The sequence below is a fragment of the Chryseobacterium candidae genome (assembly GCF_004916905.1).
Lineage (GTDB): Bacteria > Bacteroidota > Bacteroidia > Flavobacteriales > Weeksellaceae > Chryseobacterium > Chryseobacterium candidae.
In genome coordinates this window covers 115,344-173,014 of record NZ_SDLV01000006.1, presented here as the reverse complement: position 1 = coordinate 173,014, position 57,671 = coordinate 115,344, and the positions used below count along the sequence as shown (strand labels likewise).

The window sequence follows — 57,671 nt, the reverse complement described above, 5'->3', positions numbered from 1 at the left end:
TTATGCAGAATTACTGGGAGGAGGTCTGAGTGCTGATGCACATCACATGACTGCTCCACATCCTGAAGGTCTTGGCGCTTATCTGGTAATGAAAAGTTGTCTGGAAGATGCAGGCTTAACTGCTGATGAAGTAGATCATATCAACATGCATGGTACATCTACTCCATTAGGAGACATCGCAGAATCCAATGCAATTTCGAAATTATTAGGCGAGCATGCTTATGACATTCAAATTAATTCCACAAAATCAATGACTGGCCATCTTTTAGGTGCTGCAGGTGTTATTGAAGCTATCGCTGCATTGGGAACTATTATTCATGGTACAGTCCCTCCAACCATCAACCATTTTACTGATGATGAAAATATTGACAGCCGACTTAACTTTACGTTTAATACAGCTGTTAAGAAAGATGTAAAAGTAGCCATGAGCAATACTTTCGGATTTGGCGGGCATAACGCTTGCGTTCTATTTAAGAAAATCTAAATTCAATGAATGGAGTTACAGAAATACTTTTCTAAATTCCTTCTCAAAAAAAGAAAAAGACAATTAACGGAGAGAGAGTATTTTCTCAGTACCGAGCTTAGAAAAGTATTAGGTACAGAGGTACAGAATATAGCTCTTTACCGCGAAGCTTTTTCTTTGAAAAATTCTTCTAAAAATCAAGACAGCAATTACGAAAGACTTGAATTTTTGGGAGACTCTGTTTTGGGTACAATTATTTCTTGTCATTTGTTCCAGACATATCCTCAGGCCAATGAGGGATATCTGACACAAATGAAATCTAAGATTGTTAATAGGAAAAACCTCAATAAATTAGGAGAAGATCTCAAGCTTACCAGCCTTTTGCAAAAGCAAAACAGCTCATCAGCTTTGGGAGAAAATATCTCTGGAAATTTGTTCGAAGCCTTAATTGGTGCTGTTTATTTAGACTTCCATTATGATACCTGTAAAAGGATTATTCTGGAAAAATTACTGACCCCTTCCGAGATCAATAAGCTTGAAAACAAAATTGTGAGCTATAAAGGTCTTCTGCTCGAATGGAGCCAGAAAAAGAAGGTGAATATAAAGTACGAAACCTGCGAGGAAATACAGGCTAATAAATCTATCGTATTCAGATGCCATGTATGGCTTGGAGACGAAAAAATTGCCAATGCAACAGAGACTTCCAAGAAGAAAGCAGAGGAAAAAGCAGCACAGAGGGCATTTTATATTTTAAATAAAAAAGAAAATATACTTGGAAATTCAAAAACTTTATGATCTTGATGATATAGAATTTGAAGATATTGCCATAGGATTGGTAAGATTAGCCAAAGATATACCTGCTCACGAGTTTTTCTACAAAATAAATCAAACCAATAACCTTAGTTTTTCAAGAAAGAAAGATCTTGTCTTTCATGGGGGATATTATGATTATTTTTTTCCAAGATATGAAGGCTATCACAAGTATACAAAGACTTGTTTTACCTTCATTTCCAATAAATCTTCTGAAAGTAAGCAAAAAAAAATTCAGACAGAACTCTTTACAGAAGAAGAGAACATTAAATTTTTATTAAATAATCAGGTAGATGTGGAATATATTCTGCATAGTTCGGAACAGTTTCCTGATTTTTCCGTAATTTTGCTCCCTGAAAATCTTGTTTTTCCAATTCAAGATTATACACTGAGTTCTGATGAGGAACTTTATCAAATTATCCAGTATTATGAATAAGTATTTAAAGAAGACAAAAATTATCGCAACACTAGGGCCTGCTTCATCGTCGAAGGAGGTAATGTTAGATTTAATGAAAGCGGGTGTTGATATTTTCAGAATAAATTTTTCCCATGCAGATTACGACTTAGTTCGAAAAAATATTGAAATAATTAGAGAGCTAAACAATGAGTATGGTTATTCTGTGGGAATCCTGGGAGACCTTCAGGGTCCTAAGCTGAGAGTGGGAGTTGTAAAGGAAGGATCTTATCTGAATCCAGGTGATATTCTGACTTTCACCAATGAAAAGATGGAGGGAGATTCCACTAAGGTATACATGACATACCAACAGTTTCCACAAGATGTAAAAGTAGGGGAAAGAATTCTTATTGATGATGGGAAACTAATGCTGGAGGTTATTGAAACCAATGAAAAAGATACTGTAAAAGCAAAAACTATTCAGGGAGGTCCGCTAAGTTCTAAAAAAGGAGTTAATCTCCCTAATACAAATGTTTCTCTTCCTGCATTAACAGAAAAAGATGTTCAGGATGCTAATTTCATGCTTGACATGGAAGTTGACTGGATTGCCTTATCATTTGTTCGTCATGCTCAGGATATTATCGACTTGAAGGAGCTTATTAAAGCGCATCCAAATGGTAAATTCAAAACTCCGATTATTGCGAAGATTGAAAAGCCTGAAGGCGTTAAAAATATTGATGAAATCCTTCTTGAATGTGATGGATTAATGGTAGCCCGTGGAGATCTTGGAGTAGAAGTTCCGATGGAGGAAGTTCCTGCCATCCAGAAAAACCTGGTAGAAAAAGCGAGATTCTATTCCAAGCCGGTCATCATTGCTACCCAGATGATGGAAACGATGATCAACAGTTTAACACCAACAAGAGCGGAAGTAAATGACGTGGCCAACTCTGTACTGGACGGAGCTGATGCTGTAATGCTTTCCGGAGAAACTTCGGTAGGTAGATATCCGGTACAGGTTGTGGAAAACATGGCTAAAATTGTAAAGAATATTGAAACTACTCATTTCTACCAACACAAAAATGAGCCTATCGAGAAAGATTATAACTGTATCGATGAAAGATTCATTACCAACAGGGTTTGTCTTGCAGCGGTAAGAATTGCTAAAACAACTAACGTTTCTGCTATCGTAACGCTTACTCACTCCGGGTACACCGCATTCCAGCTTGCAGCACACAGACCTAACTCTCATATTATCGTATACAGCGGTAACAGAAGAGTTATCACGATGCTGAACCTTCTTTGGGGTGTTCACGCATACTATTATGACATGAAAAAATCTACTGATGAAACGATTATCCAGGTAAATATGTTAACACACAACTATGGTTATATCGAAACCGGAGATTTCGTAATCAACATCAATGCTACTCCATCCTATGAAGGGGGAAAAACAAATACATTGAGACTGACAACAGTATAAGCAATAAGCAAAATTACTTTTTGTAAAAGCATAAAAAAACTCCCGGAAATAAATTTCCGGGAGTTTTTTATTTATAGTGTAAAGTAGACTGTTAACTGATAAACGGCAGTTTGTCATTCTGAACGAAACGGAGTGAAGTGAAAAAAACCTGAGACTCGATTCCCAACAATGACATTATACCTAATTTAGTTACCTACAATCGTCTTAGCGGTCACAAATTCTTTTAAAGCCAATAAAGATAGTTCTGTTCCATATCCGGAAGCTTTTGATCCTCCAAACGGAAAACGTGGATCAGAGCTTGTCATACGGTTGATATTGACTGTTCCGGATTCAAGGTTTTCAATGAAGAATAACTGGCGTTCTTTATTTTTAGTCCATACAGAATTGGAAAGACCGAAAGGAATATCATTCGCCATCTGTAAAGCTTCCTCATCAGTTTTTGCAATCATAACCATACCCAGAGGTCCGAAAAGCTCTTCTTTTAAAATAGGATTACCTTCCTGAACTCTGATTAAACCAGGATTAAATTCATTTTCAGAAACTCTTTCCAAAGGAATAATAATTTCTGCACCATTTTCCAATGCTCTGTTAAACTGAGCTTCAAGTTCATCGGCAAGATCGGGTCTTGCCATTCCTGCCAGTTTGGTTTCTTTATCTAAAGGATCTCCAATCTCATATTTTTTGTATTCTTCAATGAAGATTGGTAAAAATGTATCCCCGATCTTTTCATCAATGATAAATCTTTTTGCTGCAGTACAGGTTTGTCCGCAATTTTGAAGTCTTGATTTTACACCGGCTTTAGCGGCTTCTTCAAGATCTGCATCATCAAAAATGATAAAAGCATCACTTCCGCCTAATTCAAGTAAAGATTTTTTGATATTTAAGCCTGCTATTGAAGCTACTTCTCCTCCTGCTTTTCCGCTGCCTGTTAAGCTTACTCCTTTTACAGTGTCATGTTCAAGAATTTCTTTTACTACTTTATGTCCTACTTCAAGATTCTGAAAAATACCTTCCGGAAAACCTGCTTCCAAAAGAACTTCTTCAATGGCATTTCCACTACCAAAACAAATTGAAGCATGTTTCAAAACTATTGTATTTCCAGCCAAAATTGCAGGAGTAGCAAATCTCAGTACCTGCCAGAAAGGAAAGTTCCATGGCATCACCCCTAAAATTACCCCTTTTGGAGCATAGTGAACTTCAGAGTAAGCAAATTCTGATTCTACTTTTTCAGGTTGTAAAGTATTCTCAGCGTCTGCATAATAATTCATCATTAAAGCACACTTTTCCACTTCAGCAATAGATTCTGAAATGGGTTTATTCATTTCTGTTGTAATTATTTTTCCAAATTTCTCCGAATTATTTTTTAAAATTCCCGCTGCTTTTGCAATTAACTTCTGCCTTTCCTCAAACGGCACTTTTCTCCACACTGAAAACGCTTTATCTGCTTTAATAAGCTTGCTTTCAATTAATTGTTCCATAATATAAATTTCTGTTTTAAATTCAGCTAATGAATTTATGAGCGCTTTTATTTTAAAAGCACGGTGAAATCAGCAAATTTCATTCCTTAAGGGTCAATAAAATAATGATTTTCTCTATCGGAAGAATATAACTTTATCTTACATCATTAGCCATTCATTTACAAGACATGCTGCCAGTCTTGCGGTTCTGTCCTGGATATCGAAAGAAGGGTTTACTTCTGCCACATCCAGCGCTACCAATTTTTTATTTTTTAAGATATGTCTGTAAAAATGCATAAAAGCTGTATCTGCAAAGATACCATTATAAGCCGCAGCAGAAACTCCCGGAGCAACGGATGCATTAAAGACGTCCATGCAAATGGTAAGATAGGCATAATCTACACTGTTCAGCAGTTCATCAATACGTTGATAGATGGAGCTAAGATTTTCAAAAAACAGTTCATCTGCCAGAATATATTTCATTCCGTACTGATGGGCTGTATCAAAAAGCTTCAATGTATTGGAGTTTCTCTGGATTCCAATATGCAAAGAATGGATAGGACCTTCCTGAGCAATCTGCCAGAAACCAGTTCCGGAACTTGGTCCTACTCCTTTTTCCGGCTGTCTGTTATCGAAATGGGCATCGATATTGATGATCCCTATTTTTTGTTCCGGAAAAGCTGTTTTTACGCCCAGATAATGAGCATAAGTCACTTCATGACCTCCACCCAAAACAAGAGATTTCCCTCCTTTTAAAAGTACTTTTGAGACATTTTTGGCAAGATTATTCTGAGTATTTTCCAGATTACCGTCTTCACAGGTAACATTCCCAAAGTCAAGCATTGAAAAGTCAGGAAGAATTACCGGAAAATTAGACATATTTTTCCTGATCACATCCGGAGCATCTTTCGCGCCCTGACGGCCTTTGTTTCTCCTTACTCCTTCATCTACAGCAAAACCATGTAGTGCAAAATCTCCTGTAGAAATATTATCGTAATTGTGTTCTTCTTTTACCCTTTGAAATAATCTGTGATAGAGAAGTTCTTCTCCGTCTAATCTGCCTTGCCAAATCATAATCTAAATTATTCTCTAAACCTCCCTCTGATGGTAGGTATAAATGTTCTGAAAAATAAAACTATAAACACTAATAAAGCACCACCGAATTTAAATTGCATGCTTCTATTTTCTTTACTAAAATAAAAAGTCACAACGCCTAAAGCAACAATAGCAATTAAGTAAAAGGTAGAATAAAGATATCCTCCTCTATTTTCATATTTAAATTCTCCACCGTTTGCAGCAAACATTTCATCCAGCATGCTATTGGCAGTAGCTGCATCCACTTTTCTAATATCTGAAGTCAAATTCTTTATAATAAAATCTTTTTTTGTGCCCGCTTTTACAGCATTTAATGCATAATCAACGTTTTTTTCTGCAACTCCAAGAGAGACATATTTTTCTTTAATCTCTTCTAATTTAATTTTCATGATCGTGTTTTTTTACTACTTCTTATTTCCATTGATATAAACATTTTCCGCGCTCAAGCTTCCCTGATTATACAATACATTCTGGAAATTATTGGTTTTAAAAGTGACAAAATCGGCTTTTTTTCCTGCTTCCAATTGTCCTCTGTCTTTAAGGTTCAATGCATAAGCAGCACGGAAAGTCATTCCTGCTAACACCTCGGCTGTCGTCAGCTTCTGAAATGTAGCCAGAATAGATGCCTGGGTAATCAAATTCCCCATGGGTGCCGATCCCGGATTCCAGTCACTTGCTATGGCTACGATAGCTCCTGCATCTAATAATTTTCTAGCCGGAGTAAATTTCTCACCTAATCCCAGACTCGCCCCTGGCAGAGCTGTCGCCACGGTATCTGATTCTGCCAGGAACTGAATATCTTCATCTATGGTTGCTTCCAGATGGTCCGCAGATTTTGCTCCCACTTCCACCGCAATTCTTGAGCTTCCAGGGGTAAACTGATCTGCGTGAACCGTAATTTCAAAGCCTAATTCTTTTGCTTTACGTAAGAAATCCTTACTTTCCTCAGGCTGAAAAGCAGATTTTTCAATAAAAATATCTACTCTGTTTGCCAATCCTTCTTCTTTTACTTTTGGTAAAATTTCGGTAATGATATATTCAAGATATTCAGGATTGCTACCTTCAAAATCTCTGGGTTTTAAGTGGGCAGAAAGACAGGTAGGAACTAAAGTTGCCTTTGTTTCTTGCTGTGCTTTTTTAATAATTCTGAGCATTTTCAGCTCATTTTCCACATCCAGACCATAACCGCTCTTCACTTCAATAGTTGTAATTCCCAGATCAAGCAAAAAATTGATTCTTTCAACTAAAGTTTTTAATAATACTTCTTCTGAAGCATTTCTCGTATGCTGTACGGAACTCCAGATTCCGCCGCCGCTTTCCGCAATCTCAAGATAAGTTTTCCCGGCATTACGCATGGCAAAATCGTTGGCACGGTTTCCTCCGAAACAAATATGGGTATGTGAATCTACAAAAGCAGGAAGAACAATTTGCTCTCCTTCAATATATTCAAATTCTATAGTAGGATTTTCTGTTTTTAATGTTTCGAAATTTCCAACTTTCCGGATAATATTCTGATCTACTACAATTCCTCCGTCTGCAATAATTTCAAGCTGGTCATCAGAAAGTTTTCCTCTTAAGGGTAAGTTAGCAAGTGTTACCACCTGTTTGAATGGTCCTATTAATTTCATTAGTTTAAAGTTAATGTGATGTTTAGATTCAAGCTGACACATTCTTATATCAGTATCTGTTTCTCAACATTCAAAATTTTATTAATTTTTATTAATAATTTCTTCTCTCAAAAATACTTAAAATATCCCAATTATTTAAATCTTAGCTGTTCTCATTTTCAACGCTGACTTCAACCTCTGTATCAATCTCAACGTTTTCTCAATCTGCCCTTCAACCTTTGTCTAAATTTGCTATCTTTGAAGTAAATGAAATGAATTAATGCCAGATTTTTTACATCCAGATAAGGAAAACTACTCAAACGAGGAGCTGATGCAGGAAGAACAGATCCGTCCCCAGAGCTTTAAAGATTTTGCGGGGCAGAGAAAAACGCTGGAGAACCTTGAGGTTTTTGTTACCGCTGCAAAAAGACGTGGCGGAGCACTAGATCATGTTTTATTACACGGTCCGCCGGGACTGGGTAAAACTACTTTGGCCAATATTATTGCTAATGAACTTGGGGTAAACTGCAAGGTTACTTCGGGCCCTGTATTGGATAAGCCCGGAAGTTTAGCTGGTTTATTGACCAATCTTGAGGAAAATGATGTTCTTTTCATTGATGAGATTCACCGTCTTTCTCCTGTAGTAGAGGAATACCTGTATTCTGCAATGGAGGATTACAAGATTGATATTATGCTGGAAACAGGTCCTAATGCCAGAAGTGTACAGATAGGGCTGAATCCTTTTACTCTGGTGGGAGCTACTACAAGAAGTGGTATGCTTACAAAGCCAATGCTTGCCAGATTTGGGATTCAGAGCAGGCTGGAATATTATTCTATTGAACTTTTGTCAACCATTATTCAGAGAAGTTCAAGGGTTTTAGGTGTTGTCATCTATGAAGATGCTGCCATAGAAATTGCAAGAAGAAGCCGTGGAACACCGAGGATCGCCAATGCACTACTGAGAAGGGTACGTGATTTCGCTGAGATTAAAGGAAATGGTGAGATTGAGATCAAGATCACCAAATATGCTTTGGATTCTTTAAATGTGGACGAATTTGGTCTGGATGAAATGGATAATAAGATCATGCGCGTCATGATTGAAAACTTTAAAGGAAAGCCGGTTGGTATTTCTGCTCTGGCAACATCTATTGCTGAAAATCCTGAAACACTGGAAGAAGTTTATGAACCGTTTCTGATTCAGGAAGGGTTTATTATCAGAACTCCCAGAGGACGGGAAGTTACCGACAAGGCTTACAAACATTTGAATATTACAAGACCTAAAAACCCGGGAGAACTATTTTAATTCAAAATTTCGAGTTTATGGTTTAATGTTAATGCGAATTGATTAGTTTATGTTTATACCTAAATTATACAGAAGTGAAGATTACGATTTGATGAGAGAGATTATCAAAGAAAACTCTTTTGCTTTACTGATTTCTTCCGTTGATAAGATTAGAGCTACTCATTCCATGATGATGCTTAATGAAGATGATCCTGAAAATGCTTATATTGAAACTCATATTTCAAGGGCCAATCCTCAGGCAAAAACCTTAAATGATGGAGATGAAGTTCTTTGTGATTTTTTGGGAGCTCACACTTATATATCCAGCAGCTGGTATGATCATATTAATGTTTCTACCTGGAATTATGAAGCGGTGCAGATTCATGGAACAGTTGAAATAATGAATCATGATGAACTCTATGCTCATTTGGATAAATTAACGTCCAAGTACGAAAGTTTTCAGCAATGTCCAATGATGGTAGAAGATATGGGAAGGGAATTTGTGGAAAAAGAAATGAAAGGAGCTTTTGGGATTAAAATAATTCCTACTGAAATATTTATCAAACAAAAACTTTCTCAAAACAGAAAAGAATCTGATTTTAATACTATTATCAGCCAGCTTGAACAATCTGATGATAACGCGAGAAAAATTGCGGAGAAAATGAAATTAATAAAGAAATAATCAAAATATACATATGAAGTTATATCCAATACAATGTGGAAAATTTAAACTGGACGGCGGTGCTATGTTCGGAGTCGTCCCGAAGAGTCTGTGGGAAAAAACGAATCCGGCAGACGAAAAAAACCTAATCGAGCTGGGAACCCGTTCCCTTCTTATTGAAGATGGAAAAAAACTGATCCTTGTAGACTGCGGTCTTGGTAATAAACAGGATGACAAATTTTTCGGTCACTACTCTCTTTGGGGAGATGATAGTCTTGATAAAAATCTTAAAAAATATGGCTTTATAAAGGAAGATATTACGGATGTATTCCTTACTCACCTTCACTTTGACCACTGTGGTGGAGCTATAGAATGGAATGACGAAAGAACCGGATACAGACCAGCCTTTAAAAATGCTAATTTCTGGACTAATGAAAATCACTGGCAGTGGGCAACAGAACCCAATGCAAGAGAAAAAGCAAGTTTCCTGAAGGAAAACATTATGCCCATGCAGGAAAGCGGGCAGCTTAACTTTTTGCCACTTCCCACTACCGGAAACTACGGTTTCGCTCCGGATCTGAAAATGGACGTTATCTTCGTAGACGGGCATACCGAAAAGCAGATGCTTCCGGTTATCCAGTATCAGGAAAAAACAGTTGTTTTTGCTGCAGATCTTATTCCTACAGCAGGACATATCAACCAGGTATATGTGATGGGATATGATACAAGACCTCTTTTAACACTGGAAGAAAAAGGAAAATTCCTTAAGCAGTGTGTAGACAACGAGTATTTATTGTTCTTTGAGCATGATGCCCATAATGAGCTTGCAAGTCTTAAAATGACCGATAAAGGGGTAAGACTCGATGAAACGTTTAGCTTTAATGATGTTTTTGGATATTAATTTTTAATCATGGAAGAATTACATTCAGAAACCCCGCAGACAGAGCCGGAACCAGCACCCAAGATCATTGGCTTAACAGGAGGAATAGGCTCTGGAAAAACCACAGTAGCGCGCTTTATAGAGGAATTCGGTTTTCCGGTTTATTATTCCGATGACAGAGCAAAAACCATTGTCAATGAGAGTGAAGATCTGAAAATAAAAATCAAAGAACTTCTAGGCGAAGATTCATATGATGAGAACGGATTGTATGACAGAAAGTTTGTAGCAGATAAAGTTTTTAATAACAGAGATCTGCTTCAACAATTGAATGAGATTATTCATCCTGCTGTAAAAATTGATTTTGAAAACTGGGTAAGGAAACAAAGCAAATATTTAGTTTTTAAAGAAACAGCTTTATTATTTGAACTGAAGCTTAACAGACAATGTTATAAGTCTCTTCTGGTAACTGCCGAGGATAATATCAGGATCAAAAGAGTAATGGACAGGGATTATAAAACCTACCGTGAGGTAGAAACTGTCATGGAAAAACAAATGCCCGAAAGGGATAAAATTAAAATGGCAGATTGTATTATCTATAACAATACCAATCTGGAAGATTTAAAAGAACAAACTGAAAAAGTGATCTTCAGTATTGAATAAATAAAAACTCGTTAGAAGCTTTTCTAACGAGTTTTTTCTGTAAAAATATTTCTTAGGAGCAGCAGGTTCACCTGAGATATTTTTGACCACATTACCCAAAAAATAAGCCTCCATTTCTGGAGGCTTATTCTATTGAAATTTAAATATCTTATTCTTTGATAAATTTCTTTTGAGTAGTATTACCGTTATCATCAATATCAATAACATAAACACCGTTAATCAATCTGCTTACGTTGATCTGGTTGTTCAGTAAGATACCATCAGCGATAACCTGTCCTGCAGCATTGTAGATCTTATACTTAGCTCTTTTGCTAACATTTTTCACAAACAATACTGAGCTTACCGGGTTAGGATAAATCATAACACTGGTCTGATCAATTGGGTTAGCAACAACCGGTTTAGAGATTCTTACCGTGTAATCCTCTACCTCTCCGTTTTTGAAGTCAGCACAGTTTACAGGGATACCGTCTCTAGACATGGCAACTCTCATCACTACATACTTATAATCTGTCATACTTACAAAAGCATCTGCAGGAACATTGAATTTACCTGAAACAGGGCTGTTTGAATTTGGTGAAGAAGTGAATACTCTTTCATTGATATCAAACTCTCCGTTTCTGTTGAAGTCAATCCAAACTGCGATTCCTTCGTTATAAGTAGTTCCTGTCCATTTTTTCTCAATGATGATCTCATTGTCAGTAGATCCCTGGATCATTTCGATGAATGTTTTAGGAACTCCGGTATAATCTGTATATGTAGATGCTCCGGATTCATTCTCCATTGTTTTCTTACCTGTAGGCTTCACTGTAACTTTGGAAATATGCTCACCTGTAGAGTTTTCTGCTTTCATCTTACAGTAGATTACTGTAGGTGTTGTAAAGTAGTAAGGAGGAGTATAGTTTCCTGGTGTACCATTACAGATATTCACTACCTGCATTTCATATTTCGTTAATTCTGCAAGACCTGTTAATACAATGTTATTAACTAATGATGGTACTTCTGTCCAGCTTGGAATACCCACTTTTCTGTATCTAAGAACATATGTTGCTCCCGGGAACGGATCCCATTGGATCGCCGCTGATGTAGGAAGCAATTGGGTAATTGTTAATCCTGGAGGCGGAATCTGGCATATTCTTTCTGTAGTAAATACTTTAGGGTTAGAATATGGATTTAGTGTAGTTTCCCCGTTACATTGGTTAGCAATCTGAACTTCATAAGTAGTATATGGCTCTAAAGGAGTTACACTTCCTAATACATAAGTATTTGCAGGAGCTGCCGGTAAACTTATAGTAGCCCATGTTGTAGTACCTACTTTTCTCCATCTCATTGTATACGTAGAACTTGCCGCAAGCGGAGACCATGTAATCAATGCAGTTGTTGGTGTGATAGTACTTACAGTTACATTTGGAGGAGTAGGATCACATCTTGTAGTAAACGTTTTAATTGGTGTTGCTGTTCCAACAATGTCTCCACAAATAGCTGCAACTTCTACTTCATAAGTAGTAGCTGGTACCAGTCCGCTGATTACTAACGGAAGGTTACCTAATTGTGCGGAAGCATATACCTGCGTCCAGGCAGTTGTTCCCTGAACTCTGTATCTTACCACATAGCTCACTCCTGCTCCTGTGATTGTTACAGTAGCTGTTGTATGCGTTGTTGTAAATGTTGGTGCATTAGGAGTTGCATTGCTGCAAGGTCTGATTCTTACTCTATAGTCTTCTACTTCCCCATCTATTGCATTCTGACACATTGTAGGAGCACTTGTACGCTTCAGCACAACTCTCATTGTAGTTGTTAATGGTCCTGTGTAAGCATTTGAAGGAACCGCAAAAGTAGCAGTAACCGGAGTCGTTGTATTGGCTGGAGAAATTAAAATTCTCTCAGTATCAGTAAACTGTCCGTTTCTGTCAAAGTCGATCCAAGCTGTTACAGCATCGTTACCTGTTGCACCTGTCCATCCTTTTGCTACAGAGATTTTATTATTCTGAGAATCTACATCCAGAGTAATAAGAGTTTCCGGAGTAGTATAGCTGATATAATTTGTCTGTACTGAAGTATTATTCATTGGCGGAACACCCAGGTTCGAAGAGGTAACTGTTACATTCGAAATATGGTCATTCGTTCCGGTACCCGTCATTGGACAGTAAGACAATGGGGGTGTTGTAAATATTACTGATGATGAGTAAGATCCTGTAGAACCGTTACAAGTTGTAGAAACCTGAACCTCATAATTAGTCTGTTCTGTAAGACCAGTAATTCCGTAGAAGTTCTGACCAGCAGGAACTGTTGCTGTTTGCCAAGCTCCACTTGGGGCAACTCTCCATCTTATATTATACGTAGCACCAGCAGTAGCAACCCATGATACAGTTGCTGTAGTAGCAGCGATATTATTCACTGTAATATTTGTTGGAGCAGCTGTTGAACAAGGTTGAGCATCTACAAATTTTACTGCATAATCTTCTACTTCTCCCTGACTGAATGTACCACAAGGATTAGCATTATCAAAATATCTCATTACTACACGCATACGGGTAGGAAGAGTTCCTGTATACACATTACCACTTGCCACTGTAGGTACTGCAAAAGTAGCCGTTACAGGAGTAGTTGTGTTATAGGTAGTATTAAGAATTCTCTCACTGGTTTCAAATGTTCCGTTTCTGTTAAAATCTACCCAAGCAGAAACTCCATATGAAGAAGGAGAACCTGGCCAGTATTTGTTTACAGAAATTTTATTATTTGCTGAACCTCTTTCAAAGATCACTACTCTTGTAGCATCTGTGGTATAGTCTTTATAATTGTCAGATCCGGAATTACTCAACATAATAGGAGTATTCGTAGGAGTAACAGTTACATTATTAATATATCCACTTGTAGCAGTATTACTTGTAGGGCCAGCCGTACAATAAGTAAGAGCCGGTGTTGTAAAGGTAACACTTGGTGAGAAAGCACCTGTTGTTCCCCCACAAACAGTAGCAACCTGTACTTCATATGTAGTCTGCTCCAATAATCCTGTAAGAATTTGATTACTGATTAATGGTGTATTTACTGCAATCTGCTGCCATGCACCAGAAGGAGAAACTCTGTATCTTACTATATAAGTAGCCCCAGTAGCTGATGTCCAGGTAACATTAGCAGAGGAAGGAGTTACGTTATTTACCGTAATATTAGATGGTGGTGCTGTAGTACAAGTTGATAAGTCTATAAATTTTACAGCATAGTCTTCGGTTTCACCGTAAGAGTATGTTCCACAAGCATTAATAGGGCTGTACTCGTTTAATACAACACGCATTTTTGTAGTCAGGTTTCCAGTGTAAACACCACCAGCAACAGTTGGTATTGTAAAGTTTGCTGTAACCGGAGTTGTTGTATTACTTGGTGAAGTAAGCACTCTTTCAGTGGCTTCAAAAACACCATTACGGTTAAAATCAATCCAAACTCCAGTCAAGAAACTATATTGAGTACCTGGCCACGTTTTTGAAACTGAAACGGTAGCAGTCCCCCCTCTTACTAAAGTAACTACTCTTGTAGGATCTGTACTATAATCTGTATAACCACTCTGACCAGAGTTACTGTACATGGATGGGGCTCCTTGTGCATTAACAGAAACCTGATTGATATATCCATCAATAAAAGTACTTGTCGCAGCGGAATTACAATAAGTGAGTGCTGGAGTTGTAAAGTTGGTGCTGGAAGAGAATGCTCCCTGTGAACCACCACAAACAGTGGCTACCTGAACTTCATACTGGGTCTGCTCAGTTAATCCGGTAATAAGCTGGTTTCCGACCAAAGGAGTTGTAACATTGATTGTTATCCAAGGTCCACCTGATACAGGCCTGTATCTTACCACATAAGTGGCTCCTGCAGAAAGATACCAGCTCACATTAGCAGAAGTTGTTGTAAGATTTGAAACTGCAATATTAGTAGGCGGAGCCGCTGAACAAGCTGAAAGCGGTTGGCTTTCCAACTGTATTCTAGGAATATCTGCGAGTCTGTCTTTTGCAGAAGGAGGTGCTGCAGGATCTGGATTCGCAGTATCCTCATAATAGATGATCCCTCGGTTGGCCCCGGCATTATAAGATCCCCAGGCCGTACCTGGTGAAGATGCATAGCCTGGAGTTTTTTCATTTACAGCAACCACAAGATTGTCTGTTCCATTCCATAAAAATGGAGTAGCCAATTGAAGAGTTACCCAGTTTCCATTTGATAGGGTAGGTAAATCTCCGGCATACACCTGAGTCAGTGAACTTAATGGAATCCAGTTTGTATTAGAGGCAAAGTTATTCTGGGTTGTGTTTCCCATGTATACCACCCAATCCTTATATACAGCCTGAGAGGTTGCAACGGTGGTGGAATAAAACTTTATAGCCGTGATATAGTTCGACGTACCGATGGCAGTCGTAAGTTCCGCAGCAGTGTAGATCTGCTGAGAATAACTATACCCATAATAGGAACGTATGGGAAGATACACAGAGGTACCTGTTCCTGTCCCAATCTGCCCTGCCTGAGCCGAGACTTTGGATACAAAGCCTGTACAAATCAAACAGAGAAACAGAATTAAAGAGGTAAAGAGTTTCTTCATAATGTTTTCATTATAATATTAATCACACAAATCTAATCATTTTTTATTATTAATTTATAAGTGCATTTGGGTTTTTTCTGAAAAAAAACAATATTTTTTTCACTTATACTCTAAATAAAGAAATCCCCGGGAGTTCCCGGGGATTTACTAATATTTAAAGGTTATCTTTATTTTTTGATAAATTTAAAGTTTTCTGAAATATTATTATCTTTTACAGTAATAATATAATTTCCTCTTAGTAATTCACCTACATTTACTTTGTTGTTATCAATTGTTCCTTTTTTCACAAGTTGACCCACTGCATTATGAATTTCAAATGTAGCTTTAGTAGATACTTTTGTTACATTTAAGAAATCACTTACAGGGTTTGGATAGATTCCGAAATTATTTTTCTTATCAACTTCACTTGTACCTAAGGTCTGAGCTTTCATTACTTTTCTTTGAGAAGTTGTGAAGCTACCACCAGATAATAGAACAGTTCCTGAAGTAGTTTTGATGTTATAATATCCTCCATCTAGACCAATACCGTCTCCATAAGAGTCATTAATTGTGAAAGTATAACAGTCATCTGTACTTAATGTCCAGTTTTGGGTAATCAATGCCGGAAGAGTAGGTGTTGTTTGATCTGCATAACCGCTTCCACTGTAAACAGTAGTTCCTGCACTATTCTTTAATGTCCAGCTTGTTTCAGATCCGTAATAATCTAATTGAAGATTAAATACTACATTCTGAGCCACAGGCATTGGTGCTCCTACATAAGTATCATTAATTGTATTATTGGAAGCTCTTTGATCTGCTCCTCCATTTACAGTACTGATACTGATTGTCATTGGACCACCCATTGTACCCGCTGTAACCGGAAGGCTAAGCAACTGAGATTTATCCTGAGCAAGGCTACCTGTCCAGTTATAAGGAGTTTGTGCAATACCATTAATTGTATAAGTGATCTGAGCTGAAGTAAGCACTCCTGTTCCTCTGTTATACAAAGATACTGGAACGTTCAATGATCCTGAACAAGTGACAGCAGAACAAGTTCTTTCTAATTTAACCTCCGCATCATTTGCAAATAATGGAATCGCGATATCTTTAACCGAAGTCTTCAACGAAGCTCTTCTTGGAGAATTATTCATAACTGCTGTAATTCTATCTTTTTGATTAATTGTAAAGATATTCATACAGGTATCATTGGTATAATCCATATAGTTTTGAACCATTTCCATCACTGAAGCATCATTACAACTCGCAATGTTAGTAGGACAACCACCATTAGAAGTGTGAGCCGTAGGAGTATCTGCACAATAATCATCCCCACAAGTAGCATCTCCCCAGATATGTCTTAATCCTAAAAAGTGCCCTACCTCGTGAGTCATTGTTCTTCCTTTGTCATAAGGAGCCGATAGCATAAAAGTACCATTATTTAAATCACTGGTTCCAAATGTAGCAAAGTTTGCAACAACCCCGTCCGTTTTACCATATCCACCAAGCGGATTTAATCCTGGAAGGTTAGAACCATCAGGGAATTGAGCATATCCTAACAAATTCGTATTTGGAGAAGCAAACTCCACGCTCCACATATTCATATATTGAGTAGGATCCCAAATCGTTTCAGGCTTTACATAAGCATCAATAGCATCTTTCTTAAAAGAAGACTGACATAAGTTTACTCTATCAATTCCGTTGGTAGGGTTTCCATTTGGATCTACTTTTGCCAATGCAAACTGAATTTGTACGTCTGCTCCTACAGCATTGGTATTATACCCCGGAGTTCCCATTAATTTCCGGAAATCCTGATTCATTACTGTAATCTGAGACATCACCTGCTCATCTACAATATTTGGAGCTGTACCTACTGCCTGCCCACCATGAATAACGTGAACAACTACAGGAATAGTGACAATACCTCCATTTTGTGATTTTTCATTCTTAGCCTTTTGAATTAATGGTCTCAACCAATCTTCAAACTGCTCTGTAGTAAGCCTTCCCGGAAAATGTTTTCTTAAGAAGTCTTCATATTCTGTTGTACCGCATCTATCGAAACCGTTAGTTTTTGCAAGTTCCTGTGGAGATTTGGCAGCAGATTCTTTCTTCTGTCCTATCCAGCCAGTATTTTGTGCGCTCATTAAACCAGCACATAATAAAGGCAATAAAAAGAGTGATTTTGAAGTAGTAGATTTTTGCATCTTTAATTTTTATAAACTTTACAAATATATTAGTTTTTAACAAAATTTATAATATATTTAAAAAAAATAATCAACAAGTTATACTAAAACACAAACACTAACCAACAATTCACACAAATACTCACTTTTCATACATTCGTTTACATTCATAATCTCTCATAACAAAAACAATATATTCATATTAATAAATTAATATATGCATTACAATAATTAAAAAAATAAAAAATCATTTCTACCCATACCTTCAAAATAGAACAATAATAAAAAGTACCCTGGGAAAATTTCCCCAGGGTACTTTTTATTTAAAATATCTATATTTAAAACTTATAAGCAATATTCCATGCAAATCCCATATTAAACTTCGAAGAACTTTTTCCAAAACCCGGAACAATCATCGGAGAGATATCATCCTGTTTGGAAGTGTATACCATATATCTTGGCTGAAGATTTACATCTATATAAAAATTGGAGCTGAATAACTGCACCCTTCCTCCTATAGTTCCTTCCAGCCAAAAAGAAGACTGAGAGGATGAGGGAAATGCTTCAGAGGAGTTACTTCCACCAAATCCACGAACGGGAACCGCCATATACTCCTGATTATAAAATGATCCTCCCACTTTTCCTCCTGCATAAAAACCGTTGAATTCATTTTCAGCATCTTTTGCGAGCATATAGAAAGCCCCCAACTTAACAAAGGGACCGTTTGCCTTGGCATCATATCCATTCTTCTGATATACGTTTTTCTCAAAACCGGCTTCTGCAATGGCATGAACATTTCCTCTGATTTTTGAAGAGATAAATCCCTGATATAGTTTTCTATCCGAAAAAAATCCGGCTCCGGTATTCAATACATCAAGGCCAACCATAAAATTAGGTTCATATTTTTCGTGAACCTTCTTCTCTGCTTCCTTTTTTTTGTCCTGAGCCCAGCTTATTATTCCAAAAAAACTAAAAAGAAAGGTAAAGATTAGTCTTGTCTTCATTCTCTATTTGATTTTGTCCGGCCTCCAGCTTTAGCACCGGATTAGGAGTTAACAATTCTGAACTTAAATTCTCATATGACTTTTTAATCCCGCATCCCGGAGATACATAAGTTGATTTTGTAGTATACTTAATCCTTACTTTAGATTCCGCACCCTTTTTGGTAAGTTTAAAATAAACGTCTGTATACGGTGAGCTGTCTACACGTAAAGGAATTAATCTGGAATCAATCTTTGCAACTCCTCCCAGATCTACCTTTCCGGCACCATAATCTACCGCAACATAGAGTGAATCCAGAGTCTTCTCTTTTCCACTATCCATCGACCTGAAGGCTACCTTCATTCTGGGGGTTCCTTCTCCGCTTTCACAAATATCATCGTCACCTCCACAGGAAAAAAGCATTCCTAAAAAGCAGATCGCTATGAGAAATTTAAAGTACTTCATATTAAGATTTCAAATTTAAATAAATTTATTTTTTAATCAGCAATGCAATATTCTCAACATGGTGTGTTTGCGGAAACATATCTACCGGTAAGATCTTCACTAAAGTATAATGTTCTTTCATCAATGCCAGATCTCTTGCCTGTGTTGCCGAATTACAGCTTACATAAACTACTTTTTCCGGTGAAAGCTTAAGAATCTGTTCTACCACCTTCTGATGCATTCCATCTCTTGGTGGATCTGTGATTAATACATCTGCTTTAGGGTGGTTTGCCATGAATTCGTCATTGAAAATATCTTTCATATCTCCACAATAGAATGTTGTGTTTGTCAATCCGTTCAATGCCGCATGTTCTATTGCTGCATCTATGGCTTCCTGTACAGATTCTATTCCGATGACCTGTTTTGCATTTCTTGCTACATACTGGGCGATTGTTCCAGTTCCTGTATAAAGATCATATACTACTTCATTGCCTTTCAGATCTGCAAATTCCAATGTTTTTCTGTATAGTTCCAATGCCTGTTTGTAGTTGGTTTGGAAGAATGATTTCGGCCCTATCTTAAAATGCAGCCCATCCATCTCTTCCATAAGATAACCTTCCCCGAAGTACACATTGATATTTAAATCATAAATAGAGTCATTCTGTTTAGGGTTGATGGCATATACCAACGTTTTAATCTGCGGAAATTTTTCTAATAAGAATTCAAAAAGCTTTTCTCTGTTTTCTTTTTCTTCTCTGTAAAGCTGGAAAAGAACCATCCACTCTCCTTTTGAGTTCTGTCTCATCATCAAGGTTCTAAGGAAACCTTCCTGATTTCTTACATCAAAGAAATCCAAGCCATTATTAACACCGTATTCTTTTACAGCCAGTCTTATAGCATTGGAAGGATCTTCCTGAAGGAAACACTCCTTCAAATCCAGGATTTTGCTCCACATCCCAGGAATATGAAAACCTAAAGCATCTTTGCTCCCGAAATTCTCTTCGGAACTGATTTCGTATTGAGTAAGCCATCTTGCGTTAGAGAAGGAAAACTCCATTTTGTTTCTATAAAAATACTGTTCTTCAGATCCCAGAATTGGCACGGTTACAAAGTCATCAATTCCTCCGATTCTTTTAATATTATTATATACTTCTTCCTGTTTAAAATCAAGCTGCTTTTCATAGCTCATATTCTGCCATTTGCATCCTCCGCAAGTACCAAAGTGGATACATTTAGGCTCTACTCTGTATGGTGATTTTTCAAGAACTTCAATTGCTTCGCCTTCATAATATTTTGACTTTGCTTTTTTCACTCTCACATTCACAATATCACCGGGAATTGCCCCGGAAACCATTACAGTTTTACCTTCGTCTGTTTTCCCTATTGCCACCCCTTTAGCTCCGGCTGTCAATAGTTTTATATTTTCAAGAACTAGATCTCTTTTTTTCTTCCTACTCATTCTAAAATTTTCTATTTTCCTAATTGAAACTTTTACGTCCCAGTTTGCAAAAATACAATAAAAAAAACCTTATCCGAAGATAAGGTTTCTATACTGTGTTAAAGTTTATTATTTTGTTGGAACCGGTTGTGGATTTGCCTGCTGTGGTGCTTGCTGCATAGCAGATGGATCAAGCTGCAGTTGTGGCTGCATTTGAGCATTCGGATCTACCTTCGGTGCGGAAAGACCTGTTTGTTTATCCAAAATAGTCACCAATTCCTGCTCACCAAGGTTTACAAAAGATCTGCTGGCAATTTTACCATCTTTATCAATAATTACAAAACAAGGTAATTTGAATCCGTATACCCCATATTTCTTAGCGATATCTGAGTTCAATCCTCCTTCTCCGTAAACATTTACTCCCTGAATTCCTTTTAATAAAGAATTACTTGTTTTAATGAACTGATCTTTTGTATCATCCACATTTACAAATACAAAATTCATTTTAGATTTATAAAAGTTTACCACTTCTTTTAATACAGGTACTGTAGCTTCGCTGATGTAAGGATTCCATGAAGCGTAGAAGAATAACATATAAGGTTTCCCTTTGTTTTCAGAAAGCTTGTAAGCTTTTCCGTCTTGTTTTGCTAAAGCTGCTTCTGGAGCTGCTTCTCCGATTTTAAGTCCTGTAATAGCTACCTGCATTTTTAAAAGGTCACTTTTAATAGTAGCATCTTTAATATCTGAATCGATGATCTTTTTAATCTTGTCGATATTGGCAGCCGGACTCGTTGGGTGAATATCAGCCTGAGCCATTACAAATGCAAGAAGATAATCTTTTGTTGTTTGAGATAAATCTTTTTTAGTTTTCAAATACTGAGCGAACATCTCAGAAGTTGTAATCCCTGTTTTTCCTTTGCTGTTTGCTTCCGCATACTTCTGGAAATCAGGAGTCATTTTTACAAGAAGATATTGTCTGTAAAGAGGGATAGTTTTCACCATTGCTTCTTTATCTGTTTCCAACTGGGTTTCATAATCTTTGAAAGCCTTAGATGCTTTGAAAGACGGATTTCCTGACATTGGACCGTGAGACATTTCATAGTTCGCAAGCAAGTTAAGAATGGTTACTTTGACATCGTTTTTTTTCCATTCTAATAATCCTTTGCTCGGATTATTTTTCTTAGCCAGGTCATCTACATTTTTATTAATATCTGCTTCAATTTTATGCATCCCTTTCAAGAATGCAGCTTCATCTCCTGCCATTAAAGCGCCTAAGTTAACTTTATTACCATACTCAGCTAAAAACTTCTGAGAAGCCGTAAGGAAATCATTGTTCTTTTTAGCATCTCCGGTAATTACATATTCATTTGGGAAAGTAGCTCCGTTTCCTGAGATATTCACTTTTTGTCCTCCTTCAAGATAAATCAGGCTTTGTCTGCCTGCGTAGTTGATTACGTACATCCCATCTTTAGGAGCATCAAAATTTCCTGAAAAGTTTCCGTCTTTATCCAGACCTATATTAATCAAAGGCAGGGTTCCTACTCCTGAAGCTTCTACAAATTCAATTCTTTCTAATGGTGAGCCTCCAGTAATTTTTCCTTTTACTTCTACTTTTTTTGAACAAGACATCACAAAGAATGTGATGATAAACAATAAAAGATATTTTTTCATTTCAATTTTTAATATTACACAAAAATAAGCTTTTTAGGGCTTGTTAATTCACTCTAATTATTTTTTTTAAAAATTTTATTATTACCGTTCAAAAGGGATATTCCAATTACGGAATACTGTCTTTTTGAAGGTAAAAAGTATTTGAAGGTCTTTTCAGAAAACGATTCAATTACCTTTCAAATATATACTTAATAAATAAAGAATAACGAAGATCAGTCAATAAGTTAACAAACTTTAACAGAGGTGTTAATTTCATAAAAAAATCGCCTCCAAAAGTGAAGGCGATTTTTTATGTATCTGAATCAATTCTATCCTTGATCTACAAGAGCAGCCATGTATTCTCTGTTCATTCTTGCGATGTTTTCAAGAGAAATACCTTTAGGACATTCTACTTCACATGCTCCGGTGTTTGAACAGTTTCCGAATCCTTCTTCGTCCATAGCTTTCACCATGTTCAGAACTCTTCTCTTAGCTTCTACTCTACCTTGTGGAAGTAATGCATACTGAGAAACTTTAGCTCCCACGAATAACATTGCAGATCCGTTTTTACATGTAGCTACACAAGCTCCACATCCGATACAAGCTGCTGCATCCATTGCTTTGTCTGCATCTTCTTTGGGAACAGGAATTGCGTTAGCATCTAATGTATTACCAGAAGTGTTCACAGAAATGAATCCTCCTGCTGCCATTACTCTGTCGAATGCGCTTCTGTCTACCATTAAGTCTTTGATAACAGGGAAAGCGGCACTTCTCCAGGGTTCAATAACGATCGTCTCTCCATCTTTGAACATTCTCATGTGAAGCTGACAAGTTGTAATCCCCGTATCAGGCCCATGAGCTCTACCATTGATGTAAAGAGAACACATCCCGCAGATTCCCTCACGACAGTCGTGGTCAAAAGCGATAGGTTCTTTTCCTTCGTTAATTAAATTTTCGTTCAGGATATCTAACATCTCTAAAAATGAAGAGTCTGTAGATACATCTGATATTTTATAAGTCTCAAACTGACCTTTAGATTTGTTGTTTTTTTGTCTCCAAATTTTCAGCGTAAGATGTAAGCCTTTTTTTGCACTCATAATTTTTTATTTATAGGTTGGAGATTATTTATTTTTTTCTGGTTTATCTGCATTTTCAAACTTCATATCTGAAGTAAGAACTGCAATTTTATTAGAGTTTCTACTTTTTAACTCCTTATATTTTTCCATTGCTTTTGCAATATTTTCAGACTTATCATCCTGTGATTTTTCGTATACTTTTTTAGTATCTCCTTTTATCACCTGATAAAAAAGCTTTTTATCTCTAAACTCTTTAGGGTTTAAAGGTTTAAGATTTACACCAGCAACAAAAGCCCCCATTTGTCCCTCTGCATTAATAACGTATACAGAATTAGGCTCCAAGTTAGCTTCAACATAATCTCTGTTTTCTGCACCGGCCCAAAACAAATGCTCACCTGGTTCACATTCATAAACCAGATATTTTCCACTTGAAATAGGTCCTAGAAAAAGATCTTTATCATAAATTCTGAAATTAACCAGTAAACCAGCTCCGGTTTTTAAAATATAAACTAATGATTTTCCCTCAGAAGGTTTATCAATAGCCTGAGTCGTAATTTTCTGAGCAACAACAGTAGAGAATCCAAAGAGAACTACAAAAAATAATAGTAATTTTTTTAAATTCTTCATACTATTTATAACTTCTAGTTTTAACCTCGATGTTATCATATATCAACTCTTCTTTATGCAACACTTCCGCGTTGATATCGTTTCCTTGATATTCCCAAGCTCCGACGTATTTGTAGTTTACGTCATCTCTTTCCGCTTCTCCGTCCGGAGTTGAATGGTCTTCACGGAAATGTCCACCACAAGATTCGTTTCTGTGTAGTGCATCGATAGCCATTAATTGCCCAAGTTCCAGGAAGTCTGCTACTCTGAATGCTTTTTCAAGCTCAGTGTTCATTCCTTCTCCTTCCCCAGGTACTTTTACATTTTTCCAGAAGTCATTTCTTACTTCTTCGATTTCTTTGATTGCTTCTCTCAAACCTTCAGGAGTTCTGCCCATACCTACCTTGTTCCACATGATGTGTCCCAGTTTTTTATGGAAATGATCTACTGAATGAGTTCCTTTATTGTTTAAGAAGAAATCAATTTTTTCTTTAATTCCTTTCTCAGCCTCGTCAAAAGGTGCTGAATTAGTAGGAATAGCTCCTGTTCTGATATCTGCAGAAAGGTAATCTGCAATCGTATAAGGAAGTACAAAATATCCGTCAGCAAGCCCCTGCATCAATGCAGATGCCCCCAATCTGTTTGCCCCGTGATCTGAGAAGTTAGCCTCACCAATTACGAAACATCCAGGGATTGTAGACTGAAGGTTATAATCAACCCAAACACCACCCATGGTATAGTGAACCGCAGGATAGATCTTCATTGGAGTTTTGTAAGGATCATCAGCGGTAATTTTCTCGTACATTACGAATAAGTTACCATACTTCTCCTCAACCCACTTCTTACCAAGATCATAGATCTGCTGATCTGTAGGATTATGAATATGTTTTTCAATAGCGGCTTCTTTACCTTTTTTCATGATCTCTGTAGAGAAATCAAGGTAAACACCTTCCTGAGTATCATTATTTTCAATTCCGAATCCGGCATCACATCTTTCCTTAGCTGCTCTGGAAGCAACGTCTCTAGGTACAAGGTTACCGAATGCAGGGTATCTTCTTTCCAAATAATAATCTCTATCTTCTTCTTTAATATTTTCAGGTCTTAATTTGCCTTCTCTGATCGCTACTGAATCTTCAATTTTCTTAGGAACCCAGATTCTTCCTGAGTTTCTTAGTGATTCAGACATCAAAGTCAGTTTAGACTGCTGTGTTCCGTGAACAGGAATACAAGTAGGGTGAATCTGTACGTAGCATGGGTTTGCAAAGTAAGCTCCTTTCTTGTGAATTTTCCATGCCGCAGAAACGTTGGATCCCATTGCATTGGTAGAAAGGAAGTATACGTTCCCGTATCCTCCTGAAGCAATTACCACTGCGTGAGCAGAGTGTCTCTCAATTTCACCTGTTACAAGATTTCTTGCGATAATCCCTCTTGCTTTTCCGTCAACAATAACAAGATCTAACATCTCATGACGGTTGTACATCTTAATTCTTCCTTTACCGATCTGACGGCTCATTGCAGAATAAGCACCTAATAATAACTGCTGTCCGGTTTGTCCTTTTGCATAGAACGTTCTTTTTACCTGAACCCCACCAAATGAACGGTTATCCAGCTGACCGCCGTAATCTCTCCCGAAAGGAACCCCCTGGGAAACACACTGGTCAATAATATTAGCGGAAACTTCAGCTAATCTGTAAACGTTGGCCTCTCTTGCTCTATAGTCACCACCTTTGATGGTATCATAGAATAATCTGTAAGTAGAGTCACCGTCTCCCTGATAATTCTTCGCTGCGTTGATCCCTCCCTGAGCGGCAATGGAGTGCGCTCTTCTTGGAGAATCCTGGTAGCAGAATGCTTTTACGTTATATCCCTGCTCAGCCAATGTAGCTGCAGCAGAACCTCCTGCCAAACCTGTACCTACAACAATAATATCAATCTTGTCTCTGTTGTTTGGGGCAACAAGGTTCATATGGTCTTTATGATTTTTCCACTTGTCTTTAAGAGGACCCGCTGGAATTCTTGAATCTAATTTACTCATATTAGTATATTGATATTATTGAGTTATAAAATGGAAAACTGCTACGATGATAAATCCTGCAGGAATAAGGATTGAATACCATGTTCCGAAAGCTTTGATCACCGGCGTATATTTTGGATGTCTTGCTCCGATAGACTGGAATGAAGACTGGAATCCGTGAGCTAAGTGTAATCCTAGCAGAACAAAAGAAATTACATATAAAGCCACTCTCCAAAGATCGGCAAACTTCTCATGAAGTTCCGGCCAGAAACGTTCTGCATCAGGAGTCAATCCTTCTACATACTTATAATTCATTTCATGTAACCAGAAATCATATAAGTGAAGCGCCAGGAACGCTAAGATAACAGCACCTGAAATAATCATATTTCTGGACATCCATGAAGAATTCACTGATGCGTTGTTTGTTGCATACTTTACCGGACGCGCTTTATTATTCTTGATCTCAAGCACAAATCCCATTACAAAATGGAAAATTACTGCAAAACCAAGAATAGGCTGCATTAAGAACTGCACAAAAGGATTATAGCCCATAAAGTCAGATGCTGTATTAAATGCATCTTTGTTTAGAACTGATAACAAATTGGTCGTCAAATGCAGTATAAGAAAAATCAGCAAAAATAGAGCTGATAATGCCATAGCATATTTTCTACCTATCGTAGAACTCGTTAAACCTGCCATATAAGTTTAAATTTGAATTTCTACAAAATTAAGAAAGTTTAACAATATCGAAAAGTGAGAAATCTCACAAATAGGCAGTTTGTAATCTTTCTAAATAAGAATTTTATCCATTATAGATACAGGAAAATGGCTAAATTAAGAACCATCATTTCAGATCGTAAGTTTTATTCCTGAAAACTACTTTTTGAACAGAGGAAGACATGTGTTTTATCTCAAAATGATCTACTCTCCTGGAAGCACAATAGGGATTGACTATATACTGTAAAATCTTCGTCTTATTTTTCATATCCGAAATCCAGAAACATACTCTGTTATTATTTTTTACGGAAAAAATTTTGTTTTTATAAAAATGATGGACCAATATCTCTTCTTTCTGATTTTCAAATGCAGTGCTTCCGGTTCTTATCACCAGAAATAGTAATGCTGCTGTCACCAGCCTTATCCTGTTTTTAAAATTGAAATTCAGAATAACGGGTCTTAGTAAATATACAAAAACTGATGCTGACATCACTTCTATCCCATTCATTGGGATATTGTCAAAAAACAACAGATCAATCTCAGCAAACCAATGGATTATCTTCAGTAAAACATAAATAACCTCATCATACATTCCATTTATAAATTCAAAATCAACTCCAAAAGAAATAAGACCCGTCATTATAAATGAGAAAACGATAATGATCTCAGAAAAAGGGACAATAACAACATTAGCAATGATTGATATGAATGAAAACTGATGAAAATAATACAAGACCAGGGGAAGGGTTGCCAGCTGTGCCGATAACGATATTGCAATGGTATTAAACAAAAGTTTTTTGACATAATTATCCTGTTTCGGAAAGTATTTCAACAGAGGCTGGTTCAGCCAATATATTCCCAAAACAGCCAAAAAGCTAAGCTGAAACCCCACATCAAAAAGCTGCTGTGTATCTCCGGTTAGAATAAAAAAAGCAGACAAGGCTAATGAGTGAAGCAGGTCCGGTTTCCGCTGAAGGAGGACAAAAATAAAATAAACACTCAACATGATGCAGGAACGCAATACTGAATTACCAAATCCAATAAAAACAGCAAACAGCCATATAAAAACCAAACTGAAAACAACAGCATATTTTCTGAATTGTAAAGGAGTAAAACGAATCAGAAAAAAATAGAACATCCCGAAAATAACCACAATATGAGTTCCGGAAATAGCAAGAAAATGAACCAGCCCTGATCTATTGAAATCTCTAACAGTGTCTGCATCAATCTCCGTCCGATCTGCCAGAATAATACCTTTCAGAAATTCTTGGTTTTTTTCCGAAATTTCTGTTTTATCTATTTTCTTAAGAACTTCAAACCTATACTGCCTAAGCTGATCTGCCAACGTTAAGTCATTCCGTTCTGCACATACAATTTCTTTTGAAAGATAAACCTGATAATCAATATGCTTCCTTTTCAGATATTGAGCATAATTGAACTGAAAATCATGTGATGGTGCCTTAGGCTGCGCAATATAAGCCTCGGCTTTGTAGTAATGAATAAAATCCAGCTCTTTACTCTCTTTTGGAACATAGAAAATTGAATTAAAACCTGTATTTCCCATCTGTGCAATGCCTTCGTATTTTCTATATTTTCCTGAAGAATTTAATTTCTGAGAGATTTTAAATATAAGCGTTTCATTTTTCTTGATAGGAAACTTTCCGTCCAGCAAATTCGTATTATAGAAATGAAGAATAATTCCTGCACCAAACAGCAGAAGCATCAGAAAAACTGTTTTGGTTTTATGCAGAAGATAAGAATGAAAGCAGATTAAAATCAACAATATTGAGCAGATTATTCCAACTCTACCAACAATGGTATCTGACAATACCACCTTATCCTGAAAAAGAATTCCAAGAATAAAGCATATTGCCAGAATAAGAAGAGGCTGTTTGTTCAAAATCCATTAATTATCCTTTTAAAATAAGCAATGAATTGGGAAATTCATGATCTCTTTAAAAACTAAAAAAGCGTTCTGCCTTCATTAAAAATGTCAACAGAACGCTTAATTTTATTCTTTAAAAATAATATTTGAAAGTATACTATCTTTTTTTCAGAAATCTATCCGTCAATCGCTTTGTTTCTTTGATATAAAATAAAGGATCTTTCCCATAATCTTCATATTTGAAATCACCGGCTTTTTTAGGAACAGCAGGCTCTATTTGTGTTCCTTCATGCCATTCGTTGAATGATGTAATGCCAATGAATTCCGGATTTACTTTAATGGCAGCATCAAACATTTTCTCATAATATTTTCCATTGTCTCTGCTTTTGAAGTTCGCTTCATTCCACGGACGGATTCTTGTATCGGAATAACCAGGGCCCACACAAGGAATAAAAATCAGATGGTGATCTTTAGCGAAGTTTGCCATAAAATCCCAATTAGCCGTTGTACTTCCGTATACAAATCCTTCGCTGGCAAAATAGGTATAGAAACCATCAAAACCTGAGGAATCAAAAAATTCAGCATTATTTTTTTCAACCCAAAGTCCGATATAAAGAGCATCTAAATCTGTATTTCTGATGGTCTTTTCTCCATTTTCAGACAACATTTTCACCCATTCTTCTTTAGGAATTTTATAACTGTCATACACATAAAACAAAGGCTTTCCTTCTTTTTTATAAAAAGCATGATGACTGGAATACGTTTTTACCAGATAAGAAAGCTGTTCTTTTAATTCTGATATATTTTTATAGAATGGCTCAATATGAAAGGCTATTTTTAAATCAAAACGGTCTGCAATATCCAGATATTTGGCAAGACTTTTATCCGTGAACGAATCTTTTCCCAGCCAGCTTACAACAACCACTCCTACTCCGGAGTCTTTGATCATTTTCATATGCTGTTCAATGATTTTCGGATCATTGGAACTGTAATTGCCAAGGGCCGGATAAAAATTAGCTCCGATATCATCTCCTCCTTTATGATGTCCCAGATTATTCCACTTCGGGTTGCTCCAGTGAGGAAGGATTTCGTGATTCCAGTGCTGATAATCTCCGTCCGTTGCCGGATTGGCGTACCAGCCGTAATAAAATATCTGAACTTTATCTCTTTCAGTATTCTGCTGGGCAAAACTGTTTGAGAAAAACAATGTAAAAGTTAGTAATAACAGAAAACGGTTACAATAATTCATAGTTAAAAATTAAATGATCAGAAACTCAGTACGAACTATACTTTCAATATCACTTCAGCAGCATGATCGCTGGCTCCTTTTCCGCCAAGCTTTTCTCTCAGAAGATGATAGTCATTCAGAACCTGTTCCCTTTTCTCACCTGACAAAATTTTATTGAGCTCTTCTACCAGATTTTTAGTATTCAGATCATTTTGAATTAATTCTTTTACCACTTCCCTGTCCATAATCAGATTAACCAGAGAAATATAATTGATATTTTTCACCAATCTTTTAGCAATGGCATAAGAAATTTTGCTTCCACGATAGCAAACTACTTCAGGGATATTCAGCAAAGCCGTTTCCAACGTAGCCGTTCCGGAAGTCACCAGAGCAGCTTTTGAACATCTCAGCAGATCATAGGTTTTATTAGAGACAAAATGAACATTATCATCTACATATTTCTGATAAAATTCTTTTGGAAGACTTGGTGCTCCGGCAATTACAAACTGATAATCTTTAAAGTGTGGTCTTACGGAAAGCATCATCTCAAGCATTTTTTCCACCTCTTGTTCTCTGGAACCCGGAAGCAATGCAATAATTTCTTTTTCGTTCAGCCCGTGTTCTGATTTGAAATTTTCAATACTGATTTCCTGGAGATCCGAAATAGCATCCAACAAAGGATGTCCTACAAAATGAGAATGAACACCGTGTTTTCTGTAAAAATCTTCTTCAAAAGGAAGAATCACCATCATTTCATCCACATATTTTTTGATAATTTCTACGCGGCCTTCCTTCCATGCCCAAAGCTGTGGAGAAATATAATAAATAACTTTAATTCCCAACTCTTTCGCAAATCTTGCGATTCTCAGATTGAATCCCGGATAATCTACCAAAATCAAGACATCAGGTCTGTTCTTCTGAATGTCGTCTTTACAGTATTTAATGTTATTCAGAATGGTACGGAGGTTCATCACTACTTCCAGAAATCCCATAAAAGCAAGATCACGGTAATGTTTCACCAAAGTTCCGCCCTGAGCTTTCATCAGGTCACCACCCCAAAATCTGAATTCCGCATGGGGATCTTTTTGTTTTAAAGCTTTCATCAGGTTGCTTCCATGCAAATCACCGGAAGCTTCTCCAGCAATAATATAATATTTCATTTCTATAGTAAGGATAGAGAACAAATTAAGACAGATATGATCTTAATTCGTAAATTTGTTCAAAGATAATGATAAAAAATGTCAGAAGAATTTGAAATCCGGAATAAAGTTGCAGAAAGCGGCCTTATCAATTTTGACCTTACCACTTTACTGCCAAAAGGGGAAAGAAAAGGTATTGACCTTAAAGATTTTCTTTTTCAGGAAATGATACTGAAAGAAAAAGATTTCCGCGAAAAGGTAGAGGCAATAGATACTGAACAATATAAAGATTCATACATATACATCTACAACTCTGTAGATACTATCATTCCTCTTTGGGCTTATTTCGTTTTAACCGCAAAACTTACAGATGTAGCGAAGAAAATAGTTTTTGGAAGCCGCGAGGATCTGGAAGTTATTTTAATGCACAATGCGATTCAGACTCATGATTTTGAGGAAATGAGAGGAAAAAGAGTCCTTGTAAAAGGATGTTCAGATAAAGAAATTCCCGAAAATGCTTATATTGAATTGGTAGAACAGCTAAAACCTATTGTAAAATCTCTGATGTTCGGAGAAGCATGTTCAAACGTTCCTATCATTAAAAACTAAAACCTTCTGAAGTACCATCCGAAACTTTAACAATAATTGTGAATGCCGGTCATTTTCTGAGACATATTTTTTGATAACTTTGGTTACTTAATACTTAACAAACACAAAAATGAGTTTAATTGACCTACTTACAGGGAACACAGGCAACCAGGTTGCTGAACAGGCTGAGAACAAATTCGGGATCAGCAAAAATCAGGTAATCGCCCTTTTGGCTGTTGCTACACCTCTTATCATTTCTTATCTTAGAAATAAATCTCAGGATGCTAAAGAAGCAGAAGCTTTAAATAATGCTTTAGATAAAGACCATAACGGCAGTATTTTAAATGATGCTTCACAAATTGAAGCAAGACAGGCAGAAGGAGGATCTATTCTTGATCATATCTTTGGCGGGCAAAAAAGTACTGTTGAAAACCAATTGTCACAAAATACAGGAATTTCAATTGACAAAATAGGTCCTATTCTTGCGATGCTTGCACCTGTAGTAATGGGTTATATCGGACAGCAGAAACAACAGAGTAATGTAGGAGCAGGCGGTTTGGGAGATCTTTTAGGAGGAATTCTTGGAAACGCTTCCAATCAGGCTCAAGCTCAGCAGTCTAACCCTTTGAATGACATTCTTGGAAGTGTTTTAGGAGGAGGACAATCTCAATCATCTGGAAATCCCCTGAACGATATACTTGGAAGTGTATTGGGCGGTGGTGGAAACCAACAACAAGGCGGCGGCGGATTAGGCAGCATCCTTGATAATATTCTGGGAGGTAAATAATTAATTTAATTTTCATAAAAAAGACCGGAGATCTGATCTTCGGTCTTTTTATTTTTGATTACTTTTTAGATTTTTCTTCAGAAGCTGTAAAAGATTTTGAGGCTTTTCTAGGTCTTCTTTTGCCGTAACTTCCGGAATTGATTTTTCCTCTTCTTGATTTTTTGTCTCCTTTTCCCATAGTATTAAGTATTTGTTGTTCTACGAATTTAAAAAATACAATATTAAAATCCAATTCATGAAGCTGTTAAAGTTTTATAAATTAGGAATGGAAGCTGGAAGAGGGAAGCTAGAAGTGACTATCAGGTTACTATTTTCAATTCTCAACCAGCAGATTACTTATCTTTTTTATTTTGTTACCAAAGGCTAGATTAAATATTTCAAACTACCAGTACCTCCTTCTTCCAGCTTTTTAAACTTTTATCGTCTTCCATTTTCCTTTTTTAAACAAGACAAAAGCAACAATGGTAATCAATGTTTCTGCTGCTGGGATTGAAATGAAAACACCTTTTGGACCCATATCAAGATACTTTGATAAAAAATAGGCAAGCGGAATCTGAAACAGCCAGAAACCAAAAAGATTAACCCAGGTGGGAGTCCATGTATCACCAGCTCCATTAAAAGCATTGATCATCACCATCCCGATTCCATAAAAAATAAACCCTATACTCATAATCTGAAGCGCATTTTTAGCGAAATCTTTAATGGCAGTTTCCTGAGTAAAAAAGCCTACTAAAAAGTTCCCCATAAAAAGAAAGATCAGACTTACGATCAACATAAAGATGACATTATACTTTACGGTTTTCATTACGGACTGCTCTGCTCTCAGCATTTCATTTGCTCCCATATTCTGCCCTACCAATGTAGACGCAGCATTACTCAAACCCCAGGCAGGAAGCATAAAGAACATCATCAGTCTCAAAGCGGTCTGATAACCTGCCGACGCATTCTCTCCTCCTGTGGTCGCTACCAGCTCCGCAAGGAAAATCCAGCTGCACGAGGCAATGACAAACTGAAAAATACCGGGAGTTGCAATTTTTATAATAGATTTGATTAATCCGTAATTCGGTTTAAAATAAGGAAGTTTAATTCTTATCTGAGTATCGGCTACTAAAAGATGGTACAACTGATAAATAACACCAATGCTGCGTCCTATTGTTGTTGCCAAAGCAGCTCCTGTTAATCCCAAAGCCGGAACAGGTCCTAAGCCTTTTATCAGAAACGGACAGAGAAAAATGTTGGCAATATTCGCTATCCATAAGCTTTTCATCGCAATCATCGCATTTCCCGCTCCTCTGAAAATTCCATTAATTAAAAATAGAAGCATAATGATTGTACTGCTTCCCATCATAATTCTGGTAAAATTCTTTCCATAAGCAGCTGCTTCCGGTTTTGACCCCATCAGAATCAGAATTTCTTCAGCAAAGATTACTCCTAGTAAACTTAAAACAAAAGTAATAGCAAACGAAACGAGTAATACCTGCGCCGCACTTCTGGAAGCCTGTTCCGGATTTTTTTCACCAATTCGTCTTGCCACCAACGCTGTGGCTGCCATACTCATTCCAATCGCAATAGAATACATTATGGAAAGTACAGATTCCGTAAGTCCTACAGTCTGGATAGCAAATCCGCTTTCTTTCAGATGGCCGACAAAATAAAGATCCACAAGCGCAAATACAGATTCCATTGCCATTTCAAGCATCATGGGAATTGCTAAAAGCAGCACAGCACTCCTGATATTCACTTTCGTAAAATCAGTTTCTTCACCGCTGAATGCTTTTTTCAAAAATTCAATATATTTTGTCATTTCGCAATTAATATTTTATGTAATCCCAAAAATACAAATCCAATTATTAGAAAAACTTAGCAATTGGTAATAAAATTTAATTTAGATTTGTATATTCTTAAAAATTATCCTTATGAAAAAAATAATCTCTACTACTTTTCTATTTGGAATGTTACTGTCCGGCAGCATGTTCTCTGCCCAGAAGATGAGTCAGGAAAAGATGAAAGCCATTTATTCTGATGATGTAGCAACATTTAAAAAACAGTTTGCTCCGGGAGATTACAACAAATGTTTCCTTGTTGGGAATATACTTTATTCACCTCTTGGTTTCAGTGTAATGTCTGACAGAAAGAATATTATCAACTTCCTTTTGGATAACAAAGCGAATGTGAATAAAAAATGTCAGAATAAAACTCCTCTTGAAGTAGCTGATGAAACAAAAGGCAGTGAAGAAGTAAAGAGAATTCTGATCGCAAAAGGTGGTAACAGAATCTAAAAACAATATATGAAACTTCCGAAAGGAAGTTTTTTTTATTTATAAAACCTGCAAAAATCTTATCTTTGCCAACGAAAAATTCAAGGTCCGGAATTGGACCTTAAACATTGAACTTTAAACAAATAATTATGTTTCGATCACACACCAACGGAGAGCTATCTCTGAAAAATCTGAATGAAGAAGTTACACTATCAGGATGGGTACAGACTATCCGTGATAAAGGATTTATGATTTGGGTAGATCTTCGGGATCGTTACGGAATTACCCAGCTGGTTTTTGATCAGGAGCGTTCTTCTGCACAATTGATGGAAGAAGCTAAAAAACTGGGCCGTGAATTTGTAATTCAGGCTACCGGAAGAGTTATTGAAAGAGTAAGCAAAAACCCTAATATTCCCACCGGGGAAATTGAAATTCTGGTAGAAAAACTGACGATTCTGAACGATTCTCAGCTTCCACCTTTCACCATTGAGGATGAAACAGACGGAGGTGAAGAATTAAGAATGAAATACCGTTACCTGGATATCAGAAGAAATCCGGTAAAAGATAAACTGATCTTCCGCCACAAAATGGCGCAGAAAGTAAGAAATTATTTATCTGAAGAAGGTTTCATTGAAGTGGAAACCCCTGTTTTGATCAAATCTACTCCGGAAGGAGCAAGAGACTTTGTGGTACCAAGCAGAATGAATCCCGGACAGTTTTATGCATTGCCACAATCTCCACAAACTTTCAAACAGCTTTTGATGGTAGGTGGAATGGATAAATATTTCCAGATCGTAAAATGTTTCCGTGATGAGGATTTAAGAGCAGACAGACAGCCGGAGTTTACACAAATCGACTGTGAAATGGCTTTCGTAGAGCAGGAAGACGTTATGAACGTATTCGAAGGAATGACTAAAACGCTTTTAAAAGATATTACAGGTCAGGAATTCGGAGATTTCCCAAGAATGACTTTCGCAGATGCGATGAGAAAATACGGAAACGACAAACCGGATATCCGTTTCGGAATGGAGTTCGTAGAACTGAATGAACTGGTAAAAGGAAAAGACTTCAAGATATTTGATGATGCTGAATTAGTAGTCGGGATCAATGTAGAAGGATGTGCGGAATATACGAGAAAACAAATCGATGAACTTGTTGATTGGGTTAAACGTCCTCAGATCGGAGCATCGGGAATGGTTTGGGTAAAATTCCAGAATGATGGTGTAAAAACCTCATCGGTAAATAAATTCTACAACGAAGAAGATTTAGCAAAGATCATCGAAAAATTCGGAGCCAAAGAAGGAGATTTAATGTTGATTCTTTCCGGAAACGAAAATAAAGTAAGAGCTCAGCTTTCTGCTTTGAGAATGGAACTTGGAAACCGTTTGGGATTAAGAAAAGGAAACGAATTTGCACCACTATGGGTAGTTGACTTCCCTCTATTGGAATTTGATGAAGAAAGTGGACGTTACCATGCAATGCACCACCCTTTCACGTCTCCAAAAACTGAAGATATCCATTTATTGGAAACAGATCCCGGAAAAGCAAGAGCTAATGCTTACGATATGGTTCTGAACGGAAACGAAATCGGTGGAGGATCGATCAGAATTTTTGACAGAGATCTTCAGTCTAAAATGTTTGATTTATTAGGATTTACCAGAGAAGAAGCTGAAGCTCAGTTTGGATTCCTGATGAATGCCTTCAAATACGGAGCACCGCCACATGGAGGACTGGCATTCGGATTTGACCGTTTGGTAGCGATTCTTGACGGAAACGAAGTAATCAGAGATTATATCGCATTCCCTAAGAACAATTCAGGACGAGATGTAATGATCGATGCACCAGCTTCTATTGCTGATGCACAGCTTGACGAACTGGAGTTACAATTGAATTTAAAAGCATAAATGTAAGCGGGGTATTTGCCCCGCTTTTTTTATATCCCGAATTACAGGCATCTTCAATGTAATTCTTCCAAAAATACATATTCATGATACAGTATTACCTGAACGTCATGACCTTACAAATTTCAGTATACTTTATTAATTTATCAATAAAATAGTCTTTATGCTAGTATAAAATACAGTTTACAGCATCATATCAAATATTCGTGAAATAACTTAATTTCAAATTAATAGTAAAAAATAAAGCATTTCAAACAAATAAACGAATTAAATATATCAAACAAACAAAAAGTTAACAAAACAATCATTATATTATGTTGTATGCAATAATAATCTTTTATTAGTATATTTACAACACACAGCTGAATTATAATGCAGAACTTAATCAAACTTAGAATTAATTAATTTTAATAATCTTTTGTGCGGGGTAATAATAGAGCTGTTCATATATAAACCTGATCATCAACCAATATTAAATAATATGAAAAGCAAACTATTACTCTTATCAGGATGCCTTATTCTGGCACTGAATTCATGCAGGTCGGACATTGAAAATCCTCAAACTGATTCAATCGATCCTACAACCACAAAGCTGGATAATGCAAAGATTCACAAATTATTAATTGACGGAAAATACACCTATGTTAATGAAGTCAATGGTGAATATTTTTATGCAGAAGATATAACGATCAGCCCCGAACAGTTTAATGCATTACAAAAGCAGGCCAACCCTGGAACATCAACAGCAGAAAAAAGCACCATTGTAAGCTCCTTTATTAAGACATGGCCTAATGCCATCGTCTATTACACATTACCCAGCCAGGGAACTATGAGCACTCAGAATTATAATACATTCCTTACCAATATCAACAAAGCGTTTGATATGATCTCTTCACAAACCAGTATGCAGTTTGTTCAACGCACGAATCAAACAGAATACATCACCTTTACTTATACAACCTCCAACAGTTCTCCACTTGGATGGCAAAAAAACAGAGTAAATGGCATTAAAATTTATAATATCACGTATCCCGCCATTATCGCTCACGAAATAATGCATTCAATGGGAATCATGCACGAACAATGCCGCCCAGATAGAGATCAGTACATTATCGTAGATGTTAATAAAGCGGTGGAAGGTAGCCGTCATAACTTCAATCTTTATAATGATTATGCAGGACATGGGGCATTCGATTTCGGTTCAGTCATGATGTATCAGTCTACAGACTTTGCGATAGATCCAGGCCAGCCTGTAATGACCAAGCTTGACGGATCTACATTTACCAAGCAAAGGACAGGATTGTCTGCCGGTGATTATGCCGGAATAAATCATTTGTACGGACCTGTTAATGCCAGTTCTGCAATCAATGGAACTTATACGATGACGACCGCTTTAGCAAATGATAAAAATGTAGATATCACAGGAAGTTCCACTACTGATGGCACCGGTATAATTCTATATTCAGCTTCTACAGGGAATAACCAGAGATTTAGTTTCAGCAAATCAGATCATGGATATTATATCATCAAATCTATACTTGACCCCGCAAAAGTGCTTACTGTAAAGGGTAACGGAACAACGAATGGAACAGCTGTTGAATTACGAACCAATGCGAATACAGATTCTCAAAAATGGTTATTATTCAATTTAGGGAATAACGGATTTGGATTTGCTCCTAAAAATGCACCGGCATTGAGATTAGAGGTAAAAAACGGCTTAACAACCAATCTTACGCCTATTGTCATCGGCACTACGGATCAAACAGTTCAGCCTTCTGTAAAACAGCGCTTTAAACTTACAAAAGTTAACTAAACCATTATCTATTATAAAGACAAAGAGGCTGTCTCAAAGTGTCATTCTGACGAAGAAGGAATCTCATTCATAATTGATGATACAAGATTCTTCACTCCACTACATTTCGTTCAGAATAACAGCGTCAACTTATTTGACTTTTTAGACAGCCTCTTCTGTTCTATCAGATTAGCACATTATTCTTGTATTATAATTATTTATCTGTTAATTTCAACATTTCATTTCTTCCAGGCCCAATAGAAAGATAAGCCACCGGAATTTCCAATTCTGTTTCTAAGAATGACAGAAATTCGATAACTTCTTTTGGCAATTCTGAAGAGCTTTTCATCCTGGAAAAATCGGTTTGCCAACCAGTAAACCATTTAAATATAGGCTTGGCATTATCTGGAAGAATCCCGGAAACAGATACAAGTACGCCGTTTTCCATTTCATAATGGGTGCAAACTGCTACAGATTTCAATCCGCTTAGCACATCAGCTTTTGTCAGAACCAGCTGAGTTACACCGTTGATCATTACTGCATATTTTAGAGCAGGAAGATCCAGCCATCCTGTTCTTCTCGGACGTCCTGTATTGGAACCAAATTCATTCCCCTTCATTCTGAGGTCATCTCCAAATTCATCTAAAAGTTCCGTTGGAAGTGCACCATTTCCCACACGCGTACAATACGCTTTCGCTATTCCGTAAATCTCACCGATCTTTTTCGGCGATACACCTAAGCCGCTACTCGCTCCTGATGCTGTCGTTGAGGAAGATGTCACATACGGGTAAGTACCATGATCAATATCCAACATTGCTGCCTGAGATCCTTCTGCCAATACTTTTTTACCTTCAGATAAAGCTTCGTTAAGATAAATTTCAGTTTCTGTACAATTGAATTTTTTAAGGAATTCCACTCCATCAAAAAACTCTTTACTGATTTCTTCTAAAGCAGGCAAAACAATCATTCCTACTTCTTCCAGCATTCTGTAATCTCTATCCAGAATATGCTGCGCTCTGCTTTGAAAATCTGATGAAAATATATCCCCTACTCTCAGATTCTGTCTTAATATTTTGTTTGAATATGCCTGAGCAATCCCATTTCTGGTAGTTCCGATCTTGGTATAGTCAGAACTTTCCTCCATAAAAATATCCAGAAGCTTATGCGTTGGCATTACCAGATGTGCTTTTCGGGAAATAATGATATTATTTTCCGGCTGAATGGTTTTATCAAATACCTGAAGATTCAGAATTTCCTTTTTAAAACTTACCGGATCAATAACAGTTCCGGTACCGATAACATTCTGCACACCATTCATAAAGATTCCCGAAGGAATCATTTTAAGCGTTATTATGCGTCCGTTTCTTTCAATGCTGTGCCCGGCATTGGATCCACCATTAAAACGTGCTGTAATGTCGTAATTTTCACTGATCAGATCAATGAACTTTCCTTTTCCTTCATCTCCCCATTGCAGTCCTAATACAATATCCATATTTGTACTTTAAATTTCATGAAGCAAAACTATGACAGTCAGCGGGAAAGACCATTGTCATTTGACAAAAAGAGATTTATGAGATGTTTGAAGTTTGTAAAGTCTACAAACTCTATTGCCCTGCATACTCCTTAAGATCATCTATCAATTATCATCTATCAATAATAATTCTAGACGATATTTCTCCTGATCCTGCTCAGTGAAGAAGGTGTCACGCCAAGATAAGAAGCCAGCATAGATTGCGGAACTCTGTTGGCAAGGCCGGGATAGTGATTTAAAAAATGAATGTAACGGGATTTTGCATCCTGATTGAGCATGATACTGGCAACTTTCAGTTTATTCTCAACAACAAACGCATGGATTCTTGCAAACAAAACCGGCCATACGGCAATTTTCTCTTCAAGAAGCTTAAAATGTTTGAGATCAATCACCAGCAGTACAGCATCAGTAATGGCTTCAATATCTTCATGAGCGGGCAGCTGATCTGTAAAACCCTGAAAATCTCCTATAAATCTACCTTCATAAATGAAATATCTGGTAAAATCGTCACCCTGCTTATTATAATACAAAGACCGGAAAACACCTTTTTTTACAAAAGCAATTCTTTGGCTCACTTTTCCTGCTTCCACAAAAGAATCTCCTTTCTTTACAGTGATTTCCTGAATTCCTTCAGCAATTAAAATTTCATCCTGAGGATTCAGCGTTCCAAATTTTTTGATATAAGTAAAAAGCTCTTCCATATTTATGTTGTACCCACGGATTGCGGAAATATAAAGGTATAAAAGTCAACGTTAAAAACAATTGTCATTTGACAACAAAGCCTAATAAATATGTTTACAAAGAAAAACAAGACATCTTTATCTTCTTCCAAATAAAAACTCCCACATTACAATAATGCAGGAGCTTCTTAAAAAAAATTAAATATAATTATTGATTGTAAACATGGATATCTCTCTGTGGAAAAGGAATTCCGATTCCAGCTTTATCAAGAGCCTCTTTACAACCTATGATTAGTTCTTCGTTCATTGCCCAGAAATTTTCAGTGGAAGTACTTACTCTTACGGATACATTGACAGCACTGTCTCCAAGTTCAGTAACCACCACCTGTGGAGCAGGTGTTGCGAGAGCATATTGATTATTCTTAATGACATTCATTAAAACGTCCTTGGTCTGTCTAAGATCCGCATCATAGGCAATTCCGATATCCAGTGATGTTCTTCTTGTCCCCAGCTGGGTAAAATTGGTAATACTGTTATTTGAAACTACTCCGTTAGGAATAATGATCAGTTGGTTTTGTGGGGTGATCAGTTTCGTATGAAAGATATCTATGGCATCTACAGTTCCGGAAACGCCTGAATTGGTAGAAATAAAATCACCAATCTTAAAAGGTTTTAATAGTAGAATTAAGATTCCGCCTGCAAAATTCGTTAAGGATCCCTGCAAAGCTAAACCTACTGCAAGACCTGCAGCACCAATCATTGCAACAAATGCAGAAGTCTGTACTCCAAGCTGCGTCACAACAACAATAAACAGCAGAATATTAAGTCCCCAGTTGATAATATTTAACAGGAAATGCTGCAGTGAAGCTTCCATATTTCTTTTTTTGAAAGCTTTTTCCACCAGTTTCTTAATCATTCTGATCATCCATGATCCGATCAGATAAATTAATAATGCAGATATAATTGCTGTAAAAATTCTCGGCGCCCATGAGATTGCTGAAGAAATTAAGGTGTCCCAGTGTTGTTGAATCTTGTTTAATTCTAAATCGTCCATTGTATACTATGTGTTTTACTATTTATATCAATAAAAGCATTGACATCTTCTGCAGGATTTGAAAAAAGAAATCCACCCTTCCCTACCTGAGCGAAGGTGAATCATATTTATCCTTGAAATAGATTGACAGCAGAAAAAGAATGTTTCAGCTTTATTCAATAATCATTCAGAAACTGAATCTTGCAGGAAGAAATAATTTTGGCATATAGAATTACAAAAACGATACCGAAGTGTAGTTATCTTCAAAGAAAAATAATGTTAGTAAACATTCCTTAAGGTAATTTTGCAGCAAGGCTTTCCGGTAAAAGTCTAAGGATATGATAGATAATTTTCCATTTAAAGTTCGGGACAATGGTAAAGGTACTTCCTGCATTAACAATAAATTTTGCCACATAATCAGGTTCCATGATCAGAGATTCATTAAGTTCTAATCCTTCATTGATTTTTGTTCTGATATAGCCAATAACCAAGGCATTCACAATTATTTTTCGGGAAGCCAGCTCCTGTCTCAATCCTGCCAGAAACTGTGTAAACGCAGCCTTTGTACTGCCATAGACAAAATTACTTTTTCTTCCTCTTACTCCTGACAAGGAAGAAAGCCCGATTATTCTTTCCAGGCTGGTATTCCTTTTATCCATTGCAATAATACTCAGGATAGATACACCACCCATATAATTGACTTCCATCATTTGTTTCGCTCCTTTGAAATCAGTTAAAGCTTTTTGATTGTCCACTAAAAAACCTGCGGCATAAACTACAATATGAGGCTTTACAGAAAGACTGGAATAAAACTGATGATGAGAATCAAAATCAGCGGCATCAAAATACAAAACAAATACTTTTGAGCGGTCCAGATTGTTTGAATCAATAAAATTATCCAAAGATGCTGTATTTCGGGAAGCAGCAATAACTGTAAATCCCTTTTCAACATATTGTACTAAGCATTGTTTTGCTACATCTGAATTAGCGCCCAGAATAAGAACGGTTTTGTTCGTGTTTTGATTCATGAGACAAAGATAATTTTTATTAAACACTAATTTCACTGTTGTTTTTCCCAAATGGACACAATTTTTCAAACTGATGTAGAAAAAATTGCGGCGGGTGAACTTTGTTCACCCGCCGCAGCTCAATATCTTCAGACTGAATTATTTTTTTTCTTCAGTTGCTGTTTCTTTTTTGTCATCTGCCTTCTCAGCAGTTTTTGCTTTATCTCCAAAACGAGCTTCAGTCATTTCTCTTGAAACTGCTGCTTTTTCGAATTTCAGTTTTCCCGATAATGTTTCAATAACAAAACCGTCATCCTGAACCTGAGCAATTCTTCCGTGAAGGCCTGATGTAAGAACTACTCTTGTTCCCACTTTAAGGTTTTCTTGAAAGTTTTTCTCCTGCTTTTGCTTTTTCATCTGAGGTCTGATCATCAGGAAATAAAACCCTACAAACATTACTCCCATCATGATCAGCATCATAGGTGAAGATCCACCCTGTGCCTGTAAAAATAGTGTCAACATATTGTAAATATTATGGTTGAATGTTCGCTGTGAACGTTAATCTGATTGGAGCTTTTTCTACATTAGCAAAAACGTCTGCATACTTCTGAACGTTTCCGTCGAAGCTTGAAGAATCGAAGTGTAAAGTAACTTTTCCTTTTTTACCAGGCATGATAGGCTCTTTTGTAAAATCAGGAGCTGTACATCCGCATCCTGGCTTCACTTCAGAAATAATCAATGGGTTTTTACCGGTATTGGTAATTTCATATACGTGCTCTACTTTATCTCCTTTTTTGATTTTTCCAAAATCGAAGCTGTTTTCAGATAAAGCAACAGAAGTTGATGGTTCGTTAGAAACCGGAGCGGCTGTTTCACCTGTTACAGGTGCTGCTGCAGAATCAGTGGTTACCGGAGCCGCAACAGATGCAGAATCAGTAGTTGCAGTTTCAGCACTTTGAGTTTCTTTGTTTTCTTTTTTACATGAAACTAACCCAAAGCCTATAATTGACAAGGCGATAATTGATAACGTCTTTTTCATTTTATATTCTATTTTGATCTTTACAATATTTATCTAAAATACCATTGATGAAGATATTGGAACGGTCTGTAGCAAATACTTTTGCAATTTCAATATATTCGTTAATGATCACTCTTGAAGGCGTGAAAGCAAAGTTATCAAGCTCTGCAATTGCTGTAGATAAAATTACTTTATCCATTAGAGAAACTCTTTCCAGATCCCAGTTTTCCAGCCTTTCTTCCAGTTTCTTTTCATTGTTTTCCCAGTTGTTCAGGGTATCTCTCAACAATTTTGCAGCGAATGTTTTATCTTCTTCATCTTTAATCATTTTGATCAAAGTTCTGCTTTCTTCATCTTCTCTCAGGAAACCGATTGTTTTTTGTACCATTGAGTTGGCGATATGGATATCATCATACCATGAAAGTTCCTTATCACCCAAATAGTCATGAAAATCTTCATTTTCAGCAATATATCTTAAGAATAATTTCCCGATAAATTTCTGATCTTCTTCAAAGGAGTATCCTTCTTCTTTCATAAAATCCTGATAACGTTTCCCAGCAGTAATTCTCTGGAAAGTTTTTACCAATAAATCATCATGCATATCCCATTTCAGCTGCTTGTGCTGCCCTGTAAAAAATAATCTTTCAGGATTTTCTTCCAGCTTAAGCAATACCTGGTTATTGATGAATTTTTGGTTAGGATTAATATCAGCATCAGTTTTAAGAAATTTATTCTTACCAATTTCGATCTGATTCTCTGCCAAATCTTTCAGACCCACCAAAAAGTTGAGCTGATAGATGTATAGATAATAGATTTTCTCTATCCCGGCAAACATGTTTTTCTCTAAAACATCAAATTTTACAGGATTTTGGTAGTAAGAATACACGGTCTGTACTACTTTTTCACGGATTTGTCGTCTTCCTAACATTCAAAGAGCTTTTTTATGGGTGCAAAGATACAAAATTTAAAATTGATGAAATTCGTAGTGTGATGACATTTTTGTAATTTTGTGCAACTATATGAAAGCGCTAAAAACCTTAAACCCTTATTTTTGGAAACACAAAATACTACTGTTTTGGGGGTTACTCTTTATCATCGCCAGTAATTTCTTTAATATATATAAAGTCCAGTTTGTAGGAAAATCTGTGGATGAACTTACAAAAAGTGGAAACCTTGGCTTCAACCAAAAGGTTTTAATCTATGTTGGAATTATTGTAGGATGCTCTCTTTTGACCGGATTCTTTACTTTTATGATGAGGCAGACCATCATTGTTGCGTCAAGAAGAATAGAATATGAGCTTAAAAATAAAATCTACAGACATTATCAGGATTTATCTTTAACTGATTATAAACAGACTACCATTGGAGATTTAATGAACAGATTAAGTGAAGATGTTGTGGCAGTAAGAATGTATCTTGGTCCCGGAGTGATGTATGTAGCGAACCTGATTGTACTGGTGCTGATTACAGCCATTTACATGGTAAAAACGGATGCTTCTATGACGATGTGGACCTTGCTTCCTCTTCCTATTTTATCTTTTGCTATTTATAAGGTAAGTTCTATTATCAACAAAAAGTCGAAGATCATGCAGAAAAGCCAGTCTGCAATTTCTACTTTTGTACAGGACAGCTTTTCCGGAATCCGTGTAGTAAAATTTTTCGCCAGAGAAAAATACATTGAAAATAACTACGGAATCAAAGTCACCGATTATCAGAATAAAGCTTTGGATCTTGCCAAAACAGAAGCCTATTTCTTCACCATTATTCTTTTTGTCATCGGATTATTAAATGTTGCCATTATCCTGATTGGAGGAACAAAGTATATTGCAGGAGAATTAAGCATTGGTAAGATTGCCGATTTCTTCATGTATATCAACACCCTGATTTTTCCTTTCTCTATGGTAGGATGGGTAACTTCTGTCAACCAGAGAGCTGAAGCATCCATGCAAAGAATTAATGAGTTCATGGACAAAAAATCTGAAATCATTAATACAAATTTTGAAAACTATCCGATCAAAGGAGATATAGAGTTCAGAAATGTTTCTTATGTATATCCCAATACAGGAATCAAAGCTCTGGACAATCTAAGTTTCAAGGTAAAAGCCGGAGAATCATTGGCTATTATGGGTAAGACAGGTAGTGGAAAGTCAACAATTGCCCTGCTATTATGCCGATTAATAGATCCTACAGAAGGAGAAATTTTAATTGATGGTAAAAACCTGAAATACCATAATCTGGAGAACTACAGAAACTTTATCGGATATATTCCTCAGGAGAGCTATTTATTCTCTGATTCTATTGAAAATAATATTGGTTTTGCCATAGATCATCCTTCTCACGAAAAAGTGGTAGAGTATTCCAATATTGCAGATGTTCACAAAAATATTGTAGAGTTTAAGGATCAATATAAAACACTTGTTGGTGAACGCGGAGTAATGCTTTCGGGGGGACAAAAGCAAAGAATTTGTATTGCAAGAGCCTTAATTAAGGAGCCTAATATCATTATTTTTGATGATTCTCTGTCTGCCTTAGACACAGAAACGGAGCAGAATATTCTGGAAAATATTGACAAAAAAATCAGTAACGCTACTTCCATAATTATCACACACAGAGAGTCTAGCGCACAAAAAGCCCATCAGATTATCAACCTGACTGAAATTGCCAATTCTGTAACCGCTTAGCCATTTCGTTCTCAATTGTTAAATAAATCATAAAAAAAATTTTGTGATTAAAAGAATTCTTTTATATTTGTTCTTAACAAGATTAAAAAATATCTAACAATGAGTGAATACAAGGAACGCCATGAAAATGAGATTTTCACGAAGGTGTTAAAAGCAGGGAGAAGAACTTATTTCTTTGATGTGCGCGAGACGAAAGCAGGAGATTATTATCTTACAATCACTGAGAGTAAGAAGAATTTCGGAGAGAATGGGGAAGCTACATTCGAGAAGCATAAAATTTACCTTTACAAGGAAGATTTTAAGAGTTTCCAGGAGATGTTTAATGAGTCCACAGATTTCATCATTAATGAAAAGGGTGAGGATGTAATTTCAGAAAAACATGACAAAGACTTTAAGAGCAGATCTTATACAATTGATTCTGACGACGAGGTTTAAAAAAAGAATATCTAAAAACACAAGCATCTGAAAAAGATGCTTTTTTTATGCGGTAAAATTATACAGGCATAAAAAAACGGGCTTTAGCCCGTTTCTATTGAATATTATATTTTTATTCCCAATCTTGTTATCTTACAGATATTTCTTTTAGTTCTTCTCTTTTAAAAGAAGCTGATTTCAGGAAGCTGAATAATACTTCCAGTAACTCATTTTGACACGGATCTGATTGTTTATTATTATTAGTAGTAGAATTAGCTCTGATAACTTTGGCTGCAGAAAACATTACTATACCGCCATCTTTTCTAAGGGTAACCAGTTCTTCATTTTTTGAACTTGGATCAAAATTTCCAGAACACATGATGTTGTCTTGGGTCTGTAGGATAGGAAATCTTTCAACACCTGTACTATTCAAAATATTCCCACTTAGCGTATACGCTACATATTCACCATCATAATTTCTATGAACGATAATTTCATCTGCTCCATTGCCATCCAGATTTCCAACAGCTAGCCCTCTCCATTCTGAACCTGAACCCCAATTTGTAGATTGGGCTATTTTTGTCACTATACCATTATCATCTATATTGTAAACATAGATCCCATTATAAGCAGGATCTTGAGCATCTACAAGCAAAACAATCTCATCTTTGCCTACACCATCAAGATTACCTGATGCTACCGCCGTAATTTTAGAATTCGATGGCAGATTGAGAGCGTTAGTATGAACCAATTGAGGAGTAGTCCCATTGAAATTAAAAACAAGGACTTCTTTATTTAAATTTCTGACAGCAATAAAATCATCCTTTCCTCCGGTAATAAAGTTTCCTGCTGCAGCACCCACCCAATCAGATTGCGCATCCCAACCAATAGATTTTGTATGTTCAACAATATTATTGTTTTCAATTTTTAATATATATACTCCATTATTAACAGGATCGGTATGATTACTTAATGTTACAATTTCACTTTTATTATCACCAAAAAAATCTCCTGCTGCTATGCCACGCCAATTATATTGACCGTTATAGTATTTATCGCTTGTAACGGAATGAAATTTTTTACCATAAGGTTCCATAGTCCCTATCATCCCGTCGTAATTTCTGATAACAACAAATTCATTAGCACTATCTTCATCAAAGTTACCGCTTGCAACTCCTCTCCAATCCGAGCCATCTCCCCATCCATGTTCTGTATTAACAGGAACAATCAAATTTTCATAATAAGCTAAATAAGCAACGGCCAAAGGAAAATTCTCAGGCATCAGAGGTGTATAATAATTTTCTGCTGTTTGCATTTCGGCAAGTAGCTGATATATTTTCGCATCATATTTGGATAAGGAAGCCCACTGGAAACAGGTATAGGTGCTTAAGTCTGCATTTCCCATCCTAAAACCAGACTTAAGATTCCAGTGTTCTGCAGGATAGGCTACTCCATTATTTATATACAAAGGAGATTGATAGATATCTTTCGTTAAAGTATTAGCATAGGCATTCATATCAGAATCAGTATAAATAAGTGCTCCTCCATTTGAAATACTATATTTACGGCATTCATATGGAAAAGATATGGTCAAACCTCCGTGAGAAATATCTTCCCGCAAAGTAGTTTTTTTCCAATACGTCCATTTATTAGATTGCAAATTGGAATCAAAAGAGGTATTCGCTTTTAAAAAATTGGCAATTTGGTTAATTTGTATAAGATAATCCGGGTTATCTGTTGCCAGATACATCTGTACCAATACTCTTCCCATTGCACTTTGCATATTAAAAGGTAAAATTTCACCATCGTTATCTATTGGCGGATTATCATTACGTTCTTTATAATAACCTATTATATTATTGGGTTCTGTATACCATTGAGTTTCATGATAAATAAGTGTTTCACTTACCTTCTGTTTAAGGTCATTGGCGATAGCTTTAAAAGTCATTCCATTATAACGACCACCAGAATTATACATTGTATTCTGAATAGTGCTATCTTTTTTTACAATGGCTGCAAACTTAGCCATAGGATAAGTTATGTTAGCACTGTGAGCAACGTGAGCATAAGTTTTTCCATCACCTTGATTTGTATTATAATAATCAGTTGACCATGCAGCACCAGAAATTCCGCGGTAATCGGAAATATTACTTACACCTATATTAGGTGGTAATTGGTCTCTAAGATCATCTCTTCTATCAATCACGTTACCCATAGTCCCTATTAAAACATTAGCATATTTTACATCATGTGTCTTTTCGTACATCAAGGCCAGTGCTTCCATATGGGCAGATACAATCCATGAAAATTCTACTTGGTTGGGGCTGGTTGAATTAAGAGGCACCACATCATATTGCTTGCTATCAAATAGATTTTTATAGTAGGATTGAGCATAAGGTTGAGCATAAGATTTAAGTATCAACAATAAAGAGAAAACGGTTAAGATTTTTTTCATATTTTTTATTTTTATGGACATTTCAGCTATACTTCAGAACAATATTACTTATTAAAATGAACAGGATTCAGGAAGCTGAATAATACTTCCGGTATCTCATTCTTACATGGATCTGATTGTTTACTGGCAGCAGGAGCACTTTTGACAACTTTTGCAGCCGAAAACATCACTATACCGCCATCTTTTCTAAGAGTAACCAGTTCATCATTTTTTGAACTTGAATCAAAATTTCCAAAACACATTACATTGTTTTGGGTTTGCGCTGCAGGAAAACTTTCAATCCCAATATTATCTAAATATTTAACCCCATTTGATTCCTTCATTTTAAAAACTTTATAATCTCCATCAAAGTTCCTATGAGCAATAATTTCATCTGCTCCATCACCATCCAGATTTCCAACAGCCAATCCTTTCCAATCTGAAGCAGCTCCAAACCCTATAGATTTATCAATAAGAGTCATTACCCCATTATCATCAATACTATAAACATACACCCCATTCTGCATATAATCATCAGCATCAACCAGCAATACAATTTCATCTTTACCAACTCCATCAAGATCACCGGCTGCAACTGCTTTGATTTTAGAATTTGCAGGAAGATTGAGCTGATTAAAATAGACCAATTCAGGATCAGTACTATTAAATTTATATACTCTCACTTCTTTGTTATAATTTCTCACGGCAACAAAATCATCTTTGCCTCCACTGATAAAATTTCCGGCAGTAATTCCCACCCAATTTGAGTCTGTTCCAAAACCTGTAAATTTTGAATGCTCAACGATCTGGTTATTTTCAATTTTAAAAATATAAAAGCCATTCTTATTAAAATCAGCATGATCACTCAATGCAATGATTTCACTTTTATTATCTCCAAAGAAATCACCAGCACCCAATCCTTTCCAATTATAAGTACCACCATAAGCTATACTGTTTGTGACAGTATTGAAACTCTTACCATAAGGTTCAAGAGTACCTATGAACCCATCATAATTTCTGATTTTCACGAACTCATCATCATCGTCGTCGTCAAAATTTCCTTTTGCAACACCTCTCCAATCAGAATCTTCTCCCCATAAATGGTAAGTATTCACAGGAACTATAAAGTTTTCGTAATTTGCAAGAAGTGCAAGTGTCAAAGCAGATCCTTCTACATTGATATGATCATAATAATTTTTTGCCGCTTGTAAGTCTGCGATTATCTGATATATTTTTTTATCATATTCCGCGGAGAGATATAACCACATGTAAGAAACATATGCGTCATATTTAGTATTAACATCTGTTGGAAAATTATTTATAGTACTATATTTAATATTCCATTTTAATCCGTTATAATTTACTGCATCATTTATTGCTAAAGGTCCCTGATAAATATCTTTTGTAAAAGTTTTAACATATCTCTCCATATCTAAAGATGTATAAAGAGAATCATTGTAGTTATTCTTTATACTATATTTATAGCATTCATATGGAAAACTCACCGTTAAGCCTGCGTGGGATATATCATCACGTAAATAAAAATGATTCCAATATATCCAAGTATATGACCCCAGATTATTATTAACAGAAGTATTTAATTTTAAAAAATTAGCAATTTTATTAAGCTGTTTAAGATAACTTTGATCATCTGTTGCTCTATACATTTGTACCAAAACCCTTCCCATAGAGCTTTGCATATTAAAGGGAGCAATTACCCCTTTATACTTTATTGGAGGATTACTATTAACATTAAGAGAATCCCTTTCTTTATAATAACCTATACTATCATTAGGATTAGAATTATACTCTGTAAACCATTGGTCTTTGTGATAAAGAAGCGTTTCTTTTATCTTTTGTTTAAGATCATCAGCAATATTTTTAAAAGTCATATTATTATAACGCCCTCCTGATTGATATAATATATTTTGAATACTACTATCATTTTTAACAATAGCAGCAAACTTAGCCATAGGATAGGTTATATTAGCACTATGAACTAAATGACTGTAAGGATCTCCAGAATTTGCATTTACATTATAACGATTAGTGGACCATGCGGCACCTGAAACATGACGATAATCAAAAATTTGACTTAATCCCGGCACCTGTCCCCTAAGATCATCTCTCCTATCAATAACATTCCCTATGCATCTTATTAAGTTTTTAGCATATTTTGGGTCATGTGTTTTTTCATACATTAGTACTAATGCTTCCATATGTGCTGGCACTCCCCAAGAAAACTCAGCCTGATCGGGGCTTTCTGAATTGCCTAAAGATGTATCATAATGCTTCTCATCAAATAGATTTTTATAGTAAGATTGAGCATAAGACTGTAGAACAAATAATAACGTGAGAATTGTAAAGATTTTTTTCATATTTCTTGTTTTAATCTGAGGTAATTTTTAAGAGAATTGTTTCTCATGATTCTGGTTAAACAAATATAAAAGTTTCAGTCACCAATCCATGAATTTATTTTAAAGGATTAAAAGAACACCATTTTTATATGCTGGCTTCAGATTATGGAAAAATTTCGGAGAAAAAAGTAAAAAAAAGAAACCATCAGAGGATACTGAAATGGATACAAAAATAAAAAAGTACACTTTCAAAAAGTGTACTTTCTTTGGGTGAATGATGGGTCTCGAACCCACGACCTTCGGAACCACAATCCGACGCTCTAACCAACTGAGCTACAATCACCGTTTTCTGAGTGCAAATATAGGACAATTTCCTCAACTACCAAACAATTCCATCAAAATTTTTCAAAGAAATTAATTTTTCAGATGTAAAGCCCTCAGCATAAGCAACTCCCGATAAACGCCCTAAATCCTGCGCCCGGTAAGTTAAGCTTTCATAAAAATCTTTTGTTGTAATTGGAGTCTCAGGTTCTTTAGAAGCCGGGTCATAAAACTGAGTCTTGTACGCCATACAGGCTTCAAGTTTTTTAGGGAGGTGTTCTGAAATATCAATTACAAATTCCGGTTTGATATCTTTCCACTGAATATAGTGAAAAATATGCTTCGGTCTCCACACTTCCTGATTCTCTCCATCCAACACCGTTTCAATTTTTCTCAGTCCGGACAAAAAGCACGCATCCGACACTAATTTCGCTCCTTTTGCATGATCTGGATGCCTATCATCAATTGCATTGGCTAAGACGATTTCCGGTCTGTATTTGCGAATCATTTTTACGATCCTCATTTGATATTCTTCAGAATTCACCAAAAAGCCATCTTTCATTCCAAGATTCTCTCTCGCAGAAAGCCCCAGGATTTTTGCAGCTTCTGCAGCTTCTGCTTTTCTGGTTTCATCTGTACCTCTTGTTCCGAGTTCACCTCTTGTAAGATCCACAACTACAATTTTTTTTCCTTCAGAGACCATTTTAGCAATAGTTCCGCCACATCCAAGTTCTACATCGTCAGGATGTGCACCAAAAGCAAGTATATCAGTTTTCATAAATTCAAAGATAGGATTTAAAATAAAAACTTCCCAAGCATAAGGAATGGGAAGTTTTAATATCTATAATTTAAAATTCAAATTACTTGTTGATCTCAGCATTTAATTTTACAGCATCCTGATAAGTAGGATCTAACTGTAAAGACTTCGCTACATAATCTTTTGCTTTGGCAGCATCAGAATCTTTACTCATATATGCAACTGCAAAGTAAGCGTAAGCAAGAGTCTGCTTGTTAGCTTCCTGATCAGCTGGTTTTACTGTGCTGATGAACTTCTCATAAGCTAATTTTGCGGCGTCATTGTTTCCTGCCTGCTGGTAAGAATACCCCTGGCTGTAATATGCCGGTGCCCAATCTGGAAGAAGTGCAGACATTTTTTGCCATGTAAGGATTGCTCCGTTCCAGTTTTTCACATCCTGATAAGCTGTTGCCAGCTTGAATAAAGCATCAGAATCCTGGCTATTAGCAGCAACCTGCTTTTTCAATGCTTCAATTGTTGGGTTAGTAGGTCCTTTGTCTGCTTCTGCCTGGGAAGCACCTCCACCACCTGCGATGTTAGCCAATTCAAGATCCCACTTCATTGTTTCATCTTTGGCAGCTTTTGCAATACCCACTTTTTGCTGAGCTTCAGCCATTAAAGCAGATTTTTTAGCAGCATCTTTTTCATCTTTTGCTAAACCAGCAGCAATAAGTCCCTGTAAACCCAGGTCAGCAGGCAATACTCTTGTTTTCTCAACCTGAGAAACGAAAGTGTCCATATTTTGTTTAGCATCTGCATAGTTTTTATCTGCATATGCGTTGTAAGCTCTTAACTTGAACTTAATAGGATCATCAATTTTATCAAAAATTTTATCTAATACCATTTTAGAATTTGCATAATCTTCATTTGTGAAGTATAGTTTTGCAATTTCTAATTGAGTATATGGATCTTCATCAGCATATTTTGTATAGTTGATAAGATCTTGTGTAGCTTTTGCGTTCTGTTGGTATCTGATATCGTAACCAGCCAAAGCTTTGTATGCAGGTGCATAAGTAGGATCTACAGCAATTGCTTTGTCAACGCTTTCTTTCGCTTTTTGCCATACTTGTGCTGCCATCCATAAAGTAGCCATTCTCGTGTAAACGGAAGCTTTATTTTTAGCTACAGGTAATGCTTTATCATAAGCAGACATAGCCTCTCCCGGCATTCTTTTTAATCTGTAAGCATCCCCTAATGTATAATAATAATGTGCAGGAACACCTTTTTTCTCAGCTTTCTCGATAGCTTTAGTTAAAAACTGAATAGCTAGATCCGGTGAATTATTTTTCTCAAATAAAGTTAAAGCTTCTGCCGCTCTGAAAAGAACTTCAGCATCTTTTTCTCTTGAATCAGTAACTACTTTCTGAATTTCAGCAACGGCATTTTTATCACCTTTACCTAATTTAACAGCAGCTAAACCGATTTTATTCAGATAGCTTTTACCGTCAGCAGCTAATCCCTTGTTGAAACTCTCCGTTGCCTTAGCATAATCCGGTTCTCCTTGTCTTAAGAAAGTATTTCCCAAATAGAAGTAGTTTTCAGCTGTAGGCTCTTTAGCGATCATTTCAGTGAAGTTTGTTTTTGCCTGGGCAAATTTATCACTGTCTATACTGTTGATACCATCCTGCAATGTCTGTGCAGAGGCAAAACCGGTAAAAAATACCACGGCTGCTCCAAAAGCAATCTTCTTTACATTCATATTCATTATATCTTTCATTTTATATTTTCTAATAATTGAGTTAAATTCTACACAATTTTCAGACCAAATCAATATTTTAATAGGGACAAATTGTGATTTTAATTTTTTTAACGCATTTGTACCTCTCTTTTATACAGGTTATAAGGCTGCAAACCTTCTTTCTGTACAATCTTTTGGCCTAAATGGGTACATGAAAATCTAATAAATCCATTGGCAATATTGAAATTACCTTCATTAATCAGGAAATAAAGTACTCTTGTAAACGGATATTCCATTGTGCGAAGTCCATCAAAATCTGCGGTATATGATTTTCCTTTCTCTACTACAGGAAGAACTTTCACCATCTCTCTCAGTTTTTCTGAAGTTTTATCATAAGGACGGCTGAAGGTATTCAATCCGATAACACCTATCTTATCAGGATATTTCCCCAATTCCTCTATAATCTTCTGATTTGCCGGTATAATTGAAAATTTCAGGTCTTTTGGCTGCTTTTTTAATTTTTCAGCAACAAAGTTCAGATTACTGGAGTTGGTTCCGTCAAAAATAAATTCTTTTTTATCAGACATCAGACCGCTGTTGATTTCTTCCATTGAAATACTCTCTTTTGGAGAATCCTTAGGCACAACAAAAACAACTGCATCAGCAGCAAATCTGGCAGGAAGAAACTTTAAATCTGTTCTTTCCTCATACGTTTTTATTTCTTCAGTACTGAGATTTCTGGACATTACCACCACTTTAGCACTTCCTTTCAAAAGATCAAGAAGTCCTAAATCTTCTTTCTTCGTTTCTACTTTGATGTGTGTTTCAGGATAGTTGATCATATAGCCTTCGGCTAATGCTTCTGTAACGCTTTGAAAAGATTCGTCAGTAAAAATTGTAAGATCACCTTTGTGATAGGAAGGAGTATTTTTCTCCTTTTTACAGCTTGCAAGCATCATGCTCAACACAAACATGAGTACAAGCCTGAAACTATTCTTCATTTCTCGATTTTTTAATTCTTGAGATCGCCCTGTAAATTCTAAAAATACCATAAACAATCAGCACCACTCCCAATGCATAAGCAACAGCAGGCTCTAAAATAGTAAAGAAGAATTTGTAGACAATCACTACAATTCCTAAAACGATATAAAACAATCCCGTAATCAGGGATAACCAATTGAACATCATGTAACAAAAATACCAAAAAAAATAAAAAGAGAAGCATATGCTTCTCTTTTTATTTATATTTTGAATAAATAAGTCTTATTCAAAGTTCATAGTAAATGGTACGCTGTAGTAAGATCTAACGCTCTCCCCATTTCTCTTCGCAGGAGTCCATTTTTTAAGTTTCTTAACTACACGCATCGCTTCACTGTTGAAGTCACCATTTGGAGATTTCTCTTCAATAGTTACATTCGAAACAGTTCCGTCTTTTTCTACAACGAACTTAAGCTTCGCTTTAAGTGTTCCTTCACCTCCTTCCATCAAAGAAGTATCAAAGTTATCACCCAGGAACTTTCTTAATGCTCCCATACCTCCAGGATATTCTGCAGACTGGTCAACATCTTTATAGATCTCGTTAGGGTTGTTCGCTTTTACTTCTACTGTACTAGCTTTAGTACCTGTAGATGGCGGTGGCGGTGGCGGCGTATAAGCCGGAGCTTTTACCCCCTCCTGATTCTGTAAACCAGTTGTTGTTTCCAACTGCTTAGAAATCGGTGGCGGTGGTGTTTCAATTTTCGGAGCTTTTACAGGCTCTGGAACCACGTTCTGAATTACCTCAATTTTTTCCTCTTCTTTTGGTGGTGGAGGTGGTGGAGGTGGTTCTTCTTCTTTAGGCTGCTCGATAATTGGATCTTCTTCGATAATATCTACCAGATCTGCCTTTACTTCCTGCTTAGGCGGAGCTGTAAGATTTTTAATCGTAAGATAGATGAACGGAGACAAAGCTGCCAAAAGGAATAATGCTGTTCCGATAATAAAAGACTTGGTTAAAAGTCTCGGATACTGATGTCTAAGATCATAGGCACCATATTCCTTGTTTCTATTTTCAAATACGATTTCGTCTAAAGTAAGATTCTGACCGTATACATTTTCATCTGCCATAGATTAGATATAACAATTTTATGGTTAAATTACTTTGTAGCAGCAGCCGGTGCAGCAGCACCTCCTACTTTTTTCTCATAAACAGCTTTTTCCCAAGGTTTGATATCAGTAACACCGTACTGCTCGCTTTTGGTAATGGCCATTTCATCAAGAATATCGACAAAGTTCTTATATACAGCATCGTCAGTTGGCTTAATGATCACGGTAAATTTCGTTTGATCTGCAGCTCTAGATTTTGCCTGCTGAATTACTTTTCTAATTCCCTCTCTATCAAGAGTAGTTTCCATAAGAGTCTGGTCATTCAAGGAAGTAGCATCCTGCTGATGCCAGAAAACTCTGTTATTTTTTCCTAATAAGATAGAAATTGAGTTAGAAAGTTTAATTTCTGTTGGAGGTGGTTTTTGTTTTTCATCTTTCGGTTTAGCCGGAAGACCCAAATCCATAACGTTCGGTTTACTGAACGTAGTTGTGAACATAAAGAAGGTAATCAATAGAAAACCCAAGTCCACCATCGGAGTCATATCGACTCTGGTACTTTGCTTCTTGGAACGGACTTTGCCGCCCTTGCCGCCTTTCTCTTGTACTTGTACTTCTGCCATTTCTATCGATATTATTCGTTAGGTTTACCTTCTTGTGATGTAATCAACCAAAATTTAAGAAAATCAATATCTCTTAAACCCTCAAATAGGCTTTTAACTTTCGGATATTCAGTTGTAACGTCACCTTTAATAGCTAACTTGTAGTCAGGGTTAACGCTCAAACTTTCTTTTACCCAATCAATTAATTGCTTATTTGTACTGTCCATAGGAATACCTGTAGGACTCTTATAATTTTTCTGCTCATCTGCAGGCATGTCCAAGTACCCTTTAAGTTGGTTCATTGGAACTCCAATTGCCTGAATTTTCTGGAAAGCTGCTTTTTGGTTGTTGTCAAAAGTAATACCGTACTTTTGTCCCATTTTATCCAAAAGAGCAAGTCTTTCTGATGCATTTTCTACTGGCTGGAAATAGAATTTTCCGTCCGGAGTAGCGTTGATAGTCATTAAACTAGCATCAGGAAGCAATTTTTCCGAAATTGAAGATGGCGGTTTGATCTGCTCCACGTCAGGTTTTTTAAACTGAGTGGTCAAGATAAAGAACGTAAGGAGTAGGAACGCAACGTCACACATTGCAGTCATGTCCGTAATTACTCCATGTCTTTTTGGTTTGACTCTCGCCATTATTATAAAATATTTTTAATTAAACTTCTTTTAATTGCTAATGCAAATATCCTGCTAATTCTTAGTTGAATTCAGCGAAAGACTGTTGGATACTCATAGAGATCTCATCGATCTTGTAAGTTAATCCGTCAATTTTAGATGTAAAGAAGTTGTAAAGGATAATAGCGATTGCTGAAGTACCAATACCTAAAGCCGTGTTGATCAAGGCTTCAGAGATACCTGTAGATAGAGCGGCAGCATCCGGAGTACCACCTCCTGAACCTAATGCGAAGAACGCCTTGATCATCCCGATTACCGTTCCAAGTAGTGCTACTAATGTTGCAACAGTACCTAAAGTAGAAAGGATCATCATGTTTTTCTCAAGC

General features: G+C 36.4%; 52 protein-coding genes and 1 tRNA gene (2 of these 53 cut by a window edge). 16 read left to right on the top strand and 37 right to left on the bottom strand.

Annotation, left to right across the window (positions count from 1 at the left end; all coding sequences use genetic code 11):
* The 4 genes in view from fabF to pyk are tightly spaced (at most 9 nt apart) and all read left to right on the top strand, a layout consistent with a single transcriptional unit that may run on beyond the window.
* Nucleotides 1-484: the final stretch of a beta-ketoacyl-ACP synthase II gene (fabF, locus tag EK417_RS04345; protein WP_034693118.1), read on the top strand. The gene continues 761 nt to the left of window position 1, outside the view; only the last 484 of its 1,245 coding nucleotides appear in the window; its start codon lies off the left edge, out of view; the stop codon is at nucleotides 482-484.
* Between the two features lie 9 nt (nucleotides 485-493).
* Complete coding sequence (gene rnc, locus EK417_RS04340) at nucleotides 494-1,258, top strand: ribonuclease III (RefSeq protein ID WP_062675799.1); 765 nt, start codon at nucleotides 494-496, stop codon at nucleotides 1,256-1,258.
* A complete protein-coding gene (locus EK417_RS04335) occupies nucleotides 1,236-1,709 on the top strand; it encodes an IPExxxVDY family protein (RefSeq protein ID WP_110368377.1) in 474 nt (157 codons plus the stop codon). The genes rnc and EK417_RS04335 overlap by 23 nt, the downstream gene beginning before the upstream one ends.
* Nucleotides 1,702-3,147 carry a pyruvate kinase gene (pyk, locus tag EK417_RS04330; protein WP_076594970.1) on the top strand — a complete coding sequence of 482 codons (1,446 nt, stop codon included), beginning with the start codon at nucleotides 1,702-1,704 and terminating at the stop codon, nucleotides 3,145-3,147. Before EK417_RS04335 ends, pyk begins: the two co-directional genes overlap by 8 nt.
* Nucleotides 3,148-3,332: 185 nt before the next feature.
* On the opposite strand, the gene EK417_RS04325 is transcribed toward pyk, so the two are convergent.
* The 4 genes from EK417_RS04325 to hutI all read right to left on the bottom strand — a co-directional run bounded on the left by EK417_RS04325 (nucleotide 3,333) and on the right by hutI (nucleotide 7,327).
* Nucleotides 3,333-4,625, bottom strand: a complete 1,293-nt coding sequence (locus EK417_RS04325) for an aldehyde dehydrogenase family protein (protein WP_136521425.1) — start codon at nucleotides 4,623-4,625, stop codon at nucleotides 3,333-3,335.
* A 138-nt stretch (nucleotides 4,626-4,763) separates the two neighbouring features.
* Nucleotides 4,764-5,678, bottom strand: coding sequence for a formimidoylglutamase (hutG, locus tag EK417_RS04320; RefSeq protein ID WP_110368375.1), 915 nt, complete (start codon nucleotides 5,676-5,678; stop codon nucleotides 4,764-4,766).
* A gap of 8 nt (nucleotides 5,679-5,686) precedes the next feature.
* Complete coding sequence (locus EK417_RS04315) at nucleotides 5,687-6,088, bottom strand: hypothetical protein (protein ID WP_110368374.1); 402 nt, start codon at nucleotides 6,086-6,088, stop codon at nucleotides 5,687-5,689.
* A gap of 15 nt (nucleotides 6,089-6,103) precedes the next feature.
* Nucleotides 6,104-7,327 carry an imidazolonepropionase gene (gene hutI, locus EK417_RS04310; RefSeq protein ID WP_136521424.1) on the bottom strand — a complete coding sequence of 408 codons (1,224 nt, stop codon included), beginning with the start codon at nucleotides 7,325-7,327 and terminating at the stop codon, nucleotides 6,104-6,106.
* 259 nt (nucleotides 7,328-7,586) lie between these two features.
* Between hutI and ruvB the strand changes: the two genes are divergently transcribed.
* From ruvB to coaE, 4 genes are read left to right on the top strand one after another with little or no spacing between them, the layout of a single operon-like run.
* Nucleotides 7,587-8,609 carry a Holliday junction branch migration DNA helicase RuvB gene (gene ruvB / locus EK417_RS04305; protein ID WP_076594966.1) on the top strand — a complete coding sequence of 341 codons (1,023 nt, stop codon included), beginning with the start codon at nucleotides 7,587-7,589 and terminating at the stop codon, nucleotides 8,607-8,609.
* A 49-nt stretch (nucleotides 8,610-8,658) separates the two neighbouring features.
* Nucleotides 8,659-9,270 carry an FMN-binding negative transcriptional regulator gene (locus EK417_RS04300; RefSeq protein WP_136521423.1) on the top strand — a complete coding sequence of 204 codons (612 nt, stop codon included), beginning with the start codon at nucleotides 8,659-8,661 and terminating at the stop codon, nucleotides 9,268-9,270.
* A gap of 13 nt (nucleotides 9,271-9,283) precedes the next feature.
* Entirely contained in the window at nucleotides 9,284-10,150 is an 867-nt protein-coding gene (locus tag EK417_RS04295) for an MBL fold metallo-hydrolase (RefSeq protein WP_136521422.1), read from the top strand.
* A 9-nt stretch (nucleotides 10,151-10,159) separates the two neighbouring features.
* Nucleotides 10,160-10,789 (top strand): dephospho-CoA kinase, encoded by a 630-nt coding sequence (gene coaE, locus EK417_RS04290; RefSeq protein WP_136521421.1) that lies wholly within the window; start codon nucleotides 10,160-10,162, stop codon nucleotides 10,787-10,789.
* 148 nt (nucleotides 10,790-10,937) lie between these two features.
* On the opposite strand, the gene EK417_RS04285 is transcribed toward coaE, so the two are convergent.
* From EK417_RS04285 to lpxB, 13 genes are all read right to left on the bottom strand, one after another.
* Entirely contained in the window at nucleotides 10,938-15,368 is a 4,431-nt protein-coding gene (locus EK417_RS04285; RefSeq protein WP_136521420.1) for a GEVED domain-containing protein, read from the bottom strand.
* Nucleotides 15,369-15,535: 167 nt separating this feature from the next.
* Nucleotides 15,536-17,548, bottom strand: coding sequence for a M43 family zinc metalloprotease (locus tag EK417_RS04280; RefSeq protein ID WP_136521419.1), 2,013 nt, complete (start codon nucleotides 17,546-17,548; stop codon nucleotides 15,536-15,538).
* 317 nt (nucleotides 17,549-17,865) lie between these two features.
* Nucleotides 17,866-18,531: a DUF6048 family protein gene (locus EK417_RS04275; protein WP_076594960.1), complete on the bottom strand. Its 666-nt coding sequence runs from the start codon at nucleotides 18,529-18,531 to the stop codon at nucleotides 17,866-17,868.
* The gene (locus EK417_RS04270; RefSeq protein WP_076594959.1) at nucleotides 18,497-18,973 is read right to left on the bottom strand and encodes a DUF6452 family protein; all 477 of its coding nucleotides are present in this window, start codon (nucleotides 18,971-18,973) and stop codon (nucleotides 18,497-18,499) included. Before EK417_RS04270 ends, EK417_RS04275 begins: the two co-directional genes overlap by 35 nt.
* A 25-nt stretch (nucleotides 18,974-18,998) precedes the next feature.
* Nucleotides 18,999-20,411, bottom strand: a complete 1,413-nt coding sequence (gene rlmD / locus EK417_RS04265) for a 23S rRNA (uracil(1939)-C(5))-methyltransferase RlmD (protein ID WP_136521418.1) — start codon at nucleotides 20,409-20,411, stop codon at nucleotides 18,999-19,001.
* Nucleotides 20,412-20,519: 108 nt separating this feature from the next.
* Complete coding sequence (locus EK417_RS04260; protein ID WP_136521417.1) at nucleotides 20,520-22,061, bottom strand: TlpA family protein disulfide reductase; 1,542 nt, start codon at nucleotides 22,059-22,061, stop codon at nucleotides 20,520-20,522.
* A gap of 308 nt (nucleotides 22,062-22,369) precedes the next feature.
* Nucleotides 22,370-23,137 carry a succinate dehydrogenase/fumarate reductase iron-sulfur subunit gene (locus tag EK417_RS04255; protein WP_065399437.1) on the bottom strand — a complete coding sequence of 256 codons (768 nt, stop codon included), beginning with the start codon at nucleotides 23,135-23,137 and terminating at the stop codon, nucleotides 22,370-22,372.
* A 24-nt stretch (nucleotides 23,138-23,161) separates the two neighbouring features.
* Entirely contained in the window at nucleotides 23,162-23,743 is a 582-nt protein-coding gene (locus EK417_RS04250) for a hypothetical protein (protein WP_181416167.1), read from the bottom strand.
* Between the two features lies 1 nt (nucleotide 23,744).
* The gene (locus EK417_RS04245) at nucleotides 23,745-25,757 is read right to left on the bottom strand and encodes a fumarate reductase/succinate dehydrogenase flavoprotein subunit (RefSeq protein ID WP_076594955.1); all 2,013 of its coding nucleotides are present in this window, start codon (nucleotides 25,755-25,757) and stop codon (nucleotides 23,745-23,747) included.
* 15 nt (nucleotides 25,758-25,772) lie between these two features.
* Nucleotides 25,773-26,435, bottom strand: a complete 663-nt coding sequence (locus tag EK417_RS04240) for a succinate dehydrogenase cytochrome b subunit (RefSeq protein ID WP_136521416.1) — start codon at nucleotides 26,433-26,435, stop codon at nucleotides 25,773-25,775.
* A 145-nt stretch (nucleotides 26,436-26,580) separates the two neighbouring features.
* Nucleotides 26,581-28,353: a ComEC/Rec2 family competence protein gene (locus EK417_RS04235; protein WP_136521415.1), complete on the bottom strand. Its 1,773-nt coding sequence runs from the start codon at nucleotides 28,351-28,353 to the stop codon at nucleotides 26,581-26,583.
* Between the two features lie 142 nt (nucleotides 28,354-28,495).
* The gene (locus EK417_RS04230; protein ID WP_136521414.1) at nucleotides 28,496-29,587 is read right to left on the bottom strand and encodes a glycoside hydrolase family 99 protein; all 1,092 of its coding nucleotides are present in this window, start codon (nucleotides 29,585-29,587) and stop codon (nucleotides 28,496-28,498) included.
* 35 nt (nucleotides 29,588-29,622) lie between these two features.
* Nucleotides 29,623-30,726 (bottom strand): lipid-A-disaccharide synthase, encoded by a 1,104-nt coding sequence (gene lpxB, locus EK417_RS04225; protein ID WP_110368365.1) that lies wholly within the window; start codon nucleotides 30,724-30,726, stop codon nucleotides 29,623-29,625.
* 78 nt (nucleotides 30,727-30,804) lie between these two features.
* Here lpxB and EK417_RS04220 point away from each other — a divergent pair, with 78 nt between their 5' ends.
* Together EK417_RS04220 and EK417_RS04215 are read left to right on the top strand one after the other, a co-directional pair.
* A complete protein-coding gene (locus EK417_RS04220) occupies nucleotides 30,805-31,314 on the top strand; it encodes a DUF2480 family protein (RefSeq protein ID WP_076594950.1) in 510 nt (169 codons plus the stop codon).
* A gap of 109 nt (nucleotides 31,315-31,423) precedes the next feature.
* Nucleotides 31,424-32,080 (top strand): DUF937 domain-containing protein, encoded by a 657-nt coding sequence (locus EK417_RS04215; protein ID WP_136521413.1) that lies wholly within the window; start codon nucleotides 31,424-31,426, stop codon nucleotides 32,078-32,080.
* A 58-nt stretch (nucleotides 32,081-32,138) separates the two neighbouring features.
* On the opposite strand, the gene EK417_RS04210 is transcribed toward EK417_RS04215, so the two are convergent.
* Entirely contained in the window at nucleotides 32,139-32,258 is a 120-nt protein-coding gene (locus EK417_RS04210; protein WP_076594948.1) for a 30S ribosomal protein THX, read from the bottom strand.
* 57 nt (nucleotides 32,259-32,315) lie between these two features.
* On the opposite strand from EK417_RS04210, the gene EK417_RS21505 reads away from it, so the two are divergent.
* Nucleotides 32,316-32,447 (top strand): hypothetical protein, encoded by a 132-nt coding sequence (locus EK417_RS21505; RefSeq protein WP_262484558.1) that lies wholly within the window; start codon nucleotides 32,316-32,318, stop codon nucleotides 32,445-32,447.
* 42 nt (nucleotides 32,448-32,489) lie between these two features.
* Here EK417_RS21505 and EK417_RS04205 read toward each other — a convergent pair whose 3' ends face one another.
* On the bottom strand, nucleotides 32,490-33,884 hold the full coding sequence (locus EK417_RS04205) for an MATE family efflux transporter (RefSeq protein ID WP_136521412.1): 1,395 nt from the start codon (nucleotides 33,882-33,884) through the stop codon (nucleotides 32,490-32,492).
* A gap of 112 nt (nucleotides 33,885-33,996) precedes the next feature.
* Between EK417_RS04205 and EK417_RS04200 the strand changes: the two genes are divergently transcribed.
* The 3 genes from EK417_RS04200 (at nucleotide 33,997) to EK417_RS04190 (ending at nucleotide 38,052) form a co-directional block, all read left to right on the top strand.
* Nucleotides 33,997-34,359 (top strand): ankyrin repeat domain-containing protein, encoded by a 363-nt coding sequence (locus EK417_RS04200; RefSeq protein ID WP_110368361.1) that lies wholly within the window; start codon nucleotides 33,997-33,999, stop codon nucleotides 34,357-34,359.
* A gap of 128 nt (nucleotides 34,360-34,487) precedes the next feature.
* Nucleotides 34,488-36,242: an aspartate--tRNA ligase gene (gene aspS / locus EK417_RS04195; RefSeq protein ID WP_076594945.1), complete on the top strand. Its 1,755-nt coding sequence runs from the start codon at nucleotides 34,488-34,490 to the stop codon at nucleotides 36,240-36,242.
* Between the two features lie 478 nt (nucleotides 36,243-36,720).
* On the top strand, nucleotides 36,721-38,052 hold the full coding sequence (locus tag EK417_RS04190; protein WP_136521411.1) for a M12 family metallopeptidase: 1,332 nt from the start codon (nucleotides 36,721-36,723) through the stop codon (nucleotides 38,050-38,052).
* A gap of 193 nt (nucleotides 38,053-38,245) precedes the next feature.
* Here EK417_RS04190 and EK417_RS04185 read toward each other — a convergent pair whose 3' ends face one another.
* The 7 genes from EK417_RS04185 to EK417_RS04155 all read right to left on the bottom strand — a co-directional run bounded on the left by EK417_RS04185 (nucleotide 38,246) and on the right by EK417_RS04155 (nucleotide 44,228).
* Complete coding sequence (locus EK417_RS04185; RefSeq protein ID WP_136521410.1) at nucleotides 38,246-39,523, bottom strand: adenylosuccinate synthase; 1,278 nt, start codon at nucleotides 39,521-39,523, stop codon at nucleotides 38,246-38,248.
* A 170-nt stretch (nucleotides 39,524-39,693) separates the two neighbouring features.
* Complete coding sequence (locus tag EK417_RS04180; protein WP_076594942.1) at nucleotides 39,694-40,263, bottom strand: Crp/Fnr family transcriptional regulator; 570 nt, start codon at nucleotides 40,261-40,263, stop codon at nucleotides 39,694-39,696.
* Nucleotides 40,264-40,450: 187 nt separating this feature from the next.
* Nucleotides 40,451-41,296 carry a mechanosensitive ion channel family protein gene (locus tag EK417_RS04175; RefSeq protein WP_076594941.1) on the bottom strand — a complete coding sequence of 282 codons (846 nt, stop codon included), beginning with the start codon at nucleotides 41,294-41,296 and terminating at the stop codon, nucleotides 40,451-40,453.
* A gap of 272 nt (nucleotides 41,297-41,568) precedes the next feature.
* Nucleotides 41,569-42,303 carry an SDR family NAD(P)-dependent oxidoreductase gene (locus tag EK417_RS04170; RefSeq protein ID WP_136521409.1) on the bottom strand — a complete coding sequence of 245 codons (735 nt, stop codon included), beginning with the start codon at nucleotides 42,301-42,303 and terminating at the stop codon, nucleotides 41,569-41,571.
* A gap of 138 nt (nucleotides 42,304-42,441) precedes the next feature.
* Nucleotides 42,442-42,804, bottom strand: a complete 363-nt coding sequence (gene yajC, locus EK417_RS04165) for a preprotein translocase subunit YajC (protein WP_062675766.1) — start codon at nucleotides 42,802-42,804, stop codon at nucleotides 42,442-42,444.
* A 10-nt stretch (nucleotides 42,805-42,814) separates the two neighbouring features.
* A complete protein-coding gene (locus EK417_RS04160; RefSeq protein WP_076594939.1) occupies nucleotides 42,815-43,321 on the bottom strand; it encodes a DUF1573 domain-containing protein in 507 nt (168 codons plus the stop codon).
* Between the two features lies 1 nt (nucleotide 43,322).
* Complete coding sequence (locus EK417_RS04155; protein ID WP_034693040.1) at nucleotides 43,323-44,228, bottom strand: transcription antitermination protein NusB; 906 nt, start codon at nucleotides 44,226-44,228, stop codon at nucleotides 43,323-43,325.
* Between the two features lie 91 nt (nucleotides 44,229-44,319).
* Between EK417_RS04155 and EK417_RS04150 the strand changes: the two genes are divergently transcribed.
* Nucleotides 44,320-45,981, top strand: a complete 1,662-nt coding sequence (locus EK417_RS04150; protein WP_136521408.1) for an ABC transporter ATP-binding protein — start codon at nucleotides 44,320-44,322, stop codon at nucleotides 45,979-45,981.
* 99 nt (nucleotides 45,982-46,080) lie between these two features.
* A complete protein-coding gene (locus EK417_RS04145) occupies nucleotides 46,081-46,416 on the top strand; it encodes a DUF3276 family protein (protein ID WP_002976288.1) in 336 nt (111 codons plus the stop codon).
* 127 nt (nucleotides 46,417-46,543) lie between these two features.
* Here the strand turns inward: EK417_RS04145 and EK417_RS04140 are convergent, their stop codons facing one another.
* The 11 genes from EK417_RS04140 to EK417_RS04090 all read right to left on the bottom strand — a co-directional run.
* The gene (locus tag EK417_RS04140; RefSeq protein ID WP_136521407.1) at nucleotides 46,544-48,850 is read right to left on the bottom strand and encodes a hypothetical protein; all 2,307 of its coding nucleotides are present in this window, start codon (nucleotides 48,848-48,850) and stop codon (nucleotides 46,544-46,546) included.
* Between the two features lie 44 nt (nucleotides 48,851-48,894).
* On the bottom strand, nucleotides 48,895-51,207 hold the full coding sequence (locus EK417_RS04135; RefSeq protein ID WP_136521406.1) for a hypothetical protein: 2,313 nt from the start codon (nucleotides 51,205-51,207) through the stop codon (nucleotides 48,895-48,897).
* Nucleotides 51,208-51,454: 247 nt separating this feature from the next.
* Nucleotides 51,455-51,530: transfer RNA gene (locus EK417_RS04130), tRNA-His, on the bottom strand.
* Between the two features lie 35 nt (nucleotides 51,531-51,565).
* The gene (gene bshB1, locus EK417_RS04125; protein ID WP_076594935.1) at nucleotides 51,566-52,285 is read right to left on the bottom strand and encodes a bacillithiol biosynthesis deacetylase BshB1; all 720 of its coding nucleotides are present in this window, start codon (nucleotides 52,283-52,285) and stop codon (nucleotides 51,566-51,568) included.
* 82 nt (nucleotides 52,286-52,367) lie between these two features.
* The gene (locus tag EK417_RS04120; RefSeq protein WP_136521405.1) at nucleotides 52,368-54,020 is read right to left on the bottom strand and encodes a tetratricopeptide repeat protein; all 1,653 of its coding nucleotides are present in this window, start codon (nucleotides 54,018-54,020) and stop codon (nucleotides 52,368-52,370) included.
* A gap of 89 nt (nucleotides 54,021-54,109) precedes the next feature.
* The gene (locus tag EK417_RS04115) at nucleotides 54,110-54,982 is read right to left on the bottom strand and encodes a PstS family phosphate ABC transporter substrate-binding protein (RefSeq protein ID WP_136521404.1); all 873 of its coding nucleotides are present in this window, start codon (nucleotides 54,980-54,982) and stop codon (nucleotides 54,110-54,112) included.
* Nucleotides 54,972-55,169, bottom strand: a complete 198-nt coding sequence (locus EK417_RS04110; RefSeq protein ID WP_181446066.1) for a DUF308 domain-containing protein — start codon at nucleotides 55,167-55,169, stop codon at nucleotides 54,972-54,974. Before EK417_RS04110 ends, EK417_RS04115 begins: the two co-directional genes overlap by 11 nt.
* A gap of 75 nt (nucleotides 55,170-55,244) precedes the next feature.
* The gene (locus tag EK417_RS04105) at nucleotides 55,245-56,087 is read right to left on the bottom strand and encodes an energy transducer TonB (RefSeq protein WP_062675757.1); all 843 of its coding nucleotides are present in this window, start codon (nucleotides 56,085-56,087) and stop codon (nucleotides 55,245-55,247) included.
* Between the two features lie 29 nt (nucleotides 56,088-56,116).
* Entirely contained in the window at nucleotides 56,117-56,686 is a 570-nt protein-coding gene (locus tag EK417_RS04100) for an ExbD/TolR family protein (RefSeq protein WP_076594931.1), read from the bottom strand.
* 11 nt (nucleotides 56,687-56,697) lie between these two features.
* Nucleotides 56,698-57,306 (bottom strand): ExbD/TolR family protein, encoded by a 609-nt coding sequence (locus EK417_RS04095; RefSeq protein ID WP_076594930.1) that lies wholly within the window; start codon nucleotides 57,304-57,306, stop codon nucleotides 56,698-56,700.
* Between the two features lie 61 nt (nucleotides 57,307-57,367).
* Nucleotides 57,368-57,671: the final stretch of a MotA/TolQ/ExbB proton channel family protein gene (locus tag EK417_RS04090; RefSeq protein ID WP_136521403.1), read on the bottom strand. It continues 560 nt past the right edge of the window; the window shows 304 of its 864 coding nt (coding positions 561-864); the start codon falls outside the window, past its right edge; its stop codon occupies nucleotides 57,368-57,370.

Excerpts from the sequence above, each read along its gene's own strand:
- EK417_RS04325 (WP_136521425.1), bottom strand. The coding sequence starts at position 4,625 with ATGGAACAATTAATTGAAAGCAAGCTTATTAAAGCAGATAAAGCGTTT.
- EK417_RS04280 (WP_136521419.1), bottom strand. The coding sequence starts at position 17,548 with ATGCAAAAATCTACTACTTCAAAATCACTCTTTTTATTGCCTTTATTA.
- EK417_RS04110 (WP_181446066.1), bottom strand. The coding sequence starts at position 55,169 with ATGATGTTCAATTGGTTATCCCTGATTACGGGATTGTTTTATATCGTT.
- aspS (WP_076594945.1), top strand. The coding sequence starts at position 34,488 with ATGTTTCGATCACACACCAACGGAGAGCTATCTCTGAAAAATCTGAAT.
- yajC (WP_062675766.1), bottom strand. The coding sequence starts at position 42,804 with ATGTTGACACTATTTTTACAGGCACAGGGTGGATCTTCACCTATGATG.
- EK417_RS04205 (WP_136521412.1), bottom strand. The coding sequence starts at position 33,884 with ATGACAAAATATATTGAATTTTTGAAAAAAGCATTCAGCGGTGAAGAA.
- EK417_RS04210 (WP_076594948.1), bottom strand. The coding sequence starts at position 32,258 with ATGGGAAAAGGAGACAAAAAATCAAGAAGAGGAAAAATCAATTCCGGA.
- EK417_RS21505 (WP_262484558.1), top strand. The coding sequence starts at position 32,316 with ATGAAGCTGTTAAAGTTTTATAAATTAGGAATGGAAGCTGGAAGAGGG.
- EK417_RS04315 (WP_110368374.1), bottom strand. The coding sequence starts at position 6,088 with ATGAAAATTAAATTAGAAGAGATTAAAGAAAAATATGTCTCTCTTGGA.
- EK417_RS04240 (WP_136521416.1), bottom strand. The coding sequence starts at position 26,435 with ATGGCAGGTTTAACGAGTTCTACGATAGGTAGAAAATATGCTATGGCA.
- rnc (WP_062675799.1), top strand. The coding sequence starts at position 494 with ATGGAGTTACAGAAATACTTTTCTAAATTCCTTCTCAAAAAAAGAAAA.
- EK417_RS04260 (WP_136521417.1), bottom strand. The coding sequence starts at position 22,061 with ATGAAAAAATATCTTTTATTGTTTATCATCACATTCTTTGTGATGTCT.
- EK417_RS04230 (WP_136521414.1), bottom strand. The coding sequence starts at position 29,587 with ATGAATTATTGTAACCGTTTTCTGTTATTACTAACTTTTACATTGTTT.
- EK417_RS04215 (WP_136521413.1), top strand. The coding sequence starts at position 31,424 with ATGAGTTTAATTGACCTACTTACAGGGAACACAGGCAACCAGGTTGCT.
- lpxB (WP_110368365.1), bottom strand. The coding sequence starts at position 30,726 with ATGAAATATTATATTATTGCTGGAGAAGCTTCCGGTGATTTGCATGGA.
- EK417_RS04200 (WP_110368361.1), top strand. The coding sequence starts at position 33,997 with ATGAAAAAAATAATCTCTACTACTTTTCTATTTGGAATGTTACTGTCC.
- EK417_RS04160 (WP_076594939.1), bottom strand. The coding sequence starts at position 43,321 with ATGAAAAAGACGTTATCAATTATCGCCTTGTCAATTATAGGCTTTGGG.
- bshB1 (WP_076594935.1), bottom strand. The coding sequence starts at position 52,285 with ATGAAAACTGATATACTTGCTTTTGGTGCACATCCTGACGATGTAGAA.
- EK417_RS04095 (WP_076594930.1), bottom strand. The coding sequence starts at position 57,306 with ATGGCGAGAGTCAAACCAAAAAGACATGGAGTAATTACGGACATGACT.
- coaE (WP_136521421.1), top strand. The coding sequence starts at position 10,160 with ATGGAAGAATTACATTCAGAAACCCCGCAGACAGAGCCGGAACCAGCA.
- EK417_RS04255 (WP_065399437.1), bottom strand. The coding sequence starts at position 23,137 with ATGAGTGCAAAAAAAGGCTTACATCTTACGCTGAAAATTTGGAGACAA.
- EK417_RS04185 (WP_136521410.1), bottom strand. The coding sequence starts at position 39,523 with ATGGATATTGTATTAGGACTGCAATGGGGAGATGAAGGAAAAGGAAAG.
- EK417_RS04270 (WP_076594959.1), bottom strand. The coding sequence starts at position 18,973 with ATGAAGTACTTTAAATTTCTCATAGCGATCTGCTTTTTAGGAATGCTT.
- pyk (WP_076594970.1), top strand. The coding sequence starts at position 1,702 with ATGAATAAGTATTTAAAGAAGACAAAAATTATCGCAACACTAGGGCCT.
- EK417_RS04300 (WP_136521423.1), top strand. The coding sequence starts at position 8,659 with ATGTTTATACCTAAATTATACAGAAGTGAAGATTACGATTTGATGAGA.
- EK417_RS04155 (WP_034693040.1), bottom strand. The coding sequence starts at position 44,228 with ATGTTAGGAAGACGACAAATCCGTGAAAAAGTAGTACAGACCGTGTAT.
- EK417_RS04175 (WP_076594941.1), bottom strand. The coding sequence starts at position 41,296 with ATGGACGATTTAGAATTAAACAAGATTCAACAACACTGGGACACCTTA.
- EK417_RS04115 (WP_136521404.1), bottom strand. The coding sequence starts at position 54,982 with ATGAAGAATAGTTTCAGGCTTGTACTCATGTTTGTGTTGAGCATGATG.
- EK417_RS04250 (WP_181416167.1), bottom strand. The coding sequence starts at position 23,743 with ATGAAGAATTTAAAAAAATTACTATTATTTTTTGTAGTTCTCTTTGGA.
- ruvB (WP_076594966.1), top strand. The coding sequence starts at position 7,587 with ATGCCAGATTTTTTACATCCAGATAAGGAAAACTACTCAAACGAGGAG.
- EK417_RS04135 (WP_136521406.1), bottom strand. The coding sequence starts at position 51,207 with ATGAAAAAAATCTTTACAATTCTCACGTTATTATTTGTTCTACAGTCT.
- EK417_RS04190 (WP_136521411.1), top strand. The coding sequence starts at position 36,721 with ATGAAAAGCAAACTATTACTCTTATCAGGATGCCTTATTCTGGCACTG.
- EK417_RS04245 (WP_076594955.1), bottom strand. The coding sequence starts at position 25,757 with ATGAGTAAATTAGATTCAAGAATTCCAGCGGGTCCTCTTAAAGACAAG.
- hutG (WP_110368375.1), bottom strand. The coding sequence starts at position 5,678 with ATGATTTGGCAAGGCAGATTAGACGGAGAAGAACTTCTCTATCACAGA.
- EK417_RS04285 (WP_136521420.1), bottom strand. The coding sequence starts at position 15,368 with ATGAAGAAACTCTTTACCTCTTTAATTCTGTTTCTCTGTTTGATTTGT.
- EK417_RS04140 (WP_136521407.1), bottom strand. The coding sequence starts at position 48,850 with ATGAAAAAAATCTTAACCGTTTTCTCTTTATTGTTGATACTTAAATCT.
- EK417_RS04150 (WP_136521408.1), top strand. The coding sequence starts at position 44,320 with ATGAAAGCGCTAAAAACCTTAAACCCTTATTTTTGGAAACACAAAATA.
- EK417_RS04220 (WP_076594950.1), top strand. The coding sequence starts at position 30,805 with ATGTCAGAAGAATTTGAAATCCGGAATAAAGTTGCAGAAAGCGGCCTT.
- EK417_RS04170 (WP_136521409.1), bottom strand. The coding sequence starts at position 42,303 with ATGAATCAAAACACGAACAAAACCGTTCTTATTCTGGGCGCTAATTCA.
- EK417_RS04145 (WP_002976288.1), top strand. The coding sequence starts at position 46,081 with ATGAGTGAATACAAGGAACGCCATGAAAATGAGATTTTCACGAAGGTG.
- rlmD (WP_136521418.1), bottom strand. The coding sequence starts at position 20,411 with ATGAGTAGGAAGAAAAAAAGAGATCTAGTTCTTGAAAATATAAAACTA.
- EK417_RS04295 (WP_136521422.1), top strand. The coding sequence starts at position 9,284 with ATGAAGTTATATCCAATACAATGTGGAAAATTTAAACTGGACGGCGGT.
- EK417_RS04105 (WP_062675757.1), bottom strand. The coding sequence starts at position 56,087 with ATGGCAGATGAAAATGTATACGGTCAGAATCTTACTTTAGACGAAATC.
- hutI (WP_136521424.1), bottom strand. The coding sequence starts at position 7,327 with ATGAAATTAATAGGACCATTCAAACAGGTGGTAACACTTGCTAACTTA.
- EK417_RS04120 (WP_136521405.1), bottom strand. The coding sequence starts at position 54,020 with ATGAAAGATATAATGAATATGAATGTAAAGAAGATTGCTTTTGGAGCA.
- EK417_RS04180 (WP_076594942.1), bottom strand. The coding sequence starts at position 40,263 with ATGGAAGAGCTTTTTACTTATATCAAAAAATTTGGAACGCTGAATCCT.
- EK417_RS04100 (WP_076594931.1), bottom strand. The coding sequence starts at position 56,686 with ATGGCAGAAGTACAAGTACAAGAGAAAGGCGGCAAGGGCGGCAAAGTC.
- EK417_RS04275 (WP_076594960.1), bottom strand. The coding sequence starts at position 18,531 with ATGAAGACAAGACTAATCTTTACCTTTCTTTTTAGTTTTTTTGGAATA.